General features: G+C 38.9%; 50 protein-coding genes (1 of these 50 running past the window's edge). 38 read left to right on the top strand and 12 right to left on the bottom strand.

Features of this window, described 5'->3' with window-relative positions; all coding sequences use genetic code 11:
- The 7 genes from JOC34_RS21995 to JOC34_RS12760 form a co-directional block, all read left to right on the top strand.
- On the top strand, positions 1-508 hold the 3' portion of the coding sequence (locus tag JOC34_RS21995; RefSeq protein ID WP_205137175.1) for a methylated-DNA--[protein]-cysteine S-methyltransferase. The gene continues 8 nt to the left of window position 1, outside the view; the window shows 508 of its 516 coding nt (coding positions 9-516); its start codon lies off the left edge, out of view; it ends in the stop codon at positions 506-508.
- Positions 509-563: 55 nt separating this feature from the next.
- Entirely contained in the window at positions 564-1,415 is an 852-nt protein-coding gene (locus JOC34_RS12785) for an amidase domain-containing protein (RefSeq protein ID WP_420856142.1), read from the top strand.
- Between the two features lie 76 nt (positions 1,416-1,491).
- Positions 1,492-1,965, top strand: coding sequence for a tRNA (uridine(34)/cytosine(34)/5-carboxymethylaminomethyluridine(34)-2'-O)-methyltransferase TrmL (gene trmL, locus JOC34_RS12780; RefSeq protein WP_205137174.1), 474 nt, complete (start codon positions 1,492-1,494; stop codon positions 1,963-1,965).
- A 495-nt stretch (positions 1,966-2,460) separates the two neighbouring features.
- Positions 2,461-5,322, top strand: a complete 2,862-nt coding sequence (locus JOC34_RS12775) for a 2-oxoglutarate dehydrogenase E1 component (RefSeq protein ID WP_205137173.1) — start codon at positions 2,461-2,463, stop codon at positions 5,320-5,322.
- Positions 5,309-6,568 carry a 2-oxoglutarate dehydrogenase complex dihydrolipoyllysine-residue succinyltransferase gene (gene odhB / locus JOC34_RS12770; RefSeq protein WP_205137172.1) on the top strand — a complete coding sequence of 420 codons (1,260 nt, stop codon included), beginning with the start codon at positions 5,309-5,311 and terminating at the stop codon, positions 6,566-6,568. The genes JOC34_RS12775 and odhB overlap by 14 nt, the downstream gene beginning before the upstream one ends.
- A 208-nt stretch (positions 6,569-6,776) precedes the next feature.
- Positions 6,777-8,066, top strand: a complete 1,290-nt coding sequence (locus tag JOC34_RS12765) for an NCS2 family permease (protein ID WP_205137171.1) — start codon at positions 6,777-6,779, stop codon at positions 8,064-8,066.
- 272 nt (positions 8,067-8,338) lie between these two features.
- Complete coding sequence (locus JOC34_RS12760) at positions 8,339-9,526, top strand: nucleoside transporter C-terminal domain-containing protein (RefSeq protein WP_205137170.1); 1,188 nt, start codon at positions 8,339-8,341, stop codon at positions 9,524-9,526.
- A gap of 726 nt (positions 9,527-10,252) precedes the next feature.
- On the opposite strand, the gene JOC34_RS12755 is transcribed toward JOC34_RS12760, so the two are convergent.
- Both JOC34_RS12755 and JOC34_RS12750 read right to left on the bottom strand, forming a co-directional pair.
- Complete coding sequence (locus tag JOC34_RS12755) at positions 10,253-11,680, bottom strand: aldehyde dehydrogenase family protein (RefSeq protein ID WP_205137169.1); 1,428 nt, start codon at positions 11,678-11,680, stop codon at positions 10,253-10,255.
- Between the two features lie 129 nt (positions 11,681-11,809).
- Positions 11,810-13,183 carry an MATE family efflux transporter gene (locus JOC34_RS12750; RefSeq protein WP_205137168.1) on the bottom strand — a complete coding sequence of 458 codons (1,374 nt, stop codon included), beginning with the start codon at positions 13,181-13,183 and terminating at the stop codon, positions 11,810-11,812.
- A 135-nt stretch (positions 13,184-13,318) separates the two neighbouring features.
- Between JOC34_RS12750 and JOC34_RS12745 the strand changes: the two genes are divergently transcribed.
- From JOC34_RS12745 to JOC34_RS12735, 3 genes are all read left to right on the top strand, one after another.
- Positions 13,319-14,389: an undecaprenyldiphospho-muramoylpentapeptide beta-N-acetylglucosaminyltransferase gene (locus JOC34_RS12745; RefSeq protein ID WP_205137167.1), complete on the top strand. Its 1,071-nt coding sequence runs from the start codon at positions 13,319-13,321 to the stop codon at positions 14,387-14,389.
- 185 nt (positions 14,390-14,574) lie between these two features.
- Positions 14,575-15,111, top strand: a complete 537-nt coding sequence (locus JOC34_RS12740) for an ATP-binding protein (RefSeq protein ID WP_205137166.1) — start codon at positions 14,575-14,577, stop codon at positions 15,109-15,111.
- Positions 15,112-15,623: 512 nt separating this feature from the next.
- Entirely contained in the window at positions 15,624-16,220 is a 597-nt protein-coding gene (locus tag JOC34_RS12735; RefSeq protein ID WP_205137165.1) for a peptidoglycan-binding domain-containing protein, read from the top strand.
- A 296-nt stretch (positions 16,221-16,516) separates the two neighbouring features.
- Here JOC34_RS12735 and JOC34_RS12730 read toward each other — a convergent pair whose 3' ends face one another.
- The 6 genes from JOC34_RS12730 to JOC34_RS12705 form a co-directional block, all read right to left on the bottom strand.
- Positions 16,517-19,720, bottom strand: coding sequence for an MMPL family transporter (locus JOC34_RS12730; protein ID WP_205137164.1), 3,204 nt, complete (start codon positions 19,718-19,720; stop codon positions 16,517-16,519).
- Between the two features lie 13 nt (positions 19,721-19,733).
- Complete coding sequence (locus JOC34_RS12725; protein WP_205137163.1) at positions 19,734-20,162, bottom strand: MarR family transcriptional regulator; 429 nt, start codon at positions 20,160-20,162, stop codon at positions 19,734-19,736.
- A gap of 256 nt (positions 20,163-20,418) precedes the next feature.
- A complete protein-coding gene (locus tag JOC34_RS12720; RefSeq protein ID WP_205137162.1) occupies positions 20,419-21,561 on the bottom strand; it encodes a Ger(x)C family spore germination protein in 1,143 nt (380 codons plus the stop codon).
- Position 21,562: 1 nt separating this feature from the next.
- Positions 21,563-22,672 carry a GerAB/ArcD/ProY family transporter gene (locus tag JOC34_RS12715; RefSeq protein WP_205137161.1) on the bottom strand — a complete coding sequence of 370 codons (1,110 nt, stop codon included), beginning with the start codon at positions 22,670-22,672 and terminating at the stop codon, positions 21,563-21,565.
- Positions 22,673-22,680: 8 nt separating this feature from the next.
- Positions 22,681-24,189 (bottom strand): spore germination protein, encoded by a 1,509-nt coding sequence (locus tag JOC34_RS12710; RefSeq protein ID WP_205137160.1) that lies wholly within the window; start codon positions 24,187-24,189, stop codon positions 22,681-22,683.
- A 140-nt stretch (positions 24,190-24,329) separates the two neighbouring features.
- The gene (locus JOC34_RS12705; RefSeq protein ID WP_205137159.1) at positions 24,330-24,884 is read right to left on the bottom strand and encodes a beta-class carbonic anhydrase; all 555 of its coding nucleotides are present in this window, start codon (positions 24,882-24,884) and stop codon (positions 24,330-24,332) included.
- A gap of 156 nt (positions 24,885-25,040) precedes the next feature.
- Between JOC34_RS12705 and JOC34_RS22105 the strand changes: the two genes are divergently transcribed.
- The 4 genes from JOC34_RS22105 to JOC34_RS12680 all read left to right on the top strand — a co-directional run bounded on the left by JOC34_RS22105 (position 25,041) and on the right by JOC34_RS12680 (position 28,741).
- Positions 25,041-26,342: a hypothetical protein gene (locus JOC34_RS22105; RefSeq protein ID WP_338062675.1), complete on the top strand. Its 1,302-nt coding sequence runs from the start codon at positions 25,041-25,043 to the stop codon at positions 26,340-26,342.
- Positions 26,343-26,363: 21 nt separating this feature from the next.
- Positions 26,364-26,939, top strand: a complete 576-nt coding sequence (locus tag JOC34_RS12690; RefSeq protein WP_205137158.1) for a CBO0543 family protein — start codon at positions 26,364-26,366, stop codon at positions 26,937-26,939.
- A 97-nt stretch (positions 26,940-27,036) separates the two neighbouring features.
- On the top strand, positions 27,037-28,056 hold the full coding sequence (locus JOC34_RS12685; protein WP_205137157.1) for a DUF3231 family protein: 1,020 nt from the start codon (positions 27,037-27,039) through the stop codon (positions 28,054-28,056).
- Between the two features lie 130 nt (positions 28,057-28,186).
- Complete coding sequence (locus tag JOC34_RS12680; RefSeq protein WP_205137156.1) at positions 28,187-28,741, top strand: CBO0543 family protein; 555 nt, start codon at positions 28,187-28,189, stop codon at positions 28,739-28,741.
- A gap of 13 nt (positions 28,742-28,754) precedes the next feature.
- Here JOC34_RS12680 and JOC34_RS12675 read toward each other — a convergent pair whose 3' ends face one another.
- Positions 28,755-29,198 (bottom strand): hypothetical protein, encoded by a 444-nt coding sequence (locus tag JOC34_RS12675; protein WP_205137155.1) that lies wholly within the window; start codon positions 29,196-29,198, stop codon positions 28,755-28,757.
- A 217-nt stretch (positions 29,199-29,415) separates the two neighbouring features.
- On the opposite strand from JOC34_RS12675, the gene JOC34_RS12670 reads away from it, so the two are divergent.
- The 9 genes from JOC34_RS12670 (at position 29,416) to JOC34_RS12630 (ending at position 40,178) form a co-directional block, all read left to right on the top strand.
- On the top strand, positions 29,416-29,637 hold the full coding sequence (locus tag JOC34_RS12670; protein ID WP_205137154.1) for a hypothetical protein: 222 nt from the start codon (positions 29,416-29,418) through the stop codon (positions 29,635-29,637).
- A gap of 990 nt (positions 29,638-30,627) precedes the next feature.
- Positions 30,628-32,379, top strand: coding sequence for an ABC transporter ATP-binding protein (locus JOC34_RS12665; protein WP_205137153.1), 1,752 nt, complete (start codon positions 30,628-30,630; stop codon positions 32,377-32,379).
- Complete coding sequence (locus JOC34_RS12660; protein WP_205137152.1) at positions 32,376-34,406, top strand: ABC transporter ATP-binding protein; 2,031 nt, start codon at positions 32,376-32,378, stop codon at positions 34,404-34,406. Before JOC34_RS12665 ends, JOC34_RS12660 begins: the two co-directional genes overlap by 4 nt.
- Positions 34,407-34,554: 148 nt before the next feature.
- Positions 34,555-35,748 (top strand): N-acetylmuramoyl-L-alanine amidase, encoded by a 1,194-nt coding sequence (locus JOC34_RS21990; protein ID WP_275577699.1) that lies wholly within the window; start codon positions 34,555-34,557, stop codon positions 35,746-35,748.
- 286 nt (positions 35,749-36,034) lie between these two features.
- A complete protein-coding gene (locus tag JOC34_RS12650) occupies positions 36,035-36,853 on the top strand; it encodes a S1C family serine protease (protein WP_205137151.1) in 819 nt (272 codons plus the stop codon).
- A 20-nt stretch (positions 36,854-36,873) separates the two neighbouring features.
- Positions 36,874-37,575 carry a YqjF family protein gene (locus JOC34_RS12645; RefSeq protein WP_205137150.1) on the top strand — a complete coding sequence of 234 codons (702 nt, stop codon included), beginning with the start codon at positions 36,874-36,876 and terminating at the stop codon, positions 37,573-37,575.
- 61 nt (positions 37,576-37,636) lie between these two features.
- Positions 37,637-38,356 carry a PRC-barrel domain-containing protein gene (locus JOC34_RS12640; RefSeq protein ID WP_205137149.1) on the top strand — a complete coding sequence of 240 codons (720 nt, stop codon included), beginning with the start codon at positions 37,637-37,639 and terminating at the stop codon, positions 38,354-38,356.
- A 350-nt stretch (positions 38,357-38,706) separates the two neighbouring features.
- Entirely contained in the window at positions 38,707-39,435 is a 729-nt protein-coding gene (gene sigI / locus JOC34_RS12635; protein WP_205137148.1) for an RNA polymerase sigma-I factor, read from the top strand.
- Positions 39,432-40,178 (top strand): anti-sigma-I factor RsgI family protein, encoded by a 747-nt coding sequence (locus JOC34_RS12630; RefSeq protein WP_205137147.1) that lies wholly within the window; start codon positions 39,432-39,434, stop codon positions 40,176-40,178. Before sigI ends, JOC34_RS12630 begins: the two co-directional genes overlap by 4 nt.
- A gap of 280 nt (positions 40,179-40,458) precedes the next feature.
- Here JOC34_RS12630 and JOC34_RS12625 read toward each other — a convergent pair whose 3' ends face one another.
- On the bottom strand, positions 40,459-40,695 hold the full coding sequence (locus JOC34_RS12625; protein ID WP_205137146.1) for a YhdB family protein: 237 nt from the start codon (positions 40,693-40,695) through the stop codon (positions 40,459-40,461).
- Positions 40,696-40,898: 203 nt separating this feature from the next.
- On the opposite strand from JOC34_RS12625, the gene JOC34_RS12620 reads away from it, so the two are divergent.
- From JOC34_RS12620 to JOC34_RS12580, 9 genes are all read left to right on the top strand, one after another.
- On the top strand, positions 40,899-41,573 hold the full coding sequence (locus JOC34_RS12620; protein WP_205137145.1) for a YhcN/YlaJ family sporulation lipoprotein: 675 nt from the start codon (positions 40,899-40,901) through the stop codon (positions 41,571-41,573).
- A gap of 140 nt (positions 41,574-41,713) precedes the next feature.
- The gene (locus tag JOC34_RS12615; protein ID WP_205137144.1) at positions 41,714-42,364 is read left to right on the top strand and encodes a class I SAM-dependent DNA methyltransferase; all 651 of its coding nucleotides are present in this window, start codon (positions 41,714-41,716) and stop codon (positions 42,362-42,364) included.
- A 12-nt stretch (positions 42,365-42,376) separates the two neighbouring features.
- A complete protein-coding gene (locus JOC34_RS12610; protein ID WP_205137143.1) occupies positions 42,377-43,345 on the top strand; it encodes a PLP-dependent cysteine synthase family protein in 969 nt (322 codons plus the stop codon).
- A gap of 100 nt (positions 43,346-43,445) precedes the next feature.
- Positions 43,446-44,531 (top strand): bifunctional cystathionine gamma-lyase/homocysteine desulfhydrase, encoded by a 1,086-nt coding sequence (locus JOC34_RS12605; protein WP_205137142.1) that lies wholly within the window; start codon positions 43,446-43,448, stop codon positions 44,529-44,531.
- A gap of 139 nt (positions 44,532-44,670) precedes the next feature.
- A complete protein-coding gene (locus tag JOC34_RS12600) occupies positions 44,671-46,041 on the top strand; it encodes a dipeptidase (RefSeq protein ID WP_205137141.1) in 1,371 nt (456 codons plus the stop codon).
- 145 nt (positions 46,042-46,186) lie between these two features.
- On the top strand, positions 46,187-46,945 hold the full coding sequence (locus JOC34_RS12595; protein WP_205137140.1) for a (S)-benzoin forming benzil reductase: 759 nt from the start codon (positions 46,187-46,189) through the stop codon (positions 46,943-46,945).
- Positions 46,946-47,134: 189 nt separating this feature from the next.
- Positions 47,135-47,263 (top strand): YjcZ family sporulation protein, encoded by a 129-nt coding sequence (locus tag JOC34_RS12590; protein ID WP_205137139.1) that lies wholly within the window; start codon positions 47,135-47,137, stop codon positions 47,261-47,263.
- Positions 47,264-47,450: 187 nt separating this feature from the next.
- Complete coding sequence (gene map / locus JOC34_RS12585) at positions 47,451-48,209, top strand: type I methionyl aminopeptidase (RefSeq protein WP_205137138.1); 759 nt, start codon at positions 47,451-47,453, stop codon at positions 48,207-48,209.
- A gap of 19 nt (positions 48,210-48,228) precedes the next feature.
- Positions 48,229-48,993: a cobalamin-binding protein gene (locus JOC34_RS12580; protein ID WP_205137137.1), complete on the top strand. Its 765-nt coding sequence runs from the start codon at positions 48,229-48,231 to the stop codon at positions 48,991-48,993.
- Between the two features lie 78 nt (positions 48,994-49,071).
- On the opposite strand, the gene nhaC is transcribed toward JOC34_RS12580, so the two are convergent.
- A complete protein-coding gene (gene nhaC, locus JOC34_RS12575; protein ID WP_205137136.1) occupies positions 49,072-50,436 on the bottom strand; it encodes a Na+/H+ antiporter NhaC in 1,365 nt (454 codons plus the stop codon).
- Positions 50,437-51,030: 594 nt separating this feature from the next.
- Here nhaC and JOC34_RS12570 point away from each other — a divergent pair.
- The 4 genes from JOC34_RS12570 (at position 51,031) to JOC34_RS12555 (ending at position 54,275) form a co-directional block, all read left to right on the top strand.
- Complete coding sequence (locus JOC34_RS12570) at positions 51,031-52,398, top strand: alanine/glycine:cation symporter family protein (protein ID WP_205137135.1); 1,368 nt, start codon at positions 51,031-51,033, stop codon at positions 52,396-52,398.
- A 280-nt stretch (positions 52,399-52,678) separates the two neighbouring features.
- Positions 52,679-53,410 carry an AzlC family ABC transporter permease gene (locus tag JOC34_RS12565; protein ID WP_205137134.1) on the top strand — a complete coding sequence of 244 codons (732 nt, stop codon included), beginning with the start codon at positions 52,679-52,681 and terminating at the stop codon, positions 53,408-53,410.
- Positions 53,407-53,697 carry an AzlD domain-containing protein gene (locus JOC34_RS12560; protein WP_205137133.1) on the top strand — a complete coding sequence of 97 codons (291 nt, stop codon included), beginning with the start codon at positions 53,407-53,409 and terminating at the stop codon, positions 53,695-53,697. The genes JOC34_RS12565 and JOC34_RS12560 overlap by 4 nt, the downstream gene beginning before the upstream one ends.
- 41 nt (positions 53,698-53,738) lie before the next feature.
- On the top strand, positions 53,739-54,275 hold the full coding sequence (locus JOC34_RS12555; RefSeq protein ID WP_205137132.1) for a GNAT family N-acetyltransferase: 537 nt from the start codon (positions 53,739-53,741) through the stop codon (positions 54,273-54,275).
- A gap of 96 nt (positions 54,276-54,371) precedes the next feature.
- On the opposite strand, the gene JOC34_RS12550 is transcribed toward JOC34_RS12555, so the two are convergent.
- Positions 54,372-55,253 carry a cation diffusion facilitator family transporter gene (locus JOC34_RS12550; protein ID WP_205137131.1) on the bottom strand — a complete coding sequence of 294 codons (882 nt, stop codon included), beginning with the start codon at positions 55,251-55,253 and terminating at the stop codon, positions 54,372-54,374.
- 338 nt (positions 55,254-55,591) lie between these two features.
- On the opposite strand from JOC34_RS12550, the gene JOC34_RS12545 reads away from it, so the two are divergent.
- Positions 55,592-55,825, top strand: a complete 234-nt coding sequence (locus tag JOC34_RS12545; RefSeq protein WP_205137130.1) for an IDEAL domain-containing protein — start codon at positions 55,592-55,594, stop codon at positions 55,823-55,825.
- Positions 55,826-56,094: 269 nt separating this feature from the next.
- A complete protein-coding gene (locus JOC34_RS12540) occupies positions 56,095-57,399 on the top strand; it encodes an MFS transporter (protein WP_205137129.1) in 1,305 nt (434 codons plus the stop codon).
- Positions 57,400-57,671 lie beyond the last annotated feature (272 nt).

Genomic DNA, 57,671 nt, shown 5'->3' with positions numbered 1-57,671 from the left:
TAAACTTTTTTATGATGAAGCAGATTCACCGATTGGGCGGTTATTAATCATGAGTGATGGGGAAAAGGTGGTCCGGATCGATTATGGGACAATTGCGCGCCTCCAGGATAAAACGAACAAGTGGATCGCACAATATTTTAAGGAAGTCTCTTTCATTCACGATCCTAATAAAGTAAAACATGTGAAAGAATCGCTTCATCAATACTTCCAAACAGGTAAGCGGGAATTCACCTTTGAAATTACATTGTATGGAACCCCCTTTCAGAAACTAGTGTGGCAGGCGTTGCATGAGGGGATTCCATACGGGGAGACGAGAACATATAAAGATATCGCTATGGCAATTGGAAATCCGAAAGCAGTTCGTGCAGTCGGCGGTGCTGTAAATAGAAATCCGCTTTCCATCGTTGTTCCTTGTCACCGTGTGATCGGCTCAAACGGAAAAATGGTTGGTTATAATGGTGGATTAGATAAAAAAGAATTTTTGCTTGCACATGAAAATAATGAATGATAATAGGTTTTTCCACAAGTTCCCCTTCATATACTTATTTATGGAGGGGATTTTTTTGCAGAAAATGAAAGCAGACTGGCTGGCTTTTTTTCAAAACGACCGGGATGGGGATAATTGGTGGATAAGGAAAAAAGAATTGTGTAAAAAGCGCGATACAGAAATTGTTCGGATTCAAGGGGACGGTCAAATCTTCAAGCGCCTTCGTTATGACAACAAAACCTATTATCATTATTTATTGCATGTTGCCTTTTTAATGAAACAAGGAGAAAAGTTCCACTTGGAAGAGCATGTTTCCACCTACCAGTTTCGTGTGGCGCATGGTGAAATATGTGATCATAAAAAGTTGCAGTATGAATCACAGGACAGACCAAAAAATGTCGTTGCACCAGATCTGATGCAGCGGGAAAACATAGAACAACGATTTACCTATGATCGACAAGCAGCTGTGAAATATGCTGAACATTGGTGGAACAGTTATAATCCGGATTACAGGGTGTTTGAAGTGGACTGCACGAATTATATTTCACAATGCCTACATGCTGGTGGGGCACCAATGCGCGGAATGCCAGTTAGGGATCAGGGCTGGTGGTATCAAAAGGATAATTGGAGCTTTAGCTGGGCAGTTGCCCACTCATTAAGGTGGTATTTGAGTGGTTCCACACAAGGACTTAAAGGAAAAGCGATAGAAAGTCCAGAGAAATTGATACCAGGTGATGTGATTTGCTATGATTTTGCGGGAGATGGCAGGTGGGATCACAATACGATCGTTGTTGCGAAAGATGCAGATGGGATGCCACTTGTTAATGCACATACAGACAATAGTCGAAATCGTTATTGGTCATATGAGGATTCATCAGCATGGACACCAAATATTCAATATAAATTTTTCCGGATTGGGGATGAGTAGTGGTATACTATATTTCGTAGCTTGGTGGTACTTAACTTAGTAACGCTGCGGAGAACAATTGTAAGGAGAATGCACAATGAGTTTACATGTTGTATTATACCAACCAGAAATACCTGCCAATACAGGGAACATTGCCAGAACATGTTTGGCGACAAATGTAACACTACACCTCATCCACCCGCTCGGCTTTTCGACGGAAGATAAAATGCTGCGCCGGGCAGGATTGGACTATTGGAAAAATGTTGATATCCGTGAATATCAATCCATTCAGGAGTTATATGATGCGTATGCAGAAGGGGATTTCTATTATATAGAGAACTTTGGAACGAAACATTATACCGATTATGATTTCAGTAATGTGGACCAGGATTTGTTTTTTGTGTTTGGTAGAGAGACAAATGGATTTCCTAAAGAATTACTCGTAGGCAAAGAGGATAAGTGTTTGCGAATTCATATGAGTGGCAAGGTACGCTCACTCAACTTATCAAATACAGCAGCAATTATTATATATGAAGCATTGAGGCAGCAGAATTTCCCATCATTGGATTAAAAAAGTCTGCTTTGCGTAATAGATTGTTGCTTTATACAGAAAAAAGAAGGACAGTGCGCAAACACTGTCCTTCTTACTATTATTGGTTTTTTTTAGGAACGCCAGGTTTTGCCTCGTAGGCGGAAGTGAACATAGATACAATAAATACAACGATTACTCCCATTAGTAAAGCTAAATTCATATGAATATCCTCCTCATGATTCTGTATGTAAAAAGCGTACATTTGATTAATGCCCCTATTATAACGGATTTATGACTTAATGTGAACCATTCAAGCTATATTATAAGCAAAAAACGTCTTGAAAAATAAAGGCGGAAAATTCAGTCGCAATTAATAAGGGCATTTTAAACGGAAAAGCCGGCACATATATTGTTTCACTTCTTAAAATAGGGTATATTAGTTGATGAAGATGTATGTGGGTCCTATAATGGAAATGAACTATTTTAAACCGTTTTTACAGCGGAAGCAGTTAACATCTAATGGGGGTATCAAACGTGGCACAGAATGAAGAATCTAAAGAAAGATTCTGGGGACAGTTTTATGGTCCAAACATGGGGTATGTGGAAGAACAATATGATTTATACAAAAGTGATCCGGCAGCAGTTGATCCATCTATTAAGGAAATGTTCGATCAACATGGTGCACCGGAATGGTTAAGCCAAGGAGAATCAATCCAGGTAACAACCCAAACAAATTCAATAAATGATATTAAAAAACTGACCTCTGCAATGAAACTTGTTGAGGCTATTCGTCGTTATGGGCATTTAGAGGCGGATATTTACCCTGTAGGTCGTCTGAAAGAAAGAGAATCTGATTTGGTTAATCCGATGGCCTATGGATTAATGGATGATGATTTAAAGGACATGCCGGCGTCATGGTTATGGGAAAATGCGCCAAGTCATATCGAAAATGGTTTGGATGTAATCAAGGAACTGAAGAAATATTATTCGGGTACAATTACATTTGAATATGATCATGTGAACAATGATGACGAACGTAAATGGTTATTGGAATTAATCGAAGCAGGTGAAGCGCGTCTTTCGTTAACAGATGAAGAGAAGAAGCAGTTACTGGAGCGTCTGGCACATGTCGAAGGATTTGAAGGCTTCCTGCAAAAGACATTTGTTGGTCAAAAGCGTTTTTCCATTGAAGGGCTAGAAGCAATGGTTCCAATGCTAGATCAAATTGTTAAATATGCAACATCTGACAAAATCGAGAACATCATGATGGGAATGGCCCACCGTGGTCGGCTATCGGTATTGGCACATGTGTTGGGAAAACCTTACGATAAAATATTTTCTGAATTCCATCATTCTCCGGATAAGGAATTGATGCCTTCTGAAGGATCCATGGGGATTAACTATGGATGGACAGGTGATGTGAAATATCACTTTGGAGCAACGAAAGATGTTAAATATAATGATGAAACAACGACACGTATTATTTTAGCGCATAATCCATCGCATTTGGAATTTGTAAATCCAGTTGTCGAAGGTTTTGCCCGGGCAGCCCAGGATAATAGAGCTGCAAACGGATACCCTGAGCAAGATAAAAACACAGCAATTCCTGTATTAATTCATGGAGATGCTGCTTTTATCGGGGAAGGCGTGGTCGCCGAAACGTTAAACTTAAGCGGTCTACCGGGATATAACACTGGTGGCACATTGCATATTATTGCAAATAATCTTGTTGGTTATACAACCAATCAGGAAGATGGTCGTTCAACGCGGTATGCGAGTGATCTGGCAAAAGGTTTTGAAATACCAATCATTCATGTGAATGCAGATGATCCGATCGCATGTATATCAGCAATAAAGATTGCCTATGATTACCGCCAGAAATTTAACAAAGACTTTTTAATTGATTTGGTTGGCTACCGTCGTTATGGTCACAATGAGATGGATGAACCGAGAACAACGCAACCAAAATTATATCAGGATATTGATAAACATCCATCTGCAGCCAATGTATTTGCGAAAGAACTTGAAGATAAAGCAGTTATTGAAAAGGATGAGTTTAAGCAAATCATTGATCATGTGGAAGATGGTTTACGCCAAATATATGATAGTATGAAAGAGAATGATACAGGTCAAGTTGATTCACCTAATATGCCAAGCGTATTGGCTAACGGTTTGGATCAATTTGAAACAACAGTCGACCTGGACACATTAAAAAGATTAAATAGTAATCTATTAAACCGGCCGGAAGGATTTAATGCCTTCAAAAAACTGGAAAAGATCTTAAATCGTCGTAAAGATGTTTTAGAAGAAGGTAATAAAGCTGACTGGGGCGCAGGTGAAGCGTTAGCATACGCATCTATTATCAATGATGGTATTCCGATTCGACTAACAGGTCAGGATACGGAAAGAGGTACCTTCGCGCATCGCCATCTCGTATTACACGATATAGATACAAATAAAAAATATAGTCCAATGCATGGGATCGAAGGTTCAAAAGCATCCTTCGATATTCGTAACAGCCCACTATCAGAGGCTGGCGTATTAGGATTTGAATATGGATACAGTGTAGAGTCACCAAATACATTGGTGATTTGGGAGGCGCAGTTTGGTGATTTTGCGAACGCAGGTCAAGTTATTTTTGATCAATTTATCGCTGCATCCCGTGCTAAATGGGGCGAGAAGTCTAACATGGTAATGTTATTACCACATGGTTATGAAGGTCAAGGTCCGGAACATTCCAGTGCCCGTTTGGAAAGATATTTACAAAGTGCTGCAGAAAATAACTGGATCGTTGCAAACGTTACATCGTCTGCACAATTCTTCCATTTAATGCGCCGACAAGCTGCAATGCGCGGACGTGAAGAGGCTAGACCACTGATATTAATGACACCGAAAAGTTTATTGCGTAATCAACGTGTCGCATCGGCAGCGAAGGAATTTACGGAAGGGAAGTTCCAACCTTTACGTGACCAACCGCTTTTAAAAGTGAGTAAGAAAAATGCAACACGCTTACTTATTGGCAGCGGAAAGGTAATGGTTGATATTGAAGAGGCCATTGATGAATCTGAGGAAAAATTAGATTGGCTTCGTGCAGTAAGATTGGAACAAATTTATCCATTTCCTAAAAAGACTTTAGAAAAAGTACTAAAAGAACTACCGAACTTGGAAGAGATCGTTTGGGTACAAGAAGAACCACAAAACATGGGTGCATGGACCTTTGTTGAGGATTATTTAAGTGATCTCCTACAAGAAGGTCAGACATTACGTTATATTGGTCGACCTGACCGTTCATCACCAGCAGTTGGTGTGCCGAACGTCCATAAAACAGAACAGAATGAGCTTGTACAAGCTGCAATAAACCCGTCAAAAGGAGGAAATTCCAGTGAAAGAAATTAAGATTCCAGAGCTAGCAGAATCTATTACTGAAGGAACAATTGCTGAATGGTTAGTTAAAAAAGGTGACAAAATTGAAAAAGGTGATCCAGTTGTTGAATTGGAAACGGATAAAGTAAACGTTGAAGTTAATTCAGATTACGCTGGAGTTATCACTGAAATCGTAAGTGAAGAAGGCGTCGACGTTGAAGTAGGCGATGTCATTGGTAAAATAGATGAAAATGGAGAAGCTGGTGGTGATGCTTCGGAAGAACCAAAAGAAGAACCAAAAGAAACGCCAACTGAAGAGAAGCAAGAGGCGCCGGCTAAACAGGAAGAAACAACAGAAACGAGTAGCGATAATTCGGTTGATGTTGTTGCATCACCTGCAGCGAGAAAGCGTGCACGGGAACTTAACATTGATATAAATACGGTCAGCCCACGCGATCCATTGGGTCGAATTCGTCCAGAGGATGTAGAAGCTACAGCAAAAGGTATCAATGACAAGAAAGAAGCAAAACCTGCTAAACAGGAAGAAAGCAAAGCACCTGAGGCAACGGAATTCAGCAAACCGGTTGAACGTGTGAAAATGACACGCCGTCGCCAAACGATTGCGAAAAACCTTGTGAATGTTCAACACGAAACTGCGATGCTGACAACATTTAACGAAGTGGATATGACTGCTGTGATGAAACTTCGTAGTGAACGAAAGGAAAAGTTCATTGATAAGCATGGTGTAAAACTAGGCTTTATGTCATTCTTTACGAAAGCAGTTGTTGGTGCACTGAAAGAATTCCCATTGTTAAATGCGGAAATTCAAGATAAAGAACTGGTATTGAAGAAATTTTACGATATCGGTATTGCCGTTTCGACAGATGAGGGACTAGTTGTACCTGTTGTCCGTGATGCAGACCGTTTGGATTTTGCAGGTGTAGAACGCGAGATTGCTAATCTGGGAACAAAAGCAAAAGATAATAAATTGCAAATGAACGATTTACAGGGCGGTACGTTTACAATTACGAATGGTGGTACATTTGGATCGATGTTATCGACACCAATTCTTAACTCACCACAAGTAGGTATCCTTGGCATGCATAATATTCAAAAACGTGCCATGGTTATGCCGGATGATTCGATTGAAGTTCGTCCAATGATGTATTTGGCATTGTCTTATGACCATCGTATTGTGGATGGCGCAGGGGCTGTTAAATTCCTTGTTCGCATCAAACAATTACTGGAAGACCCATACGATTTATTGCTAGAAGGTTAAACCAAAAAATAGTAAGCCTCGTTTTGATGGAAGTCAAAGCGGGGCTTATTTGTTATTGAGAAAATATAAGAGAAGGTGCTTACTGAGCAATAATGACTTGCATAAGCAAATATATTGCTTACATTCTATTTTTCATGATTGCAAAATCATTTAAAAGCGAATAATATAGATATGGTTGATTTGATAATATGGAAAGTGGGTCGTTTTGATGGATAAATTCTTTAAAATGAAACAAAATAAGACAAATATACGAACCGAGTTTGTAGCAGGTGTTACAACGTTTCTTACAATGGTTTATATTATAGTGGTAAACCCTGCAATATTAAGTGCTGCTGGTGTCCCATTTGATCAAGTGTTTATGGCGACAGTTATCTCAGCAGTAATTGGTACACTTTGTATGGCGCTATTTGCGAATTATCCGATTGCTATTGCACCTGGTATGGGATTGAATGCGTACTTTGCTAGTGTCGTTGCTACACAAGGTTTATCCTATCAGATTGTTTTTGGAACTGTATTCTTAGCAGGTATTATTTTTATTCTCTTAAGTCTTACGAAATTACGAGAAACGCTAATTGGTGCAATTCCTCCTGCTTTAAAATTTGGTATTACGTCTGGTATTGGTTTATTTATTGCCTTTCTAGGATTGAGGATGTCGGGGATTGTTGTACCGAATGAAGCAAACATCGTTGGCTTCGGTGATTTACATGAGCCGATGACATTATTAACTATTGCAGGACTATTTATTACATTAATCCTTTATGTTTGGAATATAAGGGGGGCATTATTCTTAGGAATGCTCGCAACAGGAATCATTTCTTTTTTTACTGGTCATTTACAGTTTGAAGGATTTATGTCTGCTCCACCCAGCCCAGTCTTTTTTGATATGGATATCGGTGGTGTGTTTTCAAACAGTCTGTACACGGTTGTATTTGCTTTTCTGTTAGTAACCATGTTCGATACGACAGGTACATTGATTGGTGTTGCTGAACAGGCAGGATTTATGAAAAATGGTAACCTGCCACGTGCAAAGTCGGCATTATTAGCAGACGCAACTGCAACGACGGTCGGTTCCATGTTTGGTACAAGCCCGTCAACAGCATATGTAGAATCCACATCAGGGGTTGCTGCCGGAGGAAGAACAGGGTTCACATCCGTTGTTGTCGCATGTCTGTTTGCATTATCTATTTTCTTTACACCGATTATCGGAGCAATTGCTGATATTCCCGCAATTACGGCTCCTGTTTTAATTATTGTAGGATGCTTTATGATGCATGGGTTGGCGCGAATTGATTGGAAATCATTTGATGAGGCTTTTCCTGCGTTCGCAATTATCCTGACCATGCCATTAACATCGAGTATTGCTACAGGTATATCGATCGGCTTTATTACATATCCACTATTAAAATTGGTGAGTGGAAAGGGAAAAGATGTGCATTGGATTTTATATGTATTTGGCGTAATTTTCGTGTTACAAATGATCTTTTTCCCGGCACATTGATTGTTCGCAAATCATAAGTTTATCGCAGTTTGACGAGCAGTAAAACTCCGACTGAATGAAGTCTCAATTTATCGATAAAAAATGAATGATCTTGACAGGATCATTCATTTTTTACTTTATTCTCCAAAATCATATTAAAGGTGTAGATTTAGGGAATAGATATAATGAAATTAGAAAAAATAATCAATTGAATGACATCTGACAACTTGGTATAATTCTCAATGGAAATAGGGAAATGAAAATCGTTACAAACAATTAGGGAGGCTTCATCTGTGAGTATACTTCTTGGACTTCTGGCTGTTATCGTCGTTTTTGGACTGTCCTTTTTAATGTCGAATGATAAGAAAAATATCAATTATAAAGGCATTGGAATTATGTTAGTTGCACAACTCTTAATCACATGGTTTATGTTTACGACAAAAATAGGTCAAGCTGTAATAAATGGTATATCTGCAGGTTTTGATAAATTAATCGAATTTGGAATGGAAGGAATAAATTTCGTCGTAGGTGGTATAGAGGTTGGAGAAGGCGGCGTATTCTTCTTTAATGTGCTCTTGCTGATTATCTTTTTCGCTACGCTTTTATCCGTGTTGACTTATTTGAGAATATTACCTGTTGTTATTAAATTTGTCGGTGGACTGATTTCAAAAATTACCGGTTTGCCGAAAGTCGAGTCATTTAATGCCGTTAACAGTATCTTTTTTGGACAATCGGAAGCATTAATAGCGATTAAATCACAGTTCCATCATTTGGATAATAATCGCTTATATATTGTAAGTGCTTCTGCAATGGGATCCGTTTCCGCGGCTATTGTTGGTTCGTACATACAAATGCTTCCACCACAGTATGTATTAGTCGCATTACCATTGAATATGTTCAGTGCTTTAATGGTATCTTCTTTTATTGCACCAGTTCGGGTTCCGAAAGAAAAAGATCATGTGGATGTGAAGGATATTTCGAATGAAAAAAGTATTTTTGAAGCAATGGGAAATGGCGCACTTGAAGGTGGGAAAATTGCGCTCATTGTTGCAGCAATGTTGATCGCATTTATCGCTTCTTTAGAATTAGTAAACTGGGTCATTCAATTGGTATTTGCTGGTGTATCCTTACAGCAAATTCTTGGCTATATCCTTTCACCACTCGGTTTGTTAATGGGTATTCCACCTAGTGAAGTCATTCAGGCGGGCTCTGTTATGGGAACGAAGATTGTCACTAACGAGTTTGTTGCGATGTTGGAATTTCAGGATATGCTTGGTGTCATGTCAGAGAAAACGATTGGTATCGTATCCGTTTTCCTAACAAGCTTTGCGAACTTTTCCTCCATTGGTATTATCGCTGGAACGGTTAAAGGTATTGATAGTGAAAAGGCGATTAGCGTTTCAGGATTTGGTATGAAATTGCTACTTGGCGCAACACTAGCATCGATCCTATCAGCAACCATTGTAGGTCTGTTCTTGTAAAAAAATAAAAACTCTTTTCGTACGTTTTGTTGCTTTTAATTCTCTCAGTTGATAGAAACTGCGACGTAACATACCACCGCTACAGAAATACATTACGCTTTCCGCGGGCTCGCGATGAGCCTTCGACGCATAGGAAGTGCTAGTGCAGGCGTTGCCACAGGACGTGGCGTACTTAGTCTGCCTCACTCGCAAAGAACGCTCGCTGTGGGGTCTCATCGTCTTCGCTTTCCCGCAGGAGTCTACATGTATTTCTTCCGCTAGTATTGTGATTTTGCAATGGTATATCATTTATCAATTGCTTTAAAAAAGAAAACTTGGTTCAGATGATCCATCAGAGTCTTAGTTGCACTTACGACGCAAAGATAAAATACCGTTGACCCTATTTTGATCGTTGATTGGAGCGTAGGGCAGTCGACTCCAGCGGGAAAAGCAACAAGTCTTTATGGTGGGACGAGTTAGCGCAGTCTCAGCTGAAAATCCCGCGGAAAGCGACTGGCCGGAGCGGAAATCAACATGCTCTTATGCCGCTATCTATAGATTTGTGTCAAAAACAACAAAGTTTTTAGGGAACCCGCAATGCAGTTGCAATCTTTGGGGAAAAAGCCAAAATAAATAACCACTTAGAAGGGGAGCACATATCGTGAAAAATATGTGCTCCCCTTGTTACGTTCTCATTAGCAATCCCACAAGAATTAGTGTCTTTGTTTGTTTTGCATAAAGATGTTTTTATTTATTCAAGTTCAACACAATCAATCGCTCTTCCGTCATATCCTCGATGGAATATTTAGGGCCTTCTTTACCCGATCCGCTATCTTTGACGCCACCATATGGCATAAGATCAACACGATATTGGGAAGAATCGTTGATGATTAATCCGCCGACTTGTACATTTTTTGCTGCATAAAATGCTGTGTCTAGATTTTCCGTGAAAATACCACCCTGCAAGCCATAAGGGGATTCGTTTAGTTCATTAATACAAGCATCTAAATCCTGATAAGGAATAATACTGACAATCGGTGCAAAGACTTCATCACAGACAACACGCATATCTTTTGTTACGTCGGTGATAACTGTGGGTGAAAACATTACACCTTGACGTTTGCCACCAGTGATTACATTTGCACCAGCCTGCTTCGCTTCTTTTACCCATTGCTCCGCTCTCTTCGCGTCGTCCTCGGTGATCATTGGTCCGACAACGGTGTCTTCATCGCTAGGATCGCCGACTTTTAAATCTTTCATTGCTGCGACTAGTTTTTCCTGGAATTTAGCTTTGATGGATGCATGTACATACAATCGCTGTGGTGTAATACAGGTTTGTCCCGCATAAGAAAAACCAGCCACTGCAAGTGTTGTCGCGGCTTTATCTACATCCGCATCTTTATCCACAATAACGGGCGAGTTATTTCCAAGCTCCAGGATTAGTTTATTCAATCCCGTATTTTGTTTTATTTTCAGACCAACTTCGGCGCTCCCGGTAAAGGTATAGGTGGAAATTCGTTTATCCTGTTGCATTTGTTGTCCAACTGTAGAACCTGAACCGACAATTACGTTTAATAAGCCTGCTGGTAATCCAGCTTCTTCAAATAATTTTGCTAAGCGTAAGGAAGTTACTGGAGTGGCACTTGCTGGCTTTAATACCACTGCATTACCCGCCGCAAGTGCAGGCCCTATTTTATGAACGACGAGATTTAATGGAAAGTTAAATGGGGTGATCGCCCCAACAATACCGACTGGAACACGAATGGTAAACGCCATCCGGTTTTCAGAACCAGGTGCAGCTTCTACAGGTATCCCGGTCCCACTAATTCGTTTCGCTTCCTCTGCAGAAACCTCCAGTGTTTGAATGGATCGATCCACTTCGGTTTGTGCCTGTTTGATTGGTTTACCTGCTTCCATCATAATAGATTCCGCAAATTCCGCTTTCTTTGCACGCAAAAGTTCTTTTGCTTTATTTAAAATTTCATAGCGTTTGTAAGGGGACAGTTGCATTGTTTTATACGCGTTTTCTGCTGTTTCAATGGCCTGGTCTACTTCGCGTTCGCTAGCCTTGGAAACTTGTGCATACACTCCCTGTGTGTATTTATTTAATACATCCAGTTTTTCATTGGTTGTAACCCATTTTCCGTTTATATAAAGGTCAAAATTGTTACTCATTTTATCGCGCTCCTTCTAGTGAATATGTTCCTCATATAAAGGAAATATAAACATTTTTGGCAGGAGGGGAGATGCTGTATCCGACCATGTACGCTTAGACCGATAACTTCCAAGCAAAAAACATCCACACTATTTCAGTGCGGATGCTTTCGTATTCATGCGTGCATACTTTTTCTGTAGGTATAGCAAGCGCCATAATAATGCCACTGCACCAACAGTTAAGCCAACAATAATACCGACCCAATATCCAAAAGGCTCGAGTGAGGTATAATTTGCTAATATCCACCCCGTTGGCAACCCAATCACCCAGTAAGAGACCAATGCCACGATCAATGTAACATTCACATCTTTATAGCCACGCAATGCGCCCTGTATCGGAGCGCCAAAGGCATCTGCAAGTTGATAAAATATGGCAAAATAGATAAATTGTTTTGTCAGCGCAATAACTTCCGGATTTGAATTATATAACCCTGCTACAATATCATTAAAGATAAATAGCACAAGACCAGCAAACACGGCGACAAATATGCCACTGCTGATTCCAATGTAACCATAGGTGCGGGCGTCGAGGAATCGTTTGCCACCAGCCTCATAACCAACTGTGATGGTTAACGCCATCCCCACACTTAAGGGGATCATATACAATAAGGTAGCAAAATTCATTGCCGCTTGGTGTGCGGCGATGGTGTATGTGCTATAGACGCTCATAAATAGCGTTACCGCTGAAAAAATACTGGTTTCAAAAAAGATAGCAAAACCAATGGGAATCCCAATTTTCAATTGCTCCCACCAAACGTGTAAAGAAGGCTTCACCCAATTGGAGAAGATCTTAAATTCCCGAAATGGGGGGATTTTATAAACGATTCCAACAGCAATAAAGCATATGAGCCAGTACGTAATCGCTGTTGCAATTCCTGACCCAATCCCACCATATGCCGGGATCCCAAATTTGCCGAAAATAAATATGTAGTTAAGGCATATATTCAATGGCAAAGAAATTAAGATGACCAGCATGGATATACGGGTTTGCCCCAACGCATCAATAAAGCAGCGGATCGTATTAAAAATAAACAAAGGAATAATTCCAATACTTAATGAAACGAGATAAAATTTTGCGATATGACGGACAGCTGGATCTAAATCCATTGCTTGTAAAATTGGATTCAGTGCAAAGAAGCCAATAAAGAAAATGATAACCGCCAATCCTATAGCCAAATAAATCCCTTGTTGTACTTTATTCGGCACTTTGTCATTTTCCTTTGCGCCTGTTAGTTGTGCGATAATCGGCGTGATTGCCAAAAGAATACCATTGACACCTGTGAAAATGGGTACCCAGAGGCTTGAGCCGATTGCTACACCAGCTAAATCTTCAGCACCAGCCCGGCCCGACATCACTGTATCAAAAAAGTTCATTAAATACATACCGACCTGCGTAACTAGAATCGGAAGTAAAATAGTACTGAATAACTTTAATTTTTCTCTGACTGTTTTTGTTTCATACATATTCCCGCTTCCTTTTTCTCTGATAATCTATTACAATTTTACATAGTTAGCGAAGAGCTACAAGCTATCTCTTTTTACACATAAAGATCATTATACCGTTTTATGGACGATTGCGAAAGAAAGGAAGTTCAATATATGGAAAAGAAACGCATCCTCTTTACTGGAGGAGGAACAGCGGGGCATGTTATTGTTAACCTCGCACTTATCCCTGTTTATCAAGAACAAGGATGGGAAATTGATTATATCGGTTCGAAAGATGGAATTGAAAAGAAATTAATTGCTGAACTAGATGATGTAACCTATCACCCGATATCAACCGGAAAACTTAGGCGCTATATGTCGATTGAAAATGTAAAGGATCCATTTAAAGTAATCAAAGGCACCATGCAGGCATGGCGGATTATGGGGAAACGTAAGCCAACCGTCATCTTTTCGAAAGGTGGATTTGTTTCCGTACCAGTTGTAATGGCTGCAAAAATGCGCCGCATTCCAGTTGTCATTCATGAATCTGACTTCACTCCCGGACTTGCGAATAAGATTGCCATTCCTTTTGCCAAGAAAGTTTTAGCGACATTTCCAGAAACCGTGAAGTACCTTCCAGAAAAAAAGGCTGAATATGTTGGTGCGGTCATCCGTGAAGAGCTTTTTCAAGGTGATAAAGCGAAAGGGTTGACGGTCGCAGGATTAACCCAGGATAAGCCAGTATTACTGATTATGGGTGGTAGTGGCGGATCGCAGAAGATTAATGAAACAGTGCGTGCTTGTTTGCCGGAGCTTCTATCTACGTTTCAAATTATTCATATTTGTGGGACAGGTAAAACCGATCCAACACATCAGGAAACAGGTTATACGCAATTTGATTATGTGAATGAAGAACTGAAGGATATTTTCGCTGCAACGGATTTCGTACTATCCAGAGCTGGATCTAACGCGATCTTTGAATTCCTGGCATTGCGTATACCGATGCTGCTTATACCACTATCATTACAAGCAAGTAGGGGAGATCAAATCGTTAATGCCAAATCCTTTGCTGAAAAGCGTTATGCTCGTATTTTAGAAGAGGAATCATTGACCAAAGAAAAATTGGTGGAAGAGCTTCGTCAATTGAAAGAGTATGCATCATTAATGACTGATACAATGGAAGAATATAAAAGCGAGAAGGCGCGCGATCGTGTGATTGAAATTATTGCAGAAAATGAGAAGTAGACGAAAAAAAATTAGTAAATAAGTTATCAAGTTTATGTACAGGTGAATTATTTGCTGCAGTTGATTTTGCACTGTTAAAGGTTATGTATCTCAAACTTTGATACATAACCTCTTTTTCGTTCTAATCTGTGTTTGTATTATTAGAACTTATCTTGCTTCAAAGAAGTCATATGGGAGGAGAAAAAATGAACGGAAAAATTCATATATTAGGAGCTGCTGGGTCAGGAACTTCGACACTTGGGGCTTCATTATCAAAAGTTTTACCTCATAAACAACTTGATACAGATGACTACTTTTGGATAAAGAAATTTACAGATCAAAGACAAGTGACTGAAAGAAGAAAAATGCTTAAAAAGGATTTATCATTATATGAAAATTGGATTTTGTCAGGAGCTGTATGTGGTTGGGGGGACGAATTTAAATCTTATTTTGACCTAGTTATATTCTTGTGGATTCCGCAAAACATAAGACTTGAGAGATTACAACAGAGGGAATTTCAGAGGTATGGAAATGAAATATTAGCTAGTGGTAACAAATATGACCAATCAAAAAGTTTTTTAGAGTGGGCTTCTTTATACGATAATGCAGGTATGGAAGTTAGAAGTAAAACTTTACACGAACATTGGATGGAAGACTTATCTTGTCCAATATTAAGGATTGAAGGGGACTATTCTGTTGAGGAAAAAGTGAATATTGTCTTAGATTATTTAAATTCTAACTAAAATTTTTAAAACTAAAGAGGATCATTTTATAAATAATCATGGTCTTCCACAATCAGTTACGGTAATGGAATGATAACCTGTATCCTTATTACGTAATAGGGCCAGATGGACAAATAAGAAAATAGATTTCCCCGACCCTACCCTTAGAATTAATTACGATGATAAATATATTATGAAAACTAAATTATCAGATAATATATCTGTAGAACGGAAAAATGATTATGAAGCTAATGTCATCCTTGCTAAGCAAGGAAGGGAACCAGAAATTGTAAAGGTAGAATTTAAATAGTTAGTTGTTGTAACAATTATCAAAACATGTAGCTATTATTAACAATCCTTAGCAAACCAAAATGATCAAACTTTATTTCAAAGCTATAACAAAAACATTTCGAAAGTTAAAATGGTTTATCAAATATATCATTTTCTTAAAATTCCTATAAATATATTGAAGTTATTAGTAAAAGATGAGATTATGTGGGTGTTAAAAAATGGAAAAAGGAGGATGATTAGTTATGAAAAAGAAATTATTAGCTGTTATACCAGCAATTGCTCTTGTGATTGCGGCACTTCCCTTACAGCCCGTAGACGCAGCCACAGACAATGAACCGGTTCAACTATCAGAATCAGACATACCAACAGGATATGAAGCGATATTAAATTGGCCAGCTGAAGAACAGCCGATCGTCAAACAGGGGAGCCAAAGTTTTGAAGTTGAATTTATTCAAGTGATGTTAAATTACTTTGAATTTGAAACAGGAGTTGATGGGGTTTTTGGTTCGCACACAGACCAACAAGTTCGTCAATTGCAAGCTGAGCATGGGCTAGCTCAGGACGGAATAGTCGGAGTTGATACTTGGACTGTATTACTTGAAGCATATCAATCGGAGTTGTTTCCAGTTGAAACAGCGATCGCTTATGCAGAGGAATCCCTAGATAATGATGATCTAGTGTTTAGTAGCAATGGTGAGCTCTATAAAGACTCAAATGGAAAAGTGTTTTATTCTTTGAAAGCACAAAGTCAAGATTTAATTGATGACGGAGGGACTGGCACGGTCGGGTTCTATGATGTGTATGAAAATGGAGATGTTGTGGAATCGGAACCAAGATAGACATTGAATTTAATAGAGTGAATTACTCAAAAAGGAAGTCCCTGACTGATCAGTCGGGGGCTATTCCTGCTTACCAGCTGTTTAAATGCTTCGAGTATTATTGTTATAATTTTTAGTGGGATTGAAAAAAATTGGTAACTAATTAAAAAGATTGTCATCAAAAAACTATTTTTTATTCAATAATGGAGCACTGATGGTCGAGGAGAGGAGTCATTCATAACTTAAAAAAGCACAGAAATTAATTTCTGTGCTTTTTACTTACTTGATATTTTTGGAACGATTTAACCTTTGCTAGATCATTTTTCCTTTTTGTCGTGTTTAAATGGCCACCAGTTTGCTTTTCCGAATAACCGTACCATGACGGGAACGAATAGTGGTAGCATTACAAATGCATAAAGGAATAATCCGGTTAGTACAACCGTTGCGATTTGTAATAGTGATAGCACACCAGATGGAAGCATCGCGCCAAAGGTTCCGCCCAGAATAACTGCAGCTGAAATAATGACGGTTCCCATATTTTTCATTGCCGATAACAAGGCATCTTTCACATTACCATCTCGATCTTCATTAAACCGATCCATTAAGAAGATACTATAATCGATACCGAGCGCCATGAGCATCACAAACGAGAAGAAAGGAATGGCCCATGTTAACCCGTCATATCCCAGTATATTAACAAACACAATTTCGGCGACAGCCATGGATGTGAAATAAGTTAATATTAATGAACCAATCAAATACAAGGGCATAACAAGCGATCTTAGTAAAATAACCAAAATAATGAAGATGCCTGCAACCATTAAGAGTACAGTTCTGGAATAATCAGCATCAGAGATATTTTGTAAATCATTGTTTGTACTACTGATACCACCTAGTTTAGGATCACTATTTTCAAACAAAGTATCTTTTTTAGCATCATTGACTTGATCTTCAATGTCATCAATCATTTGTATTGCTTCGGTTGAATAAGGATTATGTGTTAAGACAACATCAAATTTCGTAATTGTTTTATCATCCGAAAGATACGGTTTTGTTCCGTCCATAAAGTCTTCATTATCTAAAGCTTCTTCCGGAATGACGACAATCGGATCATTGGAATCAAGCTTATAATCACCAAGATAACGTTCCACTTCTGTTAAACCATCGTTTATATCCTGCAAGCCGTCCGTACTGTCATTTAGTCCGTCGGATAGTTCACCAAGCTGATCCTGCATATCTGCGAAGGCCGTCTTTAGTTCTTTCTGTCCACCATAGATTTCAGATAAGCCATCCTGTAGACTCGGAATATTATTGACAACTTCACTTTGCCCATCTGCAGCTTGATCTAGACCGGATTGGAGTTCAGTAACGCCGGAAATTAGTTCACCAATTCCACTGGAAAGTTGTTCCTGACCTTCAATGGATGAACGAAGCCCATCGTTTAATTCATGAAGCGGGCTTAGCACCTGCTCATCTAAAAGTTCAGGGGCGCTTTTAGCCAAATTCTCTAGCTCTGCAAGCTGATTCTCCGCTTCATTCACGCCATCCATCACACCGTCAATTTGTCCCTTAGCAGTCCCATAGGCTTCCTGAAAATCAGGATCTGCTTCAAGTTCAGGATTGGCTTCTAACGCCGTGTCAAACATGTTGTCGACATTATTTTTAGCACCTGACAGGGCACCTTGCATTTCTTTAATTTGCTGCTTTAATTGCTCTAATTCTTGTTTATTATCTTCGTCATCCAGCTGGCCGCCAACACCGCTAACTCCTTCCGTAAATGCTTCGTATCCAGCCAGTAATTCTTTATTACCAGAAATGCTATCATCTAAATTATCTTTGATGGTTTGCAAATTTGATTTAATTTCATTAGCACCTTGGGAACCAGATTGAATACCGTTTTGAATTTCCTTCAAGGCTTCATTCATTTCCCCTATGCCATTATTTGCCGATTGGGTACCATCCATTAATGCACTGACACCATCTTGGGCATCCGCCAGTTCCGTGGGGGCACTTTTTAATTCATCTGCCGCTTCTTGTAAGCCGTCTTGAATTTGTGATAATCCTTCCGTACTATCATCAATGCCGTCGGCTAGTTTTTCTGTTTGATTTTCAACTAAAAAATCTTCGATCACATCTCCGGCGGGCCTTGTGGCACTTCTAACTTGTTCAACGCCATCCATTTTCGCTATTTCCTGGGAAATAGATTCGATGGCCTGATATGCCTCTGGAGAATCAATTTTTTTATCGGTTTCCATAACAACGGTTGTTGGCATCGTTTGTCCGGGACCAAAGCTGTCAGCAATCCAATTAAACGCGATAACAGAATCATAGTCATCCCCGATTTCTGCTAAAGAATCATAGGATGTATCACCATTGTAAGATAGCAGCGCGGGGACAGTGATTACTGCTACAATCAATAAAGCAATAACAGGTCTACCCCACGCGAAAGTACCCGCAGCTTTCCAAATGCCGCTCTCTTTATGTGCAACATTTTTATCAAATGGCCAAAACAGTTTTCTTCCTAGTACAACCATGAAAAAAGGTACGAGTGTCGTTAAAGCAATGAGCACGACTGCGACACCTACAGCAACTGCTACGGCAGATTGATAGAGTGAGAATGTTGAAAGACCAATTGTAGAAAACCCGATCAACACTGCTAATCCAGCGAATAATACAGTTTTTCCACCAGATTTATAGGTTGTTATAACTGCTTCTTGGATCGTATCATGTCTAGCAATCTCTTCTTTAAATCTACTGATTAGTAAAATACAGTAATCGGCTCCAATACCGAACATGACTGCAACCATAAAGATTTGTGTAAACGTGGATAACGGGAAATTAACTGTATCCGCTAAAATAGACACAATCCCTTGTGCTGCTAAATAACTGATTCCCACAGTTAATAATGGGATAAGTGGTGCAACAAACGATTTAAATACAATGAACAAAATAACTAATATTAATCCCACCGTAATAAGTTCGGTTTTCTGTAAACCATCTTCCGAGTTTTGTAGAATATCCTGCTGAATATAATCTTCACCCGTTATATAATGGTCTACTTTAATATTTTCTACCGTTTGATAAATCTTGTCACGCGATGCATCAATTTCTTGATTCTCGAGCGATACATCAAATGGAACTAAGATCGTTGTGCCATTCTCAGAAACGGTTTGATCTTCAATTTCCGAAGCGTCAGTGAATGCTAGTATATCGGATAAACCAAGCTGCTTCTTGTTGTCCTCCAGTTGGTCAATGGCTTGTGATACAGCATCTTTGTCCTCTTTGCTTAATCCTTTATCATCATGGAAAACAAGCACAGCACTGGTGTCACTCTTGCTGTCATCCGTAGACATTTTATCCAGCAATTCCTGTGCTTCTTGGGAGGAATAACCATCGGGAACAGTTATTTGGCCTTTTTCTGCAACTAAATCCTGCAAGTTGGGTGCAAATATAAATAGTGATGCGGTGATGATAACCCAAAGTGCTGCAACCACCCAACGAAATTTAATAATATGCTTCATGGTAAACCCCTTTCTATTCCTCCATTAGTTTTGCTAACTTTTCCAATGCTTCTATAAACGTATGGATTTCATGCTTATCAAAATGGGATAGATGTTTGCCCAATACTTTATGTAGTTCGACTTCTGTAAAGTCAATAAATTCAACGCCTTTATCTGTTACACTCAAATAGACGATTCTTCGGTCTTTTTCATCGCGTTTTCGTTCGATTAAACCTTTATCAAATAAGCGATTGATTTGTGCAGTTACAGCACTTTTTCCGATGCCAAATGCTTGCGCAATTTCGGTGCTTGTAGATGAATCATGTGTATGGATGTAGTGCAAGGTGCTAAATTGATCTGTCGTAATATCAGCATGTACTTTGTTCTTTAAAGTATTATTTACACTGCGAGTCACGGTATTTATTGCTGTTTGGTATCGGTCAATCAGTATTTTTAATTCCACTGGAGAATGACCTCCTTTAATATTTATATAGTTCAGGGAGTGAATAGTTCACCTATTGAACCATTAAATCGTAACAAGTTTAGGAGTAAGATGCAATCAATTTAAATTTGTAATTTTAAAAAGTAGCTTTCGACATTTATTTTATGTAACCACGTACTATCTGGCCTAGTTACAGATGAGGTCGAGGGGGACGAAGCATATCAAGAATAATAGTAGCGTAAGCGGATCTTGTGCTTACGCTACTATTATTCTTATATTAGTCCGCCGCACCATGGGAGACAACTTTAGCATCAACATTAAAATTAACTGTAATCTCTGGAAACATTTCACGCCATTCATTACGGGTGAGCTGATGACCTTTATCTTTATGAGACCGGTAAACGGATCCATATTCAAAAGCGTCTGCATTCCATTCTTGTAGCTGTGCTAAAAGTTCTTCATAATGGGTTTTTACTGCTTTGTTAACTTCCTTTTCCAAAAGTTTGATAACCGCTTCATTTTTAATAAGTACTTCCTCCGTCATTTCAATCAAATTTAAACGCAATTTGATGTCTGTTTCAAAAACTAAATTTTCTTGATCGATTAATTTGGTCTTTGAACTGCCTTTCAATATATTATAAGAAGTGTGTAAGGTTTCTTCTCTTTTTGAGATATTTTCTTCTTTTTCAATATATTTTTCAAATGGTTTCGTAGGCAGGCCTAATTCCATCGTCATATCTTTTATATTTTCTTTCATCAGATTGAAATATAATTTATCCTTGATAGGAATTCGTCCTACATACCGATCATCTTGCATGATGGCAATTGCTGCAAGTATTGGTATGCCATCTTCTATTTCAAATAATGGGAGATAAGGGTCTTTTCCAATGTCATAAAAGCTGCTTTGAAAATCCTGGAAATTTATCCTAGGGAAAAGGTGATCTGTTGAATTCTCTTCAATTAATCCATGTAGAAATTGTCCGATATCTAGGGAGATGTCCTCACTATCTGTTGATAATAATTCCTTTGCTGATGTATCACTGATGGCTAAATACATGGAGTCAGGTAGACTCGCATCGCGATCTAATGTGTCGATATATCGTAATATGCCCTTTTTCGCAGTTTCTTTTCCGTATATTTCCAACTGTATCTTTTCGGCTGTTAATGTGAAGTTTGATTTTGAACTTGCATTTTCTACGGAGTCTTTAATGGTTTTACCTTTACCAGACACAATTCTGGTTAAATCATTGGATTGACTGGCAAAATGGAAAATCTCTGATGTTACTTCTATTAGGTCATTATCTAATTTGTCTACACCGCCAGTATTTATGACCCCCAACTTTTCAATATCCCTTGTAGGTATACAGCTAACAAGAAGAATACTTAGCATTACTAAACAAATGATTTGTTTATATTTCACATCAGACACTTCCTTTTCGTTTTCGCCATTTTTTCTTGAGTATTACAAGTGGTAGTAATACGAATGGATAAATAAATATAAGCCAAAAACCTACGCTGGAAAGAGTATCTGTCAGCTTATTAATGTAAATATCGGATTTAATGACAGTAGCAACAATTAATACAATAAAGGAAGTCGTATATAAAGTTATACGCTGGGGGATTTTATATAGTCGCTTCATACCAATCGTGATGGCCCACATGTATATGGCGATATTTGGTATGATAATCATCATCCATTCCGCTATAAGAAGATAATCAAGCCTTTCAACAAACGTGTAGGATACGTTTTTAAATAAAGTGATGGTAGACCATTCTATATCTCCTAAATCCCGTGCACTGAAATAGCCAATCGAAATAGCTGTAGTGCTTAGAATAAGGAATGTGGTGTAGCATAAACCTAATATTACTGGCAATTTAGCCTTTTCTTTGTTACTGATAAAAGGATAAATAACAAATAATATTTCAAACCCTGTTACACTGTAAGTAGTTGCCTTTACTCCTTGAAGCAAATCAGGTATAGATGCTTGAAACATTGGTAAAAAGTGAGCCCAGTCCATTCGTGAAATAGGATCGTATGCTAAAATTAGTATCCACTGTGATAAAATAACAAAAATAAAAGTGACTCCGACAAGGGTTTTAATACCACCTGATACAATATAGATAACCAAAAATATGAGTAATCCTGTAACCACAAAAGAAGGGATAGTAGGATATAAAAAAATCTGTATAACTTGGATATAGGTTAATATAACCGAAATTAGTGTAGCAGCAAAGAACAGTATATAGACGGTTCCAAATAGTTTTCCAATCCAACTACCGAAAATATCAACTTGAATATTAAAAATATCCGCGTTTTCATACTGTTTAAGGATAAGTAACATAATATAAGCCACGATAATCATAAAAATAAGCGCCAGCAAAATGGAAATCCACGAGTCCTGATGTGCTTTTGAGAAAATATACCTTGGTACACCCATAATGCCAACACCAGTTTGGATACCGTGGATAATGAAAAATAAGTAAAATGCAGGGATCTTCAGACTTTTGTTGATTGTAACATTGATATTCATTCGCTCACCTACTCGTCAATATCTCGCTTTTTGCTAGCTTCCTTACCCGAAAAACGAATCAGTTTCTTTGGCTGATACGACTTTGCCCGTTTATTTGTTATGTTAATAGGTAGACGAAAGAAAACTTTGTCCATATCCCTCCATTGAAATGGATACAATGGTGTTAAATAAGGGCGTCCCAATGAAGTTAGTCGGATTAGGTGTATGATTAATAGTGATAACCCAAATACAATTCCAATTAACCCAAGTGTTCCAGCTAAAATAATTAAAGGAAAACGAACGACACGAATGGTTGTACCTAACAAATAGCTTGGCGATGTGAATGATGCAAGGGCACTCATCGCTACAAAAATAATGAGAATATTACTTGTTAAACCTGCATCTACTGCAGCCTGACCAATAACGATACCACCCACAATACCCATTGTTTGACCTACCTTGGTCGGTAGCCTTGCACCGGCTTCTCGTAGTAATTCGATTAAAAATTCAAGTAGTAGCGCCTCGAAAATCGGCGAAAAAGGAACCGCAGCCCGCGATTGTCCAATCGAAATAAGTAATTGTGTTGGAATGATCCCGAATTGATAAGTTACGGCTGCTACATAGGCAGGTGTGATAATAATCGAAAAAAACATGGCAATAAATCGAATGAATCGTAAGAAAGAACCAGCACCCCAACGCATGTATAAGTCTTCAGTGGACTCCAAAAAACTGAAGAGGGATGATGGACCAATAAATCCTGTAGGGCTGTTCTCAACGAGCACCCCTACTTTTCCTTGGCTAACTGCATAGGTAAAACGATCGGGTAGTTCAGTTGAATCAAATTGGGGAAAGATACTTAACGAATCATCCTCAATATATTGTTGCAATACAGCACTGTCTTCAATCTCATCCACGTCTAAGTCCTGGATTCGTTGTCGCATCGTATTAATATCGGCTTCATTCGCTATTGATTTCATATAAACAATTCTTATTTCACGTGGAAGTGAGTTTCCAACCTTTAATTCTTCCATTACAAGGTCTGTTGAGCGAATCCGCCAACGCACAATATTTAAATTCGTTATTAAAGATTCTGTGAAGGCGATTTTGGGACCGAGCACGAGAGATTCGGTCTCAGCTTTATCAAGGCTTCTCTTTTCTTTGTTTAATAATAAATAAGCAACGACTTCTTCAGCTTGTTCAACATAAACAAAAGCAGTTCCAATGATTAACTTTTGCAGAATTTCTTGAAATGAAGTGATGGTTTCGCTGTCGTTTAGAGGAATTTCATCTAAAATAGTTTGTGTGGTCCATGGGATGTCCTTATTTAATAAAGGTTTTAATAAGTTTTCCTCTATCATAGAAGCCTCAACAAGATATGGAATACTAAATACGGCAATTTTTTTCCCGTGGTGTTCATATTTTGAGAAGGATAGATCGGGACTATTTTTGAATTCTTTTTGTAAACGTGCTTCTAATTCATCTATGTTTATTGGGAAAATATTGTCTGTCTTTTTATTTGATCTTCGATTTTTACGCATAGGAACCTCCTCGGCCGATTTAGCGAGTAATGATTAGTATGTGAAAAAGTCGATAAATTATAAGGGGATTCCTGTATTTATTAAAAACATCATAAAAAAACTACCATCATTTTAAAATGACGGTAGTTTTTTATAAGCAGTTATTGATCTTTAGCAACGATATCGACCTTACCTGTCCCAGGATCAATGACCAGACCATGTACTTTAACGTAGGTTGGAAGCAAGGGGTGATTGCGAATGATGTCAACACTTTGCTGAATCGATTCCTCTACAGTATCGAAGCCGTGAAATTCTTCGTGAAAATCAATTCCTGCATGCTCCAGTGTATGTAATGTTTTTTCATCAATCCCTTTATCATTCATGGTCTGTACTAATGCATTCGTATCCACGTGTGACATGCCGCAATCATGGTGACCAATGACAACCACTTCTTCTGCCTTTAAATTAAAAACGGCAACAAGAATACTCTTCATGATACTATCAAACGGTTTGCGGATAATGGCACCCGCGTTTTTCAACATTTTCACATCGCCATTTTGAATGTTTAATGCTTTCGGTAACAACTCCACCAATCTTGATTCCATACATGTAAAGACGACCATCCGTTTATTTGGAATACTGTCGGTTTTATATGCTTCATATTTCTTCCCTGCAACGAATTCCTCGTTATATTTCAACATTTCTTCCAAACGCATTGCTTCACACTTCTTTCGTTAGTAATGTTTTATCGTTTTATCGATTATTATAAAATATACCAGATTACCGGTTCTTTTTGTATCTTTTTGTATTATGATTATAAGCTTTAGTTCGCTACATTGGAATAAGTATAACTGTACTTCATGGTGTGCATAATGTGTAAGAGGAAGGGAGAGATATCCCTGCAAAATTATCAAAATACAAATAGAGCCAGACGATATAAGGCGCATATAAGTATACTGGGTACGACACAACTCCATTTAAGACATCCGTTAATCGTCGCATGGTGGTCAGCTGCCCTTCCTGGTTTCGGTCATTTGCTTCTATCAAAATACCTTCGTGGTTTTTTATTGTTTATATGGGAAATTGTGATTAATGTCAATGCTAATATTAATGTTGCGATGATTTATTCATTTAGTGGCCAAATTGAACTGGCCAAAGAAGTACTTGATCCTAGATGGATGCTGCTTTACATACCTACATACTTATACGCAATTTGGGACAGTTATCGGACGACAGTTGATATGAATAAAGTGTTTATCTTGGCGGATAGGGAGAACGCACCCATTATTAACTTTCGACTTACAGCCATAGGAGTTAGTTATCTTGATAAAGCAAAGCCCTGGGTTTCGGTGTTATGGTCTGCTTTTATGCCTGGAATAGGGCACCTCTATATTCATCGTATTATGAGTGCTTTCTATATTTTAGGTTGGTGGATTATTATCGTCTATTTTTCCCATGTACATGTAGGTGTTTATTATCTCTTTTTTGGACAAATAAGTCAGGCGAACCAAGTTATTTGTCTTGAATGGTTCTTATTTTTACCTTCTGTTTATTTCTTCGCGATCTATGATTCCTATGTTAATACCGTAGAAAACAATAAATTATTTAACGATGAACAGAAAGACTTTTTAAAAAGGCGTTATCAAAGTCCAACGTTTAAATTACCCTTCAATCCCAAAAATAAGACAGGTGAAAAAATGCATGTGATCTCGACCTTTGAACATACAACAGATTTGGAATTAGTATTGTCGGAACTAGAAATGAGAAACATTCCAAAAGAAAATATATTGGCTGTCCCGCTGAATAATCGAACAGAAGACAGAAAACTGTTTGATTCGATCCATGGTTCAGATGGGGTGAGTTTAATGGATCTCGGTGCAGTTTTGGCTACTGCCTTCGCGGTGGTTGGAGCAAGTGTTGGATTCAGGCTCACTTTGGGGCCGATCATTTGGGGACTTATTGGCGCTTTTGTTGGCTTCTTAATCGGATTCCTAATCGATTTAATGATGAACAAAAGCACACGTAAACAACAAAGGAAAATGAGGGGAAAAGTCTCCGAACTCATCTTGATGATTGATTGTAATACGCGTGATGTTCCAATGGTGGAGAAGATATTAAGGGAAAACTTTGCACTAGGTGTAGCTAAAATGGATGATACTTTCACACAATCTTAATGCGCTTTTTGGAGGATTATCATGATCAATCAAATCAAACCAGTCGATATAGAAACAATTACTGAAATACAAAGGCATCTATTAGAAGCTAATTATCATTATTGGATAGAGCATGTTTTGTTTTCCTTTAACTGGTGGTTTCTCCTCGTCTTATCTATTGTTCCATGGATTATCTGGTGGCAAGTGGTTGATAAAACGCGGTTACTGGAAATCTCTTTAATGGGCACACTTGCTATAATACTAGCGATTACCTTCGATACGGCCGGCTATTCCCTTGTCCTATGGTCATATGGTTATAAGCTGGTTCAAATGACGCCATCACTTAGTAGCATTGATTTAGCTTTATTACCAGTTGCCTATATGCTTATTTATCAGTTATTCCCGAAATGGAAATCTTATTTCATTGCCCATGTTATTTTTTCAGTTGGTGGTTCCTTTGTTATGGAACCATTATTTGTATGGATGGGTATTTATACCTTACACGGGTGGCAATATATTTACTCATTTCCTATTTATATCGTAATGGGGATCGGGTTTAAGTGGCTTATCTTGAAAATGGACGCAAAGCAAACTAGGGCGAAAAACAAGGTTAAATAGTAAGACTAGGGTTACCAATAAATACCATCTATTTCTTTAGTAAAATGCCGCATTTAGGTAAAACATATACTTATTACTATTACGTGGAGGTTTTGTCGTGAATGAAAAGAAAATAAATTTAACTTCGTCTGAGATTGCTTCACTTTGGACTGGTTATATGAATGATAGTATGTCTAAATGTGTCCTGGGATTTATGCTGAAGTATATCGAGGACCCGGATATCAAACCGGTCATTCAATACACCTATGATCTTACACTCGAACATCTAGAACAATTACTTGTTATATTTGAACAGGAAAATTTTGCTGTTCCATCCGGGTTTACTGAACAGGATGTGAACATGAATGCTCCATGGCTTTTTTCAGATGTTTTTTGTTTAACGTATGTCAATCACATGGCAAAAGTAGGCATGTTATCTTATAGTGGATTTGTTTCCATGAGTTACAGAGAAGATATCCGGAATTACTTTACAAAATCCTTAAACGAAACAGCCACACTTTACAACCAATCACTGGAAATTGCACTTGCAAAAGGAGTCAATGCCAGACATCCTTATATTGAAGTACCGAAAGTAACAGATTATGTAGACAGTAAAAAGTATTATAGTGGTTTGAATCCACTAAGTGAAAAACGCCCATTAAACGCTGTCGAAATTTCCCACCTCTATATGAATGTGATGACAAATTCCATTGGGATAAAGTTATGTTTAGGATTTGCCCAAACCTCTCCAACCAAGGAAGTGCAGGATTTTATGATTCGTGGGAAGGATATTTCAGAAAAACACATTAAGATTTTTACTACAACATTAATAGATGACAATATTCAAACGCCTCAGGTGCCGGATGTAGGGTTGAGCGATTCCACGACACGAACATTTTCTGATAAATTAGCGATGTTTCATATGTCACTGATCATGTCAGCGGGAATAGGGAATTACGCCACCTCCGCAGCTGCTAGTCAAAGAAGTGATTTAATGATTAATTATGAACGGCTTTCCTTGGAAGTCTCTCGACTGGCGAAAAGTGGGGCAGATATCATGATTCAAAATAGTTGGCTGGAACAACCACCAGGAACAAAGAATCGAGAAAAATTAGCAAAAAACAAGCAAAAAAGCTGATCTATTGATCGGCTTTTTTTCAATTTCATGTGATCTTATCGCACGTTACATAATTTTTAATTTAGTTATTATACTAATAAAGTCTAACCGCTCGCGAAAGCTGAATAAATAAACAGTGAGGAAGATCCAAATGGACAAAATAAAACAGAATGAAAGTCTGGAAAGCTTAATTAGCCAATATCAGCATCTTCACGATAAATACTTTGAAATGTGGCTTCATGATATTTTTTTGCATTGGGCTTGGTGGATATCTTTAATTATATCACTGGGGGCATGGTTATTTTGGATTTTTTATAGAAAAAAAGAAAGTACCCACCGTCTTCTGTATGCTGGGGTAGTTGCCATGTTGATTTCCGTTATCTTGTGCTATATAGGATCAGCAGTTGGTTTATGGTATTATAAAGATAATTTCACTCCCACTTTTCAAGGATGGTTCCCATATCATTTGAGTTTAATGCCTGTAACCATTATGTTTTTAATTCAAACGAAGCCACATATTGCTTCTTGGAAAAAAGGGATATTTCATGGTTTACTTACCGCATTTGTAGGTGAACCAATTTTTGTATGGACCGGTTATTATGTCATGACCGGTTGGGGATACGTCTACTCTGTGCCTGTCTATGCACTTATTTTTATTTTTTGTGATTGGTTAACAAAGAAAAATGGTTTTGAAAAAGTTAGCTAAAAAAAGCTGATAACTAGGTCAGCTTTTTTATTGCGATTCTTTTGATTAGAAAACCTACCAATAAACCCGGAATCACACTTAATATTGGCAACCATACAGGACCTAAAAACACACCAAACAACCTAAAAACAGGGGAATAGATACAGCCAACAGTAACAAAATAAGTTGTAAAAACAAAGGGGAGAAAAGAATAAGCCTGTTGGCCGCCTCCCGCATCCTTATAAGCATCCCACATGGCAAAGAAATATAAACAGGGATAGAACATAAGCCACCCATAATTTGCTTGTTGAATGGCTGCTTCGGTCTGTCCTAAAAAACTCAATAAAATGATTTCGTTAAAATTTGCTTGAACATTGATGAGGAATTCTAAGAGGATGAATAATGTCCCTTTAAGAAATTTACCGTTAAGCAGTTGTCCGAAGCCGGGGAGGGCGATGCTCCACAGAAGCTTTTCCATTTTTATCGCTCTCCCTTCAGTACTGTATCTATTTTCTTCACTGATATTAGTTTGCACATTTTTATAGGTAGTATGTATATATTGAAAGGTTGTGTATTTTTATTAGTTAAATACCTATGTCCAAAGACTCATTTTTAGAAAAGTTTAAAAATAGTATTGTTTGTTTCTGTCGAATGTTGTATGCTATCCATAACAATTTGATAAAGGGGTGGGGGAGATGGAAGCATTCGTTCGTCATTGCCGATTGTGTAACGAATCAATAGAAAGTAGTCCATTCACAATGTGTACAACATGTCTTTATGAAAGTGAACAGGTTCGTCAATTTATCAGTAAACATCCACTTGTATCCATTGAGGAAATTTCCCGCGCTACCAATATACCTTTTCAGAAAGTTGAACAGATGGCTGAGCTTGGTCTTAATCATAAGTATAAAGTTTAATCGAATAAATTAAATGGAGAATCACAGGAGTAGCAGCTGTGATTCTCTTTTTTGGGCTGTTTTCGTATAGATGGTTATTATTCAGTATTTACCATGCCGCGACGGAAATAAGCTCGTTTTCCTAAGGTTTAGTATCAATTTCTTCTTAGCTCGTTCCTCGCTTTTGGTATCTTGCCTAGCTTGTTTCGACGAACCGAAGACAACAGTTTTCTTAAAAAAGGTATTGACTTTGAATTTTCTAAACACTATAATTACTAAGAATCAAAAAATCGAAAGGAGGTCACGATCATGAATAAAATCATTCAGATAACGAAAACGCACAAGCATGATATAAATAAGGTGACCTTCATTGAAAGTAAAAGTTTGTTTCCCGTGGGATTTTAAACTTACTTAAACACTTTTAAAGGTCACATATGTCTGTGACCTTTTGTCATGTATAGCGTAGGCGTTTTCTAAAAGGAAAAGCGCCTACATGAATGCATACGCCGTCACAGGCGTATGCATTTTTTTCATTTTATGGCTCCTTTCTCAAAGATTGTTGTTTTAGAAACAAAATCTATAGGCTACGACGTAAGAGCATGTGATTTCCGCTGCGGACAGTCGCTTTCCGCGGGCAACGCTTCAACTTCCTCGGAAGCAAGGAACGCTTCCTGCGGGATTTTCAGCTGTTGCTTTTCCCGCTGGAGTCGACTGTCCTCCGCTCCAATCAATAATCATATTTATTGTTTAATAAAATCAATGAATGAATGCGATAAGTTGCAAAACACAATACCAGTGAAGGAAATCACGAAGACTCCAGCGGGAAAGCGAAGACGATGAGACCCCACAGTGAGCGTTTTTTGCGAGCGAGGAGGCTCATCGCGAGCCCGCGGAAAGCGTAGTGTATTTCCAAAGCGGTATCTGACGTCACAGTTTCTATCAATTGCGAGAATTAAAAGCAACAAAATTTACGAAAAGAGCGTATTCAAAAAAGATTAGAAGGTGATTGGATTGTTTCAGGTTTTTAATAAGTTAAAGTGGTTTTTTAAATATTACTGGAAAAGATATGTTTTCGCTATTATTGCATTAATCATTGCCAGTGCAATTGGCCTCATCCCACCTAAATTAGTAGGGTTTGCGATTGATAAAATACAATATGAAACATTAACAATGCAGCTATTAACTGCAATGATTGCTGGTTACCTTGTACTTACATTCGTTCATTATGCGATTTCGTTTTTATGGGATTATACGCTTTTTAGTGGATCCGTTATATTGGAAAAATGGATGCGAAGTCGGCTAATGTCCCATTTCTTAAAAATGAGTCCGCCGTTTTTCGAGAAATACCGTACAGGTGATTTAATGGCACGTAGTACAAACGATCTGAAGGCGATAAGCCTAACTGCAGGCTTTGGTGTATTGACGTTGGTGGATTCCAGTATCTTCATGTTGATGATTGTGGCGATGATGGGCTTCACGATCAGTTGGAAATTGACGCTTGCCGCATTAATTCCTTTACCAATTATGGCAATTGTGATGAACAAGTACGGGGCAGCCATACATGCACGCTTTATGAAAGCACAGGCAGCGTTTTCTGATATGAATAATGACGTATTGGAATCGATTCGTGGCGTGCGGGTGATTCGTGCGTTTGTACAGGAACGTCAAGACATGAAACGATTTGAGTCAATGACAACGGATGTTTACGAGAAAAACATTGCGGTTGCCAGGGTGGATGCGTTATTTGAACCGACCATGACGATTCTTGTTGGTTTATCTTATACGATCGGATTAGGCTTTGGGGCATTACAAGTATTTGAAAATAACATTACCTTAGGAGATCTCGTCACATTCAATGTTTATTTGGGGATGTTAATTTGGCCAATGTTTGCAGTGGGTGAATTGATCAACATCCTGCAACGGGGAAATGCTTCATTGGACCGAGTGAATGAAACATTGCATTATGAGGCGGATGTAACAAATGCTCCACATGTTGCGAAGGTATCTGCAGTGGACGCGATTGACTTTGCTGCGGTGTCATTTTCCTATCCATCGACAAAAACGAACCAACTTAACAAGATTGATCTCCATGTGGAAAAAGGGCAGACGATTGGCGTAGTGGGAAAAACAGGTGCAGGCAAGACGACATTATTCAAGCTACTACTGAGACAATATCCCGGATTTGAAGGGGAAATAAATGTATCTGGTGTGGATTTAACCATGATAAAGTTAGAACAAATTAGAGATTGGATCGGCTATGTACCACAAGATCAAATGATGTTTTCCAAATCGATCAGAGAAAATATTCAATTTGGCAAAGAAACCGCCACAGATCAGGAAATTTATCGGATGATGGAGCTTGCTCATTTTTTAGACGATATCAAGCAATTGCCGAAAGGACTTGATACACAAGTCGGTGAAAGTGGTGTAACGTTATCTGGCGGACAAAAGCAGCGTGTGGCTTTAGCACGTGCCTTTATTAAAGACCCAGAGATTCTCATCTTAGATGATTCGATGTCTGCTGTGGATGGGAAAACAGAAGCGAAAATTATTGAACATTTACGAAAAGAACGAGCGTGTAAAACGACATTTATTGCTGCGCACCGTATGTCAGCGGTTACCCATGCAGATCACATTATCGTTCTGGAAAATGGCGAAGTTATTGAAGAAGGAACGCACGTCGAATTAATGAAGCGGGATGGTTGGTACAAAGAACAATATGAATTACAACAGCTTGAAGCGGGTGGGGTGAAACGTGAATGAAATCATCAACAGAAAGAAGATTATTTAATTACGCCTTACAGTTTAAAAAAGGAATATTGATAGGGATAGCCTGCTTGATTGTTGCTGTGGCACTCGAACTCGCTGGTCCACTCATTGCAAAAACGGTGATTGATGATCATATATTGGGTGTCGAGGGCACTTGGCAGGAGGTAAAGGCTGATCAGGATAAACATACGGTTGCCTATCAAGATGGCTTTTATAAGCGAACTGATCGCTTAACAGAAGTCGATCAACAGATAGGAGATTCTGTTACTATTTTTCAAATTGGCACGTCCTATTATTTTGTGAATGAGGCAGTACCATTAAAAGGAAAGCGTAGTGCTAAGGGTAATAGCATCACGATTGAAACAGCTGACGGAACAAGTACTTTTACAGGAGAAAAACTTTCCTTAAAGGAGATGTACCCATTTTTCCAGCCTGAACAAGGTCCGATTATGTATTTATTAGGACTTTATATGGGCTTGTTGATTATCGCTGGTTTTTTCCAGTTTTATCAAACGTTTTTGCTGCAGAAATCATCGAATCAAATTGTGAAAAAGATGCGAACGGATTTATTTGCACATACCCAGCGTATTCCGATTAATTATTATGTGGATCAGCCAGCCGGAAAGATTGTCGCACGGATTACCAACGATACGGAAGCAATTCGTGATTTGTATGAACGCGTCCTATCGATTGTCGTAACAAGTGTGATTTATATGGTCGGTATATTGGTCGCGTTATTCATTTTGGATACAAAGCTTGCCTTTATGTGCTTAGTGATCATCCCGTTGATTATCGTCTGGATGAAGGTTTACAAGCACTTTGGGACAAAATACAATACGGTGATTAGATCAACGATTAGTGAGTTGAACGCCAGTATTAATGAATCGATTCAAGGCATGACGATCATCCAGGCGTTTCGCAGGGAAAAGAAAACCAAAGCAGATTTTGAAGCAGTGAATGAACATAATTTCAAATATCAACGCAAACTGATTAGACTGAGTTCATTAACGTCCTATAATTTGGTTACGGTATTCCGTAATCTTGCATTCGTTGGTTTTATCTGGTATTTTGGCTCAGCTTCCCTAGAACCAGGCAGTATGATATCGATTGGTGTTCTTTATGCTTTTGTGGATTATTTAACCCGATTGTTTGAGCCGCTAGAAGATATTGTCAACCAGCTACCGTTAATTGAGCAGGCACGAGTGGCAGGAAATCGCGTATTTGAATTAATGGATCATGATGGGGAAGATGTTGTGAATGATCAAGTAGCTAAATACCGGGGAACCATTTTATTTGATGATGTGTCGTTTGCTTATAATGCGGATGAATATGTGCTTAAAAACATTTCCTTTGAGGTGCAGGCTGGGCAAACCGTCGCCTTTGTTGGTCATACTGGATCAGGGAAAAGCTCCATCATGAATCTTTTATTTCGCTTCTATGACCCACAAAGAGGTTCGATTACGATCGATGGATACAGTACAAACGACTGGTCCCGGCAGCAAGTGAGAAGTCATATGGGCATTGTCCTTCAGGATCCATTCCTGTTTTCCGGAACGATTATTTCCAATGTGACAATGAATGATCCGGAGATATCGCAGGAAGCTGCTCTTCAGGCATTGAAGGCTGTCGGTGCAGATCACTTTATTGAAAAATTACCAGGTCAATATGAGCAGCAGGTTACCGAAGGAGGAGGCACTTTCTCGTTGGGAGAGAGACAATTAATATCGTTTGCCCGTGCACTCGCATTTGATCCAGCGATTCTTATATTGGACGAAGCAACTGCCAACATCGATACGGAAACGGAGAGCATTATTCAACACGCCTTGGACGTATTGAAAAAAGGCAGAACAACACTCGTGATTGCACATCGATTATCAACCATACAGCAGGCGGATAATATATTTGTACTGGAACATGGTACATTGAAAGAACAAGGCAATCATGATCAGTTGATAGCGGAGAAAGGTATATATTATCAAATGTATCAAATGCAAAAGGGCGGATCACGCCAGGTGGGATAAGGGCTTTTAATTTATTATTGCAAATGAAGGATGAATTAAATAAAAAACGTAGAAAATGAATTGAAAAAATAATACATGATCTAGTACAAACGGCTAGTCCAATCGGGCAAGCTGTTTTTTTTATATAACATAGTAGGAGGGTTTTATTATGGAATATAAAATTGAAAAGCGAATCATCCCTGGATTAAATCAAAAAGCTTTAACTGCCTCTTATATGGTGATCGCTCACGAATCAGGGAACCCGAATAACGTCGGACCGGGATCATTGGAAAGTGAAATCAAATATATGACCAATAATTGGCGGACTGCATTTACGTCACATTGGGTTGGTGGCGGTGGTCGAATCGTACAATTAGCGGAACCTGGTAAGTTTCAATATGGTGCAGGTCCGAAAGCTAACCCATATTCATACGCCCATGTTGAATTAGCGCGCACAAATGATCCGGCAACATTTAAAAAGGATTACGGGGCATATGTTTGGCTGTTACGAAAATTAGCAGATAATGCAGGACTACCGAAAACATTAGATACAGGATCTGAATTGGGGAGTAAAGGCATCAAATCACATGACTGGGTACGCAAATATATTGGTGGCACAACGCATACTGACCCATATGCATACCTGGCATCGTTTGGTGTATCTCGTACGAAGTTTAAGCGTGATATTCAAGGTGGCATGACAGTTATTGAGCCCACTGCACCTACAGTTAAACCAGAAAAGATCACCAAAGAATCAAAGCAGACCTGGACTAAGGTATCTGGTAACTGGACGGGCCAAACACTAGGTAACGGGGAATATGGTGAGCCAGTAAAACAATTGCAGGAAAAACTGGCAACTAACAATCCACCGTTTTATCCAGAAAAAGGTGCTAAAAACAACGGCATCGATGCTTACTACGGAGATAAAACAGAAGATGCTGTAAGACGATTCCAATCGTACTACGGATTAGATGTAGATGGATTGGCTGGTAAGCAGGTGTATGGCAAGTTAGGCGGTAAAACATCGTCAAGTAAGTCTAGCTTAAAAGTGGACGGCATATGGGGGAAAGGTACGACAAAAGCCTTGCAAAAATCACTAGGTACTAAACAAGATGGCATGATAAGTAATCAGCCTAATAATGCTGTAACACAAAGAATTATAGGCGTAACTTATGGCAGTGGTTCTAGTCCCATGGTTAAAGCGTTACAGAAAAAGGTTGGTTCAAGCCAAGATGGAAGGCTGGGGCCTAATACGATTAAAAAGTTACAGCAATATTTAGGCACCACACAAGATAGCAAATTGAGCAAACCATCTGCCGTTGTCAAAGAATTACAGCGCAGGTTAAATAACGGCACATTCTAAAGAAAGTGAGGTATCAAGCGTCACGACGTCTCATATATTATGCTATAATAGTCAAAATGAATGGATGTGTGAGATTCATAAAAGTAAAACCTCACACAAACATCACATAAATAAACTTAACGCACAAAAGTATGAACGTTTATTCTTATAAGCTAGATCGATGATCATATGTTAGCGTAGGAAAGACATTGGAAATAAATCAGTGTAATCGCTAATCATATCAAATGTATCAAATGCAGCAGGGAAGCGCTAAAAATGCTGTATAAAGGTGTGGGGTGGCTAGTTTATGCACAAAGAGGATGAGCAACATAAAGCCGAAGATATGATTGATAAGGATTTATATGAAGATATAGACGATGATGAAATGTATGAACTGGTCCAGGAAGGTCGGCGAAAGGTGTTAGAAAAAGCAAGACTGGAAAAAGATAAAAAGCCGAAGCGTCCATTTCCCAAATGGACGTTTTGGCTTATTTCACTTGCACTTATTTTGAATTTAATTGCATTATTGCCGCAGACGATTTCCATTCCGGCGATTGACTTTTTAATGACATCCGCCAAATTATCCGGACAGGCAGATGTAAAAGAGCATAAAAAGGCAGTCGTTGTGGTAGAAACAGAGGATGGTAGGGGAACAGGCTTTGCGATATCCGCGGATGGGACAATTATTACGAATCATCATGTGATTGAAGGGGAAGATAGTGTTACCATCGCTTTTCCTGATGAGGGATTATTTACGGCGAAAGTGACAGCGGATTATCCAGCAGTCGATTTAGCTGTTTTAAAAGTAGATGCGGAAAATTTTCCTCATTTAAAGCTGGCAAAAGAAACAACCTTTGAAACGGATGAAGCGATATCTTTTATTGGAAACCCACTACGTTTTCAAGGAATCGCTAACAAGGGAACGGTCATTGATTATACAAACTTATCTGATTGGGAAGAACCTGTCGTAATGATTGACGCACCAGTATACCGCGGCAATAGTGGCAGTCCGATTATCAATGATAATGGGGAGGTTATCGGTGTCATCTTTGCAACACTAAACCATGAAACGTATGGGAAAGTTGGTTTGTTTGTGCCGATTGATTATTACTATGACAACAGGTAGCTGAAAGGGGCTATTTTATCATGTGGAAACGGAAATGGCCATGGATGTTAGAACAGCAATGGGATGATTTACTGTTTATCCATTGGCCTGTTCCCCATGACCTGTTGCGCCCTTATGTTCCTCAGGCGCTGGAGCTGGAAACTTATAATGGACAAGCATGGATCGGTGTGATACCTTTTCGTACGAGTAAAAATCGCCCACGAATGGTACCCTATTCCCTTGGTACTTATGTGGAACTCAACGTAAGGACCTATGTGCGTTTTTATGATGAACCTGGTGTGTATTTCTTTTCGCTTGATGCCTCTAATTTTCTAACAGCTTTCGGCGCCAATGTATTGCTACCTCTCCCGTATTATTATGCAAATATGCAAATGCTACGAACCGGCAAGGAGATACTGTTTACAAGCCGACGTCGTAATACTGGAACATCAAAGATATTCAAGGCAACCTATTGTCCTTATCCACATACCTATCATGCAAAGGAAAACACTTTAACATACTGGCTTACAGAAAGATATTGCTTGTACACATTGCAAAGCAATCGTATTTTAAAGGGGCCGATTACCCATTCACCTTGGTTGTTACAGGACGCGTCATATGATATTGAAAAAAATGAATATATGCCGCAAACTGTAATGGAAAAAGCACCACTTGTACATTATTCAAAAACGAAAAAGGCCTACTTTCATCCATTCGAGGTAGTAGGAAGGTTCTCTAACTGAATTGTTTCGTTGGAAAAATTATCGGGTATAAACATGTAACGTCTTGAGGAGGCGATCAATCATGTTTTATTTTACATCTCAATTGAAAACGTACAACATTGATGCCGTCGATGGAGAAATGGGTAAGATAAAAGATTTATATTTTGATGATCAAAAATGGGCCATTCGTTATGCCGTCGTTGATACAAGAAAATGGTTGCCAGGCAGGCGTGTGCTTTTATCACCAACGTCATTTGTAAACTTGAATAATGAAAGCGACTATTTGGAAGTTGAATATGACAAAGAAGCAGTTCGCAACAGTCCGGAAATTCCGGATGAAGATGCTATTTCTAAGGATATAGAAGATTCGATTGCCGGCTATTATGGTTGGAATCGGTACTGGACCGGCAACATGCTTTGGGGTCCACAGGATAGGCCATTAGCTAATTTTCAACATGATGAAATGACTGAGAAAGAAACGCGCTATAATCAACAGTTGGAAACGCAACAGGCATATGATTTACGCAGTGAAGACGAGACTATGGACTATAAAGTCCATGCGAGTAACGGCAAACTGGGAAAAGTTATTGATATGATTTATGATGATGAATACTGGAAAATAGGCTATATCGTTGTTGCGAGCAGTGAAAATTATATGGAACCGACATGGTTTGTGTTTGATACAGATGCAATTGAATCTGTCGACTGGTATGAGGGAGATATTTATATCAAAACGACAGTAGAAGCAGCGAAACTGACAAAAGAATATGACTCCATGGAGGAAATCATTCCAAGCCTTTAATAGGGTTGTTCAAAAATCAGGTAAAAGTGTCTCTAATTTTGTTAGAGGCATTTTTTTGTGTCGTTTTTAAGGACAAGTCTGAAAAGTATAATATCAATCTTTGTTTTTGGCGGTAGTAATTGGAATTTAAATGAATTGTAATGGGTTTGAGATGGCATCAAACCTGAGATTAGGATACTATAAAGCATATTGACATTAGACAAGATATATATAAATAAAAAAGATGGTGGATTCATCCATGACATATATAAAACGAAATTGTAAAACATATAATAAATGGTGTTACTTGGAAACTACACCCAAAAAAGGTAAAAATAAATCGTATTTTATAATAGCTGGAGGTGTTCCAGATGACGCATGAGTCATTAAGCGAATTACCTTTAGAAGATAGGATAGCTTTGGCACAGCAGGGCGATCAAATGGTGCAAGATCACCTTTTGAAATCATATCAGCCATTTATTGCAAAATGTGTTTCAGAAGTCTGTAAACGATACATTGATCCAAAACGGGATGATGAGTTCAGTATTGGCTTGTCCGCATTTAATGAGGCGATACTTGCTTATTCTCCCGATAGAGGCAGTTCTTTCCTATCCTTTGCCAAGCTTGTTATCAAGCGCAAGGTGATAGATTATATTCGCTTTATTCAAAAAGGACCTTCTACGACATCATTTGATGAAATGTATGATGCAGAACAAATGGAAAACCCGATTGAAATAGTAGCAGTCAATAAAGCGTATGAACTGGAACAGGACGCCTGGTATCGTAAGGTAGAAATTTTAGAATTTAAGGAAAAACTTCGTGAATATAAATTGACGTTAACGGAGCTAACAGTGGTTTCACCTAAGCACCGGGATGCCCGTGATTCCGCGGTTCGTACGGCAAGAACACTTTTTGCGGATCCAGTGCTTAGAACTTACGTACGCGATAAAAAAAAGCTACCAATGAAGGAATTGGTGAAGCGGGTAGATGTAAGCAAAAAAACACTGGAACGAAACCGGAAATTTATCATCGCTATATTTATTGTCCTTAGTGAAGATTTTGTGTATCTCAAGGATTATCTGAAGGGGGTGGGGCAGTGAAAAAAGGAATAGTAATGGAGTTGCATCAAGAATATATGATCGTTATGGCGAATGATGGAACCTTTCAAAAAGCCATTCCAATTAAGGGGGTCGACGTAGGTACTGAGATTGAGTACGATCCATTAATGAAGCATAGCGCATCGTTATTTTTTCTTCCCAAGCGAAAGTTAAACAGACCCCTTCGTTTACTTACCCTTGCATGCTTTCTATTGGTATTGGGAATCCCATTTTACTTATTGGTAGGAGAGGAAGAAACTTATGCATATGTGAATGTGGACATCAATCCAAGTATTGAATTGAAAATTGACGAGTCACTCTTGGTGAACAGTATGCAGCCATTGAATAAGGAGGCTTCAGAGATTGTGGACAATCTCACAGGCTTTCAGCATGAACACCTGGAAACGGTTATTGAAATGATTATGCATGAGAGTGAAGATACAGGATTAGTCAATGAAGCAAAGCATATGCTGGTAGGGGTTAGTTATGTAACGGACGATCAAGAAAAAGGTGCTTCAATTCTTGATCAGTTAAGGACTTATTTTATCAAGGCGAACCCCAGCTGGACAGTCGCAGCCTTTAAAGTTCCAGAGAAAGTACGGCAAAAGGCAAAAGAAAAGAATAAGCCAATGAATGAAGTAATGGCGACTACTATTATGGAAACAGATGAAGATGATTTTTTGGATGAGAACGATAAAGCAATTATTAATACATTTTATAATACGGATAAACCAGAACATAAGTGAAGACTGTTCTCTAAAAAATGTTGTTTTTTCTAAGTAATGAAACTTTTATCCGCTTCGGAAATACACTACGCTTTCCGCGGGCTCGCGCTGAGCCGCAGGAGTCTTCGTGTATTTCCTATGCTATTATTATGCAAATAACGCCTTGAAGTCAAAATGCCCAACCACATTTGTAATCGTTGATTGGCCTGCGGAAAAGGCAACGCAGTTTGGAATAGCAACAAATTATACAAAAAACAACTTAAATAAAAAAAGGAGGTGCACAACTGGCACCTCCTTTTTGTCATATCTCCATTGTCGTTACTGGTTCGTATTTCATTGCGTGGTCTATATAGTAAAGCAGGTTATCGTGGGCAGCCATAACCTTTGATTGGTCCATCGAATAGTGATAATCGTTTAAAAATAATTGGATTTTCTTGGACAACATATCATCATTGGTTCTTACCATAAGCACTAACAGATCGTCCCATTGTCCCCAAAGTGTATAGTATAGCGCTTTGTCATAATCAGGTATATTCATTATTTCCCTCCTTATGCGATTCGGCACCACTAACACTTAAAAAGCTTTATTAAGTGAAGTTCCTTCTTATCATTCCCGTCTTATATATATATTGTCTAAAACAAAAATGGTGTGATTACCATAAATAGGTTGTTGTCTTAAAGGCATAATAATGACCTCCAGAACCATACTAAAAGCAAAATAGTTAAGGAGGAATAAAGCAAATGAAATGGAAACTGTTTAGCATTTTAACGGTGCTTATTTTGGCACTTGTAGCATGTGGAACGACGGACCGAAATGAAGAAGGAAGAACAGATAGGAACAATAATAATGTCGAAAACACAAGATATAATAATACGGGTGACGGCATGACGAATGATCGTGATCATACATTGATCCGTAATTCAGAACGAGACCAGGACGGCAATCGCAATAACGTAAATAATGTGAATAACCGAGATACAAGCTATGATGTTGCGGAAGAAGCAGCAGACCGTATTACAGAAGAAGTCGACGATATTGATCATGCATATGTCCTTACAACAAAAAACAATGCATATGTAGCAGCTGATTTAGATGCGGATCACAGAGATCGGGATAAAAATAAAGATCGTGACAGAAACACGAATAACGATAATAATAACATGAACAATAATTTCGACGATAATGATGGAAATCGCGAAGGTGACAAACTTACCGATGAAGTAAAAGAACAAATTGGTGATATCGTAAAGTCAGTTGACAACAATATTGATAATGTATATGTTTCAACAGATCCTGATTTCTTAAACTTAACAAATAACTATGTGGACAAAATGAACAACGGACAGCCGATTGAAGGATTCTTCGATGAATTTGGAAACATGGTTGAACGGTTATTTCCACAAAACAGAAGATAAGTTTTAAAAATAATGAGCGGCTTTCACTTATGGTGGGCCGCTTATTTTTATTGAATAGTAACCAATGATTTTCTTTTACATATAATTCATACTATTAATAGCATTTTACTATGCTTAATAAAAATGGAGTTGAACAGGAGATGGGACGAGAATTTATTACGCTATTTGATGATTGGGCGGCAACATATGATCAGAGTGTTACTGGAAACGACCCACAATATAAGGCCGTTTTTGCTAATTATGAAGGCATTTTAGATGAAGTGGTACATTATTCAACTGGTGTAATATTGGAATTTGGTGTGGGGACTGGTAATTTGTCAGGAAAATTAATGGATGCAGGACATCATGTCATTGGCATTGAACCTTCAGCTGCGATGCGGAAGATCGCAACGGAGAAATTTCCTGAACTATTATTACTTGCGGGAGATTTTATTACATTTCCTAAATTACCATCAACAGTAGAAACCATTGTTAGCACCTATGCGTTTCATCATTTAACAGATGATGAAAAAGGGCAAGCTATTAAAAAGTTTGCAGACCTTTTACCTGACAATGGGAAGGTTGTTTTTGCTGATACGATGTTTCAATCTGAATCGGTCAAACAAGCGTTGATGAAGAAAGCAGCGGATCGCGGATTTGATGATCTGGTTGTTGATTTAAAAACAGAATACTATCCGAAAGTAAATGTCATGAGGCATTTATTTGAAATAAATAACTTTCAAGTAACCTTCAAGCAAATGAATGAATTTGTTTGGTTAATTGTAGCCGAAAAAGATAAGACACAGAAATGAAAGGAGAGGCCGATGGCGATCTATAGATCTGTTCGTGAATTAATTGGTGGGACCCCTTTATTTGAAATCACAAAGTTTCCGCTCCCATCTGGCGTTCGTTTATACGCCAAATTAGAATTTTTCAATCCAGGTGGAAGTGTCAAAGATCGGCTTGGTGTTGCTTTAATCGAGGATGCTTTGATAAAGGGGGCGATTACAGAAGGTGGAACGGTGATTGAACCAACGGCTGGGAACACTGGTATCGGTCTAGCACTCGCTGCGCTTAATAAAAATATTTCTGTTATTTTTTGCGTACCGGAGCAGTTTAGTGTAGAAAAACAAGAAATTATGAAAGCGTTAGGTGCTGAAATTGTGCATACACCGCAGGAAAAAGGGATAACTGGTGCCGTGGAGAAGACAATGGAATTATTGAAAACAATCCCGAACAGCTTCTCCCCACAGCAGTTTTCAAATCCCGCCAATCCGCGTACCTATTATCAAACCTTAGCACCGGAAATTTGGAAAGATTTAAATGGGGATATGGATGTATTTGTTGCCGGTGCGGGTTCTGGTGGTACTTTTATGGGGTGTGCCCAGTATTTTAAAGAAAAAAATCCCAATGTTAAAACTGTGATTGTTGAACCAGAGGGATCGACTATTGCTGGTGGTAAAGCTGGACCGCATGAAACGGAGGGAATTGGGATGGAATTCTTACCAGCGTTTATGGAAAGGGATTATATGGATCAAATCCATGTTATTCCGGATGATGATGCATTTAGAATGGTCAAGGAGTTGGCTGAAAAAGAAGGGTTACTTGTTGGCAGTTCTTCCGGATCGGCAATGTTCGCTGCCTTAAAGGAGGCAGAGCAGGCAAAAACTGGCACATCCATTGTTACGGTCTTTCCGGATGGTAGTGATCGCTATATGAGTAAAAATATTTTTCGTGGGTTAACGGGCAATAAAACTCCCAGCCCAAAAGTGGAAAATACGCGAAGTTTATAGGTAGGTGATACTGCCCATAAAAAAACAATTTGTTCAACTTACATTTGGAAGGGGAGACTTCTGAATAAATTTTTTAATCGGTTATAAAGGAGAATGAAAAATGCGCTTGAAAACCAAAATGGTTCATGGAGGAATTACAGGAGATAAAGAAACAGGTGCTGTTTCAGTTCCCATTTATCAAACGAGCACATATCAGCAGGAGCGCGCGGGGAAACACCTGGGATATGAATACTCCCGTACAGGGAATCCAACGCGGCACGCACTGGAGACGATGATTACAGAATTGGAAAATGGCACGTCTGGCTTTGCTTTCAGTTCTGGAATGGGAGCGATGACGTCAGTAATGATGCTATTTCAGGCAGGGGATCATATATTAATGACAGATGATGTATATGGTGGTTCCTATCGTTTAATGACCCAAGTGTTTAAGCAGTTTGAATTAGAAAACACATTTGTCGATACAAGTTATCCGGATAAAGTGGAGGCTGCGATTAAAGAGAATACGAAAGCATTATTTATCGAAACCCCGACAAATCCATTATTAAAAATAACCGACCTAGAAAAGATGGCAGAAATCGCTAAAAAAAATAACCTGCTGTTAATTGTAGATAATACATTTGCCACGCCCTACTGGCAACAGCCACTTGATTTGGGTGCGGATATTGTGTTGCACAGCGCAACCAAATACCTCGGTGGTCACAGTGATGTTGTAGCTGGGTTAGTCGCCGTCCGCACTGCTGATCTGGCTGAAAGCATTCATTTTATACAAAATGCTGCAGGTGCAATCCTTGGACCACAAGATGCCTGGCTGCTGATGCGTGGCATGAAAACATTGGGACTTAGAATGGAGGCGATCGGAGCAAACGCGAAAGCAATCGCAGCATTTTTAGAACAGCATGAAAAGGTGTCTACTATTTATTATCCCGGTTTCGGCGGGATGATATCCTTTGACACAGGAAGCTTGGCGCAAGCAGAAAAAGTCTTAAGTAAATTGCAATACTTCACTTTGGCGGAGAGTCTTGGTGCTGTTGAAAGTCTTATTTCCATCCCAGCAAAAATGACACATGCATCGATTCCGAAAGAAAGAAGGGAAGCACTTGGCATCACAGACGGATTAATTCGTATCTCAGTTGGAATTGAAGATGTGGATGATTTGATTGAAGACTTGCAGCAAGCATTGGAATAGTGAATTTTTGGGGTCAGTCCCCCGCTGCGCTAAAGTGGTAAAGTGTTAGCGTGGCGGGGGACTGACCCCAAAGCTGTTTCTTAGGCTGAATAGTATGGTAAAATAAGTAGAGAGACTAAATACATTGGAGGCATGAACGATGAGCGAAAAAGCTTTAGCATACTTAAAAGAAAACCGGGATCAATTGTTACAGAAATTAAATGACTTTTTGTCGATTCCCAGTGTGAGTACCAATAGCGAAAACAAACAAGATATTGACGAAGCGGCAGACTTCATTGTTACGTATTTAAATGAGATTGGTTTTGACGAAGTAGAGAAGCAGGCAACAGGTGGGCATCCACTCATTTATGCTGCGTACAATCAGGCTGGAGCAGATGCACCAACCGTTTTATTTTATGGGCATTACGATGTGCAGCCAGTCGATCCAATTGACCAATGGGATAGTGACCCGTTCCAACCGGAAGTAAGGGATGGAAGGTTATATGCACGTGGTTCCAGTGATGATAAGGGACAAGTATTTATGCACCTTGCTGTATTCGAAGCCTTCATGAAAACAGAAGGTAAGTTACCACTCAATGTGAAAGTTTGTATTGAAGGGGAAGAAGAAATCGGCAGTGAAAATTTATATGAAGTGCTTCATGACAAAAAAGACCAATTTAACGCGGACTTTGCGGTTATCTCAGATTCTGGTATGGTTGCAAAAAACCAACCGACGATTCTTTACGGCCTAAAAGGTTTTACCGGAATTGAAATCAATGTTTCAGGTCCGGATCATGATCTACACTCAGGCATGTATGGTGGGGCAATTAGAAACCCGATCATGGCGTTAAATCATATTTTGGCATCGATGAAAAACGAAGCAGAAGTAATTACTGTAGAAGGCTTCTATGACGATGTAGAACCGCTAACAGATGAGGAAAGAAAGCTAATTGCTGCAGTGCAAGGAGAAGATTATCTGGAATCAACAGGTGCACCGGATACAGCTTCTGAAAAAGGCTTTACGGCGAAAGAACATACGATGGCGCGTCCAACTTTTGAAATCAATGGCATGTATGGCGGTTATCAGGGAGAAGGTACCAAAACAATTATTCCATCTACTGCTACAGCAAAAATAACATGTCGCCTTGTACCTGGACAAGACCCAGAAAAAATTCAATTATTGCTTGAGGATCATGTGAATAAAGTTGCACCAACTGGCGTAACTGTTGAAGTGAAAAAGGAAAAACTATCTGCAAAAGCATATAAGGTGGAGCCAAACCATCCATTAATTGAAAAGGCAGCACAAAGCTATACAAAAGCGTTTGGAAAGGAAACTGTCTATGTAAGAATGGGCGGTTCTATCCCAGTAGTCGAGTGGATCGAAGCGATCTACAATATACCGATTGTATTGTTAGGGTTCGGTACCCCTGATGATCGACTGCACTCACCAAATGAAAGCTTCCCCTTAGATAGCTTTGATAAAGGAATGGAAACATTGGTGTACTATTGGAATGAAGTTACTGAAAAATAAGCGGATTTAGACATAAACAGCCGATTCATCCGCTCTTTTGGATGAAATAATCTTGTATTTTAGGCAAAGGTGCCCCGTTTCTCTTTAGGGGAATTGGGGTATCTGTTTTGTATATGCAAAATATACTATATGAGGAGATGAGTCCATGAAATATGCAATTGTGACTGGTGTTTCGCGGGGTTTAGGGGAATCGACAGCAAGGTATTTTTTGGAACAGGAGATTCATGTGGTAGGTATTTCCCGTAACGCAAATGCTAAATTAGCGGGGCTTGCAAAAGAAAATAATACAACATACGAACATTTTTCGTGTGACCTTGGTGATGTAACAGCAATTGAAAGTACATGCCAGCATATTAGTGAACATATTTTTAAAGATGACATTAGCACACTTTATTTGGTTAATAATGCTGCAGTTGTGGATCCGGTTGATCAATCCATGAATATTAGCAATCGTGATCTGGCGCATCATGTACAAGTAAATACAATTGCACCAATGGTGCTAATGAACACATTTTTGAAGAAGACAGCAGACTTTGCGGTGCCATTGGTAGGTGCGATCGTTACCTCAGGTGCCGCTGATAGACCAGCGTATGGCTGGAGTGCTTATTGTACAACGAAAGCAAGTATGAATATGTACACACAAACAGTTGCATTAGAACAAGATACGCTGAAAACAGAAAACAAAGTAATTGCCTTTAATCCTGGCATTATGGATACCGCAATGCAGGAAAAAATCCGAACGAATTCTCCAGAACAATTTGCTGAGGTGGATACATTTAAAGCATATAAAGAAAATAATTCACTTAAGGATTCCGATATTGTCGGTGCTGCACTTGTCGATATTCTTACAGATGACGCGAATTTGAAGAATGGAAAAATGTACCGTGCGGAAGACTATCTATAATATCCTTGCTACTTTGCTTTCCACTTTTTAAAAAAGTTAGAGGCCCCAGTATAAGCCACTGGCTAGCTTCTGTCCGCGCTTTTCAAGCCAAATCAATCAATGCGTATTCCTAAAATATCCGCAAACGCCCTCCCACTATCCCAACGCCTGCATAAAGTATATTAATCTGGAAGATGGGGAGGGATTATTATGGGTAGAGGTGAAGCTGGATACGGCTCAGGTGGATTTGCACTGTTAGTCGTCCTATTTATTTTGCTAATCATTATCGGTACCGCATATACAGGTGGCGGTGGCGGATACGGCGGCGGATGTTGCTAATTCAAAATGCAGAGTGATTTTTTCCTCTGCATTTTTTGATGCTTAAATGCATACGAATAACTTTAACTTACCTGCATGAGACGAACCCGTTCCCATGCAGGAAATTAAACTATATGGTACAATTTATACTGGATATTTTAAAGGAACGTGATTTTCGATATAGAAAGATAAGGAAGGAAGATATGTGATGATTACAAGGAAAAGTAAACGTGAAATTGAATTGATGCAAGCTTCAGGCGATGTGCTTGTTCAGTGTCATAAGGAAATTGCAAAAAGAATTAAACCAGGAGTAACAACATTAGAACTGGATACATTTGCGGAAGCGTTTTTAGCAAAACATGGCGCGACACCAGAGCAAAAAGGATTTAACGGTTATCCTTATGCAATATGTGCTTCAATCAATGATGAAATTTGCCATGGCTTCCCACGTGATGAAAAATTAAAAGACGGGGATATTGTTACGATTGACATGGTTGTTAATCTCAATGGCGGTTTGGCAGATTCCGCTTGGACATATGCCGTTGGAAATGTGGATGAAAAAGCCAAGCATTTAATGGATGTCACGAAAAAATCATTATATATAGGGATTGAGCAGGCACAAGTTGGTAAACGGATTGGCGATATTGGACATGCCATCCAATCGTATGCAGAACCAGAAGGATTTTCAGTTGTACGTGACTTTACTGGTCATGGTATTGGACCAACACTACATGAAGAACCCCACGTTCCTCATTTTGGATTGCCAAACAAAGGCTTACGACTAAAGGAAGGCATGGTTATTACGATCGAGCCGATGCTTAATGAAGGTAGCTGGAAAAGCCAAATGGATGATAACGGTTGGACAGCACGAACAATCGATCAAGGTCGTTCAGCGCAATATGAGCATACCATCGTGATTACGAAAGATGGTCCATTGTTAACGACTGACCAGGATAAAGCAGAATAGTAGAGGTGGGAGAGGCTGTATGCGTGTCGTATCGATTTGTCCCAGTAATACGGAAATTATAGCATACTTAGGAAAAACGGATTGGTTAGTCGGTGTTGATAACTACTCGGATTGGCCTGGATCAGTTCTAAATCTGCCGAAATTAGGTCCGGATCTTTCTATTGATATGGATAAAGTCGCTGCATGTCAGCCTGATCTTGTTCTAGCTTCATTAAGTGTACCCGGCATGGAAAAAAACATTGCAGCATTGGATGAAAGGAAGCTACCATATTTTATTCTGAACCCAAACGCGCTGGAGGAAATCGCTAACGATATAGAAAAGGTTGGCCACGCTTTGGAATGTAGTGATTTAGGGAAAGAAAGAGCTAAAGATTTCCGACAAGAGGTAGATACATTTCGGAAAACAGCATCGATGCAGGCGGATAAGCCAACATTATATTGGGAATGGTGGCCAAAGCCTATATTTACTCCCGGTGGTTTGAATTGGCTAACCGAAATAAGTGAACTTGCCGGTGCTGAAAATGTTTTCGCGGATAAAAACGTGGCAAGTGTGCAAACCGATTGGGAAGATGTGAAGCATCGTAACCCGGATCATATTTGTATGGTTTGGGTTGGTGTGAAAGAGGAAAAGATGAATCCCGAATTAGTAAAGAAACGACCAGGCTGGAATGAGATGAAAGCAATTCTAAATAATCATATTCACGTCCTGCCAGAGTCCCTTTTCTGTAGACCTTCCCCTCGATTGCTTGAAGGCCTGCGGGAGCTCGTTAAAACGATAGAATGATCGGTATAGTATGTCAACGTATATTTCTCCTTACACAATAAAAGGCAGTCCCTAAAAAATAGGGCTGCCTTTTTAAATTCATTTCATTGCACTTTTCCCACCAAATAGAACAGTAATTACCGGGCTTAATAAGCAAAAGAAGGCAAATGGCAAATAAGTAAGGACCGAAACACCTAATACATCTGCGATAAACACACCACAGACACTCCATGGCACAAGTGGATTGATAACCGTGCCAGCATCCTCTAATGTCCTGGACAAGGCTTTTTTAGAAAGACCAGCATCTTGATACACACTTTTAAATGTTTCCCCGGTAAGCATGATAGATAGATATTGCTCACCAATCAATACGTTGATCCCGATTGCGGTAGCAGCTGTAGAAGCAATGATCGATCGTACTTTTCTAAGCTTTTGCTGAAAAGAAGATAAGATACTAGGAATAATACCGGTTACGAATAGTAAACCACCAAATCCCAGGGCGATAATGACCAATGAAACTGTGAACAGCATGCTATCGATACCGCCTTTTGTCAGTAATTCATTTACAGGTTTAAAGTTCGTATTTGCCTGGTAACCATTAAACCAAGTCGACCAAATTTGCGACCAATTCAATCCACTTGTCATACCCGCAAATAATGTAGCTACGGAGCTACTTAATGCCAGCGCAATAAATGCTGATACTTTATAAATCGTACAGACAACTAAAATGATTAACGGTATCCACGATGTCCAATGGATCAGGTTGGTTGCTGTTAAAGCTGCTCGATATTCATCGATGCCGCTTAAGATCATGGAATGATTTGGTGACAAGATAACAAATAAGATAAAGGAAATAATAAATGCTGGTATCGTTGTTAAACTAATATGTTTGATGTGCTCAAATAAATCAACACCAACAACGGTTGATGCAAGGTTTGTAGTATCAGAGAGTGGCGACATTTTATCACCAAAAAAAGCTCCAGATACGATTGCCCCGGCCGTAATTGCCAAAGATGCATCCATCGCACTTGCCATTCCAATAAACGCTACACCAACGGTTGCGGTTGTCGTCAATGAACTCCCGAGCGATACGCCAATAATAGAAGTTACCGCAAAAACAATGCCATAAAACCAGGTACCACCAATTAAGGAAAACCCTGTATTAATTAATGCTGGGATGGTTCCACTAATCATCCAGCTACTAATTAAGACACCAATTAATAAAAATAAAAAGACGGCGCCCATACCCGATTTAGCTCCGGCAACCATTGCATCCTCCAGTTCTTTAAATGAGATGCGATTGATCAAGCCATACGCTACAAGCAAGAAAACACCAATAAGGATAGGAATGTGTGGTACAGTATCTAAATTAATAATAAAAAAGCTGATTAAACCGATGATAAAGACAAAAAATAGCACTGATTCAATGAGTGATGGTTGATGTTTTGGTTTGATTGGAAACATAAGTCTTCCTCCTTTTTTCACGCTCATTAGCATGTACAATATTATTACATAAAAAAAGCCTCGCCCCTAAATAGGGACGAAGCTCTACTCCGCGTTACCACCCTGATTGATGAAATTACTTCATCCTCTTATCAAAAAGATCCATAAAAATAGAATGTGTAATTCAATGATTACTTGCCAAAGTTTTCACCAGCCACTTTGTCTCTTACTGCTGCACGGTAATAATCTATAAATGCATTCTTAGGATAATCATATATCATTTATAATGTATTCATTGACTATACAACGCGGACCAATTGTTTGTCAATAAAATATTCCAAACAAATAAGAGGGGGTACTGGAAAGACTTGCAATAAGATTGTTCTTGACATTCCATGTATCCTTTGGAATACTGAAAACATACTGAATAATGCCTGAATTAAAAATGGTAGGCTAAGAAAGGAGTACTGTCAGAAAGTACCTGAGAAAAATATCTGTTCATATTCAAATGTGATACCTAAGTATTTCGTATCTATCTCCATAATGAAGCAATGAAATCTGCTTCTGGCATCGGATTATTATCGCTAAAAAAGTAATATACAGGGGGGAAACAAGATGGAGGGTTTACAAGATTTTTTGGGTAAGATGAGTGATATTGTCTGGGGTCCGCCCCTGCTTGTACTTCTAGTTGGAACCGGTATCTTTTTATCTGTGAGACTCGGCTTTATTCAATTACGATTATTACCTTATGCATTAAAATTGGTTTTTTCTAGAAATCAGGATAAGAAATCAGAAGGAGACATTTCTCACTTCCAGGCACTCATGACTGCGATGGCTGCTACTGTTGGTGTTGGTAACATCGTCGGGGTTGCTACAGCTGTTGTTCTCGGTGGACCTGGTGCGGTTTTCTGGATGTGGATGGCTGGGTTTTTCGGCATGGCAACAAAGTACGGTGAAGCTATACTTGCTGTAAAATATCGTGTTAAAGATGCCAATGGACAAATGGCTGGCGGGCCCATGTATTATCTCGAACATGGTTTAAAACAGAAATGGCTCGGTGTTCTGTTTGCAGTATTTGGTGCGCTCGCTGCATTTGGTATCGGAAATGGAACACAATCAAAAGCTGTTGCTGATGTATTAAACAGTACTTTCTCAGTCCCTTTTTGGGTAAGTGGAGTAGCCCTTGTCCTTTTTGCAGGGTTGACTATTCTTGGTGGGATTAAATGGATTGGCCGTGTTACTTCATTCTTTGTACCAATCATGGCCGCATTCTATATTATTGCGGGAGCAATCATTGTGATTATGAATATTAATCTTGTTCCGGAAGCATTCGCCACGATTTTCAAATTTGCATTCACTGGTGAAGCAGCTGTTGGTGGTGCCATCGGTGCAGCTATTCGTTTCGGGGTAGCTCGTGGGTTATTCTCCAATGAAGCTGGTCTTGGTTCAGCACCAATCGCTGCGGCTGCCGCTAAAACGGATATGCCAGGTCGACAAGCTTTAGTTTCCATGACACAGGTCCTGTTTGACACACTTGTTATTTGTTCGATTACAGGTGTTACCATTGTGATGTCTGGTCAATGGAAAGATACTTCTATTGAAGCAGGAGCACTTACAGCAACTGCATGGGGTACCTTTCTTGGTGATTTTGGCCCCATTCTTGTCGCAATCGGTATCGTGTTCTTTGCAACATCAACCATTTTAGGATGGGGTTACTATGGAGAAAAATGTTTCCAGTACCTCTTCAAAAATCCTGCAGCCGTTAAGGGTTACCGGATCGTATTTGTATTATTTATTTTTGTAGGTGCAACAGCAACGCTTGATGTTGTTTGGGCACTTGCGGATGTATTGAATGGACTGATGGCAATTCCAAACTTAATCGGACTACTTGGACTATCAGGAGTTATTATTTATGAGACAAAACGGTTCCGTAAGAAAATGGAAGAGGAAAAAGTAGAAGCAAAAGCGCAAAGAAGTAGTTAAGCGGTATCTATTCGATTAAAGGCAGTTTAATGTACTATTAGAAAACCGGCTATTCGCCAAGTCTTTAGGCGAATGGCCGGTTTTGTTTTGTGCAGTACATTTTATCTGCAAACAAGGTCTCCCCGCTTCTGTACCGAGGGATTTTTATTTTTCAAAAGGGGGCGGCATAATGATTCCCAGTCTGAACTATTGTGGTTACCCTATTTAATGCAAAAGGCTTTGTATATGTTGTAATATAAGTTATAATGATTAGAATTTTCGAATGAAGGGAGCACGGGCAATGACCACAAAAGCAGCAGCGGATCAAAAAAAATCGCAATCGATACATATGATACGAAAAGGAATTACAACAGGTTTACCAATTATGCTTGGCTATTTACCGATCGCTGTTACTTATGGTGTACTAGCAAAACAATCCGGTATGACATTAACAGAACTGACATTAATGAGTGTCCTCGTCTTTGCTGGGGCAAGTCAATTTATGGGAGCAAATATGATTGCAGTCGGGGCGAGTGCAATGGAAATAATTATTGCTACTTTTGTATTGAATTTTCGGCAGTTTGTTATGAGTTTATCATTTATGAACCGCTTACGTGACATTGGACTAAATTGGAAAGCTCCTTTATCATTAGGATTAACAGATGAAACGTTTGCAGTATCTGCATTACATCCCAAGGAAGCAAAGCGTGAAAAAGGTGCTTTGTTTTATACTGCACTGTTTTTAACTGCTTATTTTTCATGGATTTTTGGATCCTTTCTTGGGGGCGTATTGGGAGAAGTTATTCCAGATAAAGTCAGCCAAAGTATGGGAATTGCATTATATGCAATGTTTATTGGACTGCTGATTCCATCGATAAAAAAAGAGCATAAAGTTGGCCTCATTGCGATTCTTGCAATGCTGATCAATGCGCTATGTATACAAATTGGTATGGGTTCAGGCTGGGCGATCGTCTTTGGAACAATTCTTGGTGGTATGAGTGGGATTCATCTGTTAAAGGAGGATCGGACATGATTTTTTTAATTATTATTGGCATGTCTCTTGTAACGATGATTCCAAGAATGATTCCCGCGTTTATCGTAGACAAGTTGCAATTTCGTGACTGGGTAAACAATTGGCTAAACGCAATTCCTTATGCAGCATTAGGTGCACTCATTTTTCCGGGTATTTTATCTGTTAAACCGGATCAGCCACACATTGGTCTCCTTGGTGGCGGTGTTGCCATCGTGTTATCCTACCTTGGTTTGAATGTTATTCTTGTAGTTATTGGTGCAATCCTTACCGTTTTTTTATTAACTTGATATAGAAGTAGAGAAAAGAGTACGAGCTAGGGGGGAAACGAATGTATTCAATTCGTAGAGCAACATTAGAAGATGCAGACACGATTACAACGATTCATGTGAAAAGCTGGAAAAGTACATACAGTGAATTGCTAGATCAAGAAGATTTGTCCAATATCACCTATGAAAACCGCAGGGCATTGTGGGAAGCGGTTTTAAGCATGGAGAAAAAAGGTACATGTACTTTTGTCATTTACGATGAGAAACAAATTGTTGGGTTTGTTTCCGGAGGACCGGAACGAACAAAACGATTTGGTTATGATAGTGAGATTTATAATATATATTTATTAGATGAATTTCAGAAAAAAGGTTTAGGAGCGCGTCTTTTAAATGCCTTTGCCAAAGAAATGAAGGAATTAGGTCATGAGTCAATTCTGGTATGGGTGCTCAAACAAAACCCATCAAGCAGATTTTATGAACGGTATCATGCAGAACCGGTAGGCGAAGAAATTACAACAATTGGGGATGGCCGTTATCAGGAGACCGCATATGGCTGGAAGCACATTGACGCACTTCTGGATTTGCTTCATTTATCATAGTTTGGCGGGCAGTAAAACCTCCACTGAACGAAGTCACTTTATAATAAATAGGGAAAAAAAAGGTTATCTGGGTCAGTACCTACCCAGATAGCCTTTTTAATGTGAATCAATTTCATGATAGGGTTCAATATGAATTTGCGCATAGTTAATACTGTGTTTCTTTGCAAGATACTTCTCGATGCGAACTGTAATGTCGTGACTTTGTTGCACGTTTAAATTGGGATCGACAAGAATTGTAATATCAATAAATGACTGGTTACCGGAAACGCGCCCTTTTACACTTACCACTTCTTTAACTTCTGTCACTTTGGAAATAGTGGTTCTTATTTTTTCAATTTGTTTTTCATCAAATCCATCTGTTAATGTATGTGTTGAATCTTTAAAAATATCCCACGCTGTTTTACAAATAATAATACCTACAATTAGCCCCGCCAGTGGATCCAACCAAAACAAGCCAAATTGTGCCCCAACAATCCCGATAAATGCTCCAATACTTACTAAGCCATCTGATCGATTATCTTGTGCTGCAGCATACAACGAGCCACTTTCAATTTGTTTGGATAGTCTTAGGTTATATCCGTAGACAAGGAACATAATGACCGCAGAGATGATAGCAGTCCAAGCAGTTAACATATCTGGCTGCGAAACATGCCCTGTCAACATCTTTTGTAATGTGTCATAAATAACTTGTACCCCGACAAACATCATGATAAATGCAGCAAACAAAGAGGCGATGGTTTCAGCGCGATAATGTCCATAATGGTGATCCGCATCTGGCGGCTTTCTGGAAATTTTTAAGCCGACTAATATGGCAATCGAAGCAATGACGTCTGTTGAGTTATTTAAGCCGTCTGCCTTGAGGGCAGCGGAATCTCCCATATCAGCAATAATTAATTTAGCGCTGGCTAATATAATATAAGTTATAATACTGAGCCAAGCACCTTTTTCTCCCTTTTTCAGGTTATCAGAATAATTCATATAAGTTCCTCCAATGAAATCGAACAAGTAATGCTTTAGTAACGTGTGGGCCTCAACTCACATTCAGAGGGAATAAACAAACCTCTGAAATGAAGTACCGCCTTATCTTATCAAACCAACTGTTGGTGGGTCTAGAGAAACAAACAGGCTCGAAGGTATATGTATTGGGGAAACCAAAGTAAGTTTAGTATGGGAAAAATAATGACCATCATACATCTTATTGCATTAACCATTTTAGATAATAAAAAATAAAATAATGCAAATTTTTAGTTTATGTGTTGCAATTGTTCCAAAGATTAAGGATAATAGAGGAAAGGAATAAAGAGGGGGTATATTCCATGAAAAAAGAAAAGATAGTTTATCGTTATTATCGATATGAAGGAAAGCAACTACAGGCTAAACGAGAAATCTCCTATGATGTAAAATTAATCTCGCGTTTGGTATTGGATGAAATATGCTTTAACTGGAATAAATCACAGTTGGAAGCAGCAATTAACAAGGCCATTGATTCAAGTGATAAAGCTACATTTATGCAATTAAGTGAAACATATAAACATTTTGTCTGGGAATAATTTATTTAGTAATTAGCCTTGCCTGGTACCCGGTGAGGCTTTTTAAGTTTTCTCTTTTCGTATATATTGTTGTTATTCCGTCCAGGGCTCGAATACCTTCGTTTTTCTAGGGTGACCCGGGACTCCGACGTCATCGACCTCGAACTCCGTTCTGGGGTCCACGCTGACCATTAACAACAATCTTTTATAAAACAAAACAGCCTTAAGTTTAAAAAGATGGTGCTAAATTCTTTGTTGTGTCGATATGCTGATAAAAAGGGGATGAGGGGATGGAGGGTCATAAAAAGACAAGATTAAGCTGGGTGTTATATGATTTTGGTAATTCTGCATTCGCAACAACCATAATGGCTGCTGTGTTACCAGTCTTTTATTATGATGTAGCAGCCGCTGGGCTTGATGAAAATCTGGCTGCAAGTTACTGGGGATATTCGCAATCGATTGCGGTTTTGATTGTGGCTATCATGGCACCTATACTTGGAGCAATTAGTGATTACTCTGCGGCTAAGAAGAAATTCTTAAGGTTTTTTACATACATGGGGATCATTGCGAGTATTTTATTAGCATTTGTAGGTGAAGGAGATTATATCTTCGCATCTATTTTATTAATCGTTGGTACAATTGGATTTTCAGGTGGGAATGTTTTCTATGATGCGTTTCTTCCAGAGATCGCTGAAGGGGAAGAAATGGATAAATTATCTGCAGATGGTTTTGCCTGGGGTTATATTGGTGGTGGCATTCTTCTGGCAATAAATATATTAATGATTTTAAAGCACGACTGGTTCGGTATTCCAAATGCATCTGTAGCAAGTCAGTTGTCCTTTGCCTCGGTAGGTGTCTGGTGGTTTATCTTTTCCATACCGCTTTTCAGAAATATAAAAGAAGAGAAAAAAACGGCGGTCAAACGTGAAAAATCCTATGTATCGATCGGGTTTTCGAGGGTAGCAACAACGTTTAAGGCGTTAAAGCAGTATAAGCAATTATTAATTTTCTTACTGGCATTTTGGATGTATAATGATGGGATTTCAACCATTATTAAGATGGCAACCATTTATGGAAGAGACATTGGAATTGATGGGAACTCGTTGATCGCAGCGTTGCTGATCACACAATTTGTTGGTATTCCTTGCACCTTTTTCTTTGGTTGGTTAGCGAAAAAAATCACTGCAAAAAAAGCGCTGCTGATCACCCTCTATGCTTATGTTGGAATCGTTATTTTAGGATATTTCATGTCCGCGGCATTACACTTTTATTTGCTTGCGATTTGTGTAGGTGTGGTTCAAGGCGGGGCCCAATCTTTAAGTAGATCCATATTCGGGCGAATGGTTCCAGATAATAAACACGCTGAATTTTTTGGGTTTTATGGGATTTCCTCGAAGTTCGCAGCTATTTTTGGACCATTTCTATTTGCGCTCGTCGGCCAGCTAACGGGTTCAAGCAGATTGGGGATTGTATCTTTGGTGGTCTTTTTTATCGGTGGTATTATTTTACTGCGATTTGTTGATATCGATAAAGGGGTTAGGGACGCAAAGAGACAGACAGGTACAGAAGGAAAGGTAGAGATTAAACCACAATAACTCAACTTTCGCACCAATAAAATAAGTTCAAAGCGTTAGATGAGTTAAACCTAGAATGTTTCTAATAAATCTTTTAACAACCTTATAAAATAAAGTATTGGTTTTTACAAAAAAGAGAAGCTGCGACATAAATTCTATCTATGTTGGATCTGTAGCACTGATAATGGAAACAGGTTACTTAGTCGACCGCATCCCGTATACACTCCGCTTTCCGCGGGCGGCTGTTGAGCCTCCTTGTGCTTACGCACTGCGGGGTCTCACCGATGCCTTTC

Source organism: Virgibacillus halotolerans (assembly GCF_016908515.1).
GTDB lineage: Bacteria > Bacillota > Bacilli > Bacillales > Amphibacillaceae > Virgibacillus_M > Virgibacillus_M halotolerans.
This window is presented reverse-complemented; position numbering and strand designations above follow the sequence as displayed.

Excerpts from the sequence above, each read along its gene's own strand:
- JOC34_RS12750 (WP_205137168.1), bottom strand. The coding sequence starts at position 13,183 with ATGTATGAAACAAAAACAGTCAGAGAAAAATTAAAGTTATTCAGTACT.
- JOC34_RS12650 (WP_205137151.1), top strand. The coding sequence starts at position 36,035 with ATGCACAAAGAGGATGAGCAACATAAAGCCGAAGATATGATTGATAAG.
- JOC34_RS12740 (WP_205137166.1), top strand. The coding sequence starts at position 14,575 with ATGAACGGAAAAATTCATATATTAGGAGCTGCTGGGTCAGGAACTTCG.
- JOC34_RS12765 (WP_205137171.1), top strand. The coding sequence starts at position 6,777 with ATGGATAAATTCTTTAAAATGAAACAAAATAAGACAAATATACGAACC.
- sigI (WP_205137148.1), top strand. The coding sequence starts at position 38,707 with ATGACGCATGAGTCATTAAGCGAATTACCTTTAGAAGATAGGATAGCT.
- JOC34_RS12710 (WP_205137160.1), bottom strand. The coding sequence starts at position 24,189 with ATGCGTAAAAATCGAAGATCAAATAAAAAGACAGACAATATTTTCCCA.
- JOC34_RS12595 (WP_205137140.1), top strand. The coding sequence starts at position 46,187 with ATGAAATATGCAATTGTGACTGGTGTTTCGCGGGGTTTAGGGGAATCG.
- nhaC (WP_205137136.1), bottom strand. The coding sequence starts at position 50,436 with ATGTTTCCAATCAAACCAAAACATCAACCATCACTCATTGAATCAGTG.
- JOC34_RS12680 (WP_205137156.1), top strand. The coding sequence starts at position 28,187 with ATGGACAAAATAAAACAGAATGAAAGTCTGGAAAGCTTAATTAGCCAA.
- JOC34_RS12590 (WP_205137139.1), top strand. The coding sequence starts at position 47,135 with ATGGGTAGAGGTGAAGCTGGATACGGCTCAGGTGGATTTGCACTGTTA.
- JOC34_RS12580 (WP_205137137.1), top strand. The coding sequence starts at position 48,229 with ATGCGTGTCGTATCGATTTGTCCCAGTAATACGGAAATTATAGCATAC.
- JOC34_RS12545 (WP_205137130.1), top strand. The coding sequence starts at position 55,592 with ATGAAAAAAGAAAAGATAGTTTATCGTTATTATCGATATGAAGGAAAG.
- JOC34_RS12570 (WP_205137135.1), top strand. The coding sequence starts at position 51,031 with ATGGAGGGTTTACAAGATTTTTTGGGTAAGATGAGTGATATTGTCTGG.
- JOC34_RS12715 (WP_205137161.1), bottom strand. The coding sequence starts at position 22,672 with ATGAATATCAATGTTACAATCAACAAAAGTCTGAAGATCCCTGCATTT.
- JOC34_RS12560 (WP_205137133.1), top strand. The coding sequence starts at position 53,407 with ATGATTTTTTTAATTATTATTGGCATGTCTCTTGTAACGATGATTCCA.
- JOC34_RS12615 (WP_205137144.1), top strand. The coding sequence starts at position 41,714 with ATGGGACGAGAATTTATTACGCTATTTGATGATTGGGCGGCAACATAT.
- JOC34_RS12745 (WP_205137167.1), top strand. The coding sequence starts at position 13,319 with ATGGAAAAGAAACGCATCCTCTTTACTGGAGGAGGAACAGCGGGGCAT.
- JOC34_RS12605 (WP_205137142.1), top strand. The coding sequence starts at position 43,446 with ATGCGCTTGAAAACCAAAATGGTTCATGGAGGAATTACAGGAGATAAA.
- map (WP_205137138.1), top strand. The coding sequence starts at position 47,451 with ATGATTACAAGGAAAAGTAAACGTGAAATTGAATTGATGCAAGCTTCA.
- JOC34_RS12690 (WP_205137158.1), top strand. The coding sequence starts at position 26,364 with ATGATCAATCAAATCAAACCAGTCGATATAGAAACAATTACTGAAATA.
- JOC34_RS12555 (WP_205137132.1), top strand. The coding sequence starts at position 53,739 with ATGTATTCAATTCGTAGAGCAACATTAGAAGATGCAGACACGATTACA.
- JOC34_RS12660 (WP_205137152.1), top strand. The coding sequence starts at position 32,376 with ATGAAATCATCAACAGAAAGAAGATTATTTAATTACGCCTTACAGTTT.
- JOC34_RS12735 (WP_205137165.1), top strand. The coding sequence starts at position 15,624 with ATGAAAAAGAAATTATTAGCTGTTATACCAGCAATTGCTCTTGTGATT.
- JOC34_RS12755 (WP_205137169.1), bottom strand. The coding sequence starts at position 11,680 with ATGAGTAACAATTTTGACCTTTATATAAACGGAAAATGGGTTACAACC.
- JOC34_RS12670 (WP_205137154.1), top strand. The coding sequence starts at position 29,416 with ATGGAAGCATTCGTTCGTCATTGCCGATTGTGTAACGAATCAATAGAA.
- JOC34_RS12620 (WP_205137145.1), top strand. The coding sequence starts at position 40,899 with ATGAAATGGAAACTGTTTAGCATTTTAACGGTGCTTATTTTGGCACTT.
- JOC34_RS12705 (WP_205137159.1), bottom strand. The coding sequence starts at position 24,884 with ATGCGTTTGGAAGAAATGTTGAAATATAACGAGGAATTCGTTGCAGGG.
- JOC34_RS12640 (WP_205137149.1), top strand. The coding sequence starts at position 37,637 with ATGTTTTATTTTACATCTCAATTGAAAACGTACAACATTGATGCCGTC.
- JOC34_RS12730 (WP_205137164.1), bottom strand. The coding sequence starts at position 19,720 with ATGAAGCATATTATTAAATTTCGTTGGGTGGTTGCAGCACTTTGGGTT.
- JOC34_RS12540 (WP_205137129.1), top strand. The coding sequence starts at position 56,095 with ATGGAGGGTCATAAAAAGACAAGATTAAGCTGGGTGTTATATGATTTT.
- JOC34_RS12550 (WP_205137131.1), bottom strand. The coding sequence starts at position 55,253 with ATGAATTATTCTGATAACCTGAAAAAGGGAGAAAAAGGTGCTTGGCTC.
- JOC34_RS12565 (WP_205137134.1), top strand. The coding sequence starts at position 52,679 with ATGACCACAAAAGCAGCAGCGGATCAAAAAAAATCGCAATCGATACAT.
- JOC34_RS12645 (WP_205137150.1), top strand. The coding sequence starts at position 36,874 with ATGTGGAAACGGAAATGGCCATGGATGTTAGAACAGCAATGGGATGAT.
- JOC34_RS12610 (WP_205137143.1), top strand. The coding sequence starts at position 42,377 with ATGGCGATCTATAGATCTGTTCGTGAATTAATTGGTGGGACCCCTTTA.
- JOC34_RS12600 (WP_205137141.1), top strand. The coding sequence starts at position 44,671 with ATGAGCGAAAAAGCTTTAGCATACTTAAAAGAAAACCGGGATCAATTG.
- JOC34_RS12625 (WP_205137146.1), bottom strand. The coding sequence starts at position 40,695 with ATGAATATACCTGATTATGACAAAGCGCTATACTATACACTTTGGGGA.
- JOC34_RS22105 (WP_338062675.1), top strand. The coding sequence starts at position 25,041 with ATGTGTAAGAGGAAGGGAGAGATATCCCTGCAAAATTATCAAAATACA.
- trmL (WP_205137174.1), top strand. The coding sequence starts at position 1,492 with ATGAGTTTACATGTTGTATTATACCAACCAGAAATACCTGCCAATACA.
- JOC34_RS12675 (WP_205137155.1), bottom strand. The coding sequence starts at position 29,198 with ATGGAAAAGCTTCTGTGGAGCATCGCCCTCCCCGGCTTCGGACAACTG.
- JOC34_RS21990 (WP_275577699.1), top strand. The coding sequence starts at position 34,555 with ATGGAATATAAAATTGAAAAGCGAATCATCCCTGGATTAAATCAAAAA.